At 55.8% G+C, this 57,671-nt stretch carries 50 protein-coding genes, 1 tRNA gene and 1 pseudogene (1 of these 52 running past the window's edge); 37 read left to right on the top strand and 15 right to left on the bottom strand.

Features of this window, described 5'->3' with window-relative positions:
• A protein-coding gene (locus M6G53_RS11480) for an NfeD family protein (protein ID WP_253331441.1) crosses the window boundary here: on the bottom strand, nt 1–399 show its 5' portion. Its footprint begins 63 nt before the window's first position; 399 of the gene's 462 nt are visible here — the first part of the coding sequence; it begins with the start codon at nt 397–399; the stop codon falls past the left edge of the window.
• A 2-nt stretch (nt 400–401) separates the two neighbouring features.
• Nucleotides 402–1,307, bottom strand: coding sequence for an SPFH domain-containing protein (locus M6G53_RS11475; RefSeq protein WP_253331439.1), 906 nt, complete (start codon nt 1,305–1,307; stop codon nt 402–404).
• Nucleotides 1,308–1,632: 325 nt separating this feature from the next.
• On the opposite strand from M6G53_RS11475, the gene cfa reads away from it, so the two are divergent.
• Entirely contained in the window at nt 1,633–2,784 is a 1,152-nt protein-coding gene (cfa, locus tag M6G53_RS11470) for a cyclopropane fatty acyl phospholipid synthase (RefSeq protein WP_253331437.1), read from the top strand.
• A 284-nt stretch (nt 2,785–3,068) separates the two neighbouring features.
• Here the strand turns inward: cfa and M6G53_RS11465 are convergent, their stop codons facing one another.
• The 3 genes from M6G53_RS11465 to tesA form a co-directional block, all read right to left on the bottom strand.
• Nucleotides 3,069–3,923 (bottom strand): co-chaperone YbbN, encoded by an 855-nt coding sequence (locus M6G53_RS11465; RefSeq protein WP_253331435.1) that lies wholly within the window; start codon nt 3,921–3,923, stop codon nt 3,069–3,071.
• Between the two features lie 77 nt (nt 3,924–4,000).
• Complete coding sequence (locus M6G53_RS11460; protein ID WP_253331433.1) at nt 4,001–4,777, bottom strand: SDR family oxidoreductase; 777 nt, start codon at nt 4,775–4,777, stop codon at nt 4,001–4,003.
• A gap of 26 nt (nt 4,778–4,803) precedes the next feature.
• Nucleotides 4,804–5,442, bottom strand: a complete 639-nt coding sequence (gene tesA / locus M6G53_RS11455; RefSeq protein ID WP_253331544.1) for a multifunctional acyl-CoA thioesterase I/protease I/lysophospholipase L1 — start codon at nt 5,440–5,442, stop codon at nt 4,804–4,806.
• Here tesA and ybbA point away from each other — a divergent pair.
• Both ybbA and ybbP read left to right on the top strand, forming a co-directional pair.
• Nucleotides 5,413–6,099, top strand: coding sequence for a putative ABC transporter ATP-binding protein YbbA (gene ybbA, locus M6G53_RS11450; RefSeq protein WP_004940192.1), 687 nt, complete (start codon nt 5,413–5,415; stop codon nt 6,097–6,099). The two genes, tesA and ybbA, sit on opposite strands and share 30 nt — an antisense overlap.
• The gene (ybbP, locus tag M6G53_RS11445; protein WP_253331431.1) at nt 6,096–8,528 is read left to right on the top strand and encodes a putative ABC transporter permease subunit YbbP; all 2,433 of its coding nucleotides are present in this window, start codon (nt 6,096–6,098) and stop codon (nt 8,526–8,528) included. The genes ybbA and ybbP overlap by 4 nt, the downstream gene beginning before the upstream one ends.
• Nucleotides 8,529–8,597: 69 nt before the next feature.
• On the opposite strand, the gene purK is transcribed toward ybbP, so the two are convergent.
• The 4 genes from purK to ppiB form a co-directional block, all read right to left on the bottom strand.
• Nucleotides 8,598–9,665, bottom strand: a complete 1,068-nt coding sequence (gene purK / locus M6G53_RS11440; RefSeq protein ID WP_043146773.1) for a 5-(carboxyamino)imidazole ribonucleotide synthase — start codon at nt 9,663–9,665, stop codon at nt 8,598–8,600.
• Complete coding sequence (gene purE / locus M6G53_RS11435; RefSeq protein ID WP_033653219.1) at nt 9,662–10,186, bottom strand: 5-(carboxyamino)imidazole ribonucleotide mutase; 525 nt, start codon at nt 10,184–10,186, stop codon at nt 9,662–9,664. Before purE ends, purK begins: the two co-directional genes overlap by 4 nt.
• 149 nt (nt 10,187–10,335) lie before the next feature.
• Entirely contained in the window at nt 10,336–11,058 is a 723-nt protein-coding gene (locus M6G53_RS11430) for a UDP-2,3-diacylglucosamine diphosphatase (protein ID WP_015376912.1), read from the bottom strand.
• Nucleotides 11,059–11,068: 10 nt separating this feature from the next.
• Nucleotides 11,069–11,563, bottom strand: coding sequence for a peptidylprolyl isomerase B (ppiB, locus tag M6G53_RS11425; protein ID WP_253331429.1), 495 nt, complete (start codon nt 11,561–11,563; stop codon nt 11,069–11,071).
• 309 nt (nt 11,564–11,872) lie between these two features.
• Here ppiB and cysS point away from each other — a divergent pair, with 309 nt between their 5' ends.
• Nucleotides 11,873–13,258 carry a cysteine--tRNA ligase gene (gene cysS / locus M6G53_RS11420; protein WP_253331427.1) on the top strand — a complete coding sequence of 462 codons (1,386 nt, stop codon included), beginning with the start codon at nt 11,873–11,875 and terminating at the stop codon, nt 13,256–13,258.
• Between the two features lie 61 nt (nt 13,259–13,319).
• Here the strand turns inward: cysS and ybcJ are convergent, their stop codons facing one another.
• Nucleotides 13,320–13,532 carry a ribosome-associated protein YbcJ gene (gene ybcJ, locus M6G53_RS11415; RefSeq protein WP_253331425.1) on the bottom strand — a complete coding sequence of 71 codons (213 nt, stop codon included), beginning with the start codon at nt 13,530–13,532 and terminating at the stop codon, nt 13,320–13,322.
• 10 nt (nt 13,533–13,542) lie between these two features.
• Nucleotides 13,543–14,409, bottom strand: a complete 867-nt coding sequence (gene folD / locus M6G53_RS11410; RefSeq protein WP_004940177.1) for a bifunctional methylenetetrahydrofolate dehydrogenase/methenyltetrahydrofolate cyclohydrolase FolD — start codon at nt 14,407–14,409, stop codon at nt 13,543–13,545.
• Between the two features lie 205 nt (nt 14,410–14,614).
• Here folD and M6G53_RS11405 point away from each other — a divergent pair, with 205 nt between their 5' ends.
• From M6G53_RS11405 to M6G53_RS11395, 3 genes are all read left to right on the top strand, one after another.
• Nucleotides 14,615–14,824: a hypothetical protein gene (locus tag M6G53_RS11405; RefSeq protein ID WP_253331418.1), complete on the top strand. Its 210-nt coding sequence runs from the start codon at nt 14,615–14,617 to the stop codon at nt 14,822–14,824.
• Entirely contained in the window at nt 14,815–15,141 is a 327-nt protein-coding gene (locus M6G53_RS11400) for a hypothetical protein (RefSeq protein ID WP_253331417.1), read from the top strand. Before M6G53_RS11405 ends, M6G53_RS11400 begins: the two co-directional genes overlap by 10 nt.
• A gap of 96 nt (nt 15,142–15,237) precedes the next feature.
• Nucleotides 15,238–15,314, top strand: a tRNA-Arg gene (locus M6G53_RS11395).
• Nucleotides 15,315–15,335: 21 nt separating this feature from the next.
• Here the strand turns inward: M6G53_RS11395 and M6G53_RS11390 are convergent.
• A pseudogene (locus M6G53_RS11390) lies at nt 15,336–15,734 on the bottom strand (tyrosine-type recombinase/integrase); the annotation flags it as partial.
• Nucleotides 15,735–16,427: 693 nt separating this feature from the next.
• Here M6G53_RS11390 and tssB point away from each other — a divergent pair.
• From tssB to M6G53_RS11240, 30 genes are all read left to right on the top strand, one after another.
• Nucleotides 16,428–16,925 carry a type VI secretion system contractile sheath small subunit gene (tssB, locus tag M6G53_RS11385; RefSeq protein WP_253331415.1) on the top strand — a complete coding sequence of 166 codons (498 nt, stop codon included), beginning with the start codon at nt 16,428–16,430 and terminating at the stop codon, nt 16,923–16,925.
• Between the two features lie 32 nt (nt 16,926–16,957).
• On the top strand, nt 16,958–18,505 hold the full coding sequence (gene tssC, locus M6G53_RS11380; RefSeq protein ID WP_253331413.1) for a type VI secretion system contractile sheath large subunit: 1,548 nt from the start codon (nt 16,958–16,960) through the stop codon (nt 18,503–18,505).
• A gap of 17 nt (nt 18,506–18,522) precedes the next feature.
• On the top strand, nt 18,523–19,863 hold the full coding sequence (gene tssK / locus M6G53_RS11375; protein ID WP_253331411.1) for a type VI secretion system baseplate subunit TssK: 1,341 nt from the start codon (nt 18,523–18,525) through the stop codon (nt 19,861–19,863).
• Nucleotides 19,860–20,549, top strand: coding sequence for a type VI secretion system protein TssL, short form (tssL, locus tag M6G53_RS11370; RefSeq protein ID WP_253331404.1), 690 nt, complete (start codon nt 19,860–19,862; stop codon nt 20,547–20,549). The genes tssK and tssL overlap by 4 nt, the downstream gene beginning before the upstream one ends.
• On the top strand, nt 20,546–22,258 hold the full coding sequence (locus tag M6G53_RS11365) for an OmpA family protein (protein WP_253331402.1): 1,713 nt from the start codon (nt 20,546–20,548) through the stop codon (nt 22,256–22,258). The genes tssL and M6G53_RS11365 overlap by 4 nt, the downstream gene beginning before the upstream one ends.
• A gap of 4 nt (nt 22,259–22,262) precedes the next feature.
• A complete protein-coding gene (hcp, locus tag M6G53_RS11360; protein ID WP_073534462.1) occupies nt 22,263–22,754 on the top strand; it encodes a type VI secretion system effector Hcp in 492 nt (163 codons plus the stop codon).
• Between the two features lie 178 nt (nt 22,755–22,932).
• Complete coding sequence (gene tssH, locus M6G53_RS11355; protein WP_253331400.1) at nt 22,933–25,590, top strand: type VI secretion system ATPase TssH; 2,658 nt, start codon at nt 22,933–22,935, stop codon at nt 25,588–25,590.
• On the top strand, nt 25,587–27,965 hold the full coding sequence (locus M6G53_RS11350; protein WP_253331398.1) for a type VI secretion system Vgr family protein: 2,379 nt from the start codon (nt 25,587–25,589) through the stop codon (nt 27,963–27,965). Before tssH ends, M6G53_RS11350 begins: the two co-directional genes overlap by 4 nt.
• Nucleotides 27,966–28,730 (top strand): toxin Tle1 chaperone Tla1, encoded by a 765-nt coding sequence (tla1, locus tag M6G53_RS11345; RefSeq protein WP_253331396.1) that lies wholly within the window; start codon nt 27,966–27,968, stop codon nt 28,728–28,730. It begins immediately after the preceding gene.
• Between the two features lie 74 nt (nt 28,731–28,804).
• The gene (gene tli1, locus M6G53_RS11340; RefSeq protein ID WP_253331394.1) at nt 28,805–29,335 is read left to right on the top strand and encodes a T6SS immunity phospholipase A1-binding lipoprotein Tli1-KP; all 531 of its coding nucleotides are present in this window, start codon (nt 28,805–28,807) and stop codon (nt 29,333–29,335) included.
• A gap of 56 nt (nt 29,336–29,391) precedes the next feature.
• On the top strand, nt 29,392–29,922 hold the full coding sequence (tli1, locus tag M6G53_RS11335) for a T6SS immunity phospholipase A1-binding lipoprotein Tli1-KP (RefSeq protein ID WP_073534458.1): 531 nt from the start codon (nt 29,392–29,394) through the stop codon (nt 29,920–29,922).
• Nucleotides 29,910–32,351 (top strand): T6SS phospholipase effector Tle1-like catalytic domain-containing protein, encoded by a 2,442-nt coding sequence (locus M6G53_RS11330; RefSeq protein ID WP_253331392.1) that lies wholly within the window; start codon nt 29,910–29,912, stop codon nt 32,349–32,351. Before tli1 (M6G53_RS11335) ends, M6G53_RS11330 begins: the two co-directional genes overlap by 13 nt.
• A 19-nt stretch (nt 32,352–32,370) precedes the next feature.
• On the top strand, nt 32,371–32,628 hold the full coding sequence (locus M6G53_RS11325; protein ID WP_197806115.1) for a PAAR domain-containing protein: 258 nt from the start codon (nt 32,371–32,373) through the stop codon (nt 32,626–32,628).
• Complete coding sequence (locus M6G53_RS11320) at nt 32,625–33,764, top strand: KPHS_23130 family T6SS system protein (protein ID WP_366519497.1); 1,140 nt, start codon at nt 32,625–32,627, stop codon at nt 33,762–33,764. Before M6G53_RS11325 ends, M6G53_RS11320 begins: the two co-directional genes overlap by 4 nt.
• A complete protein-coding gene (locus tag M6G53_RS11315; protein ID WP_253331389.1) occupies nt 33,748–37,182 on the top strand; it encodes an ImcF-related family protein in 3,435 nt (1,144 codons plus the stop codon). The genes M6G53_RS11320 and M6G53_RS11315 overlap by 17 nt, the downstream gene beginning before the upstream one ends.
• 144 nt (nt 37,183–37,326) lie before the next feature.
• Nucleotides 37,327–37,836 (top strand): hypothetical protein, encoded by a 510-nt coding sequence (locus M6G53_RS11310; RefSeq protein WP_073534453.1) that lies wholly within the window; start codon nt 37,327–37,329, stop codon nt 37,834–37,836.
• Between the two features lie 225 nt (nt 37,837–38,061).
• On the top strand, nt 38,062–39,657 hold the full coding sequence (gene tssA / locus M6G53_RS11305; RefSeq protein ID WP_253331387.1) for a type VI secretion system protein TssA: 1,596 nt from the start codon (nt 38,062–38,064) through the stop codon (nt 39,655–39,657).
• A gap of 28 nt (nt 39,658–39,685) precedes the next feature.
• Nucleotides 39,686–41,440 carry a type VI secretion system baseplate subunit TssF gene (gene tssF / locus M6G53_RS11300; protein WP_253331385.1) on the top strand — a complete coding sequence of 585 codons (1,755 nt, stop codon included), beginning with the start codon at nt 39,686–39,688 and terminating at the stop codon, nt 41,438–41,440.
• On the top strand, nt 41,404–42,489 hold the full coding sequence (gene tssG / locus M6G53_RS11295) for a type VI secretion system baseplate subunit TssG (RefSeq protein WP_253331383.1): 1,086 nt from the start codon (nt 41,404–41,406) through the stop codon (nt 42,487–42,489). The genes tssF and tssG overlap by 37 nt, the downstream gene beginning before the upstream one ends.
• Nucleotides 42,467–43,012: a type VI secretion system lipoprotein TssJ gene (gene tssJ / locus M6G53_RS11290; RefSeq protein WP_253331375.1), complete on the top strand. Its 546-nt coding sequence runs from the start codon at nt 42,467–42,469 to the stop codon at nt 43,010–43,012. The genes tssG and tssJ overlap by 23 nt, the downstream gene beginning before the upstream one ends.
• Nucleotides 43,012–43,458 carry a type VI secretion system baseplate subunit TssE gene (gene tssE, locus M6G53_RS11285; RefSeq protein WP_253331366.1) on the top strand — a complete coding sequence of 149 codons (447 nt, stop codon included), beginning with the start codon at nt 43,012–43,014 and terminating at the stop codon, nt 43,456–43,458. Before tssJ ends, tssE begins: the two co-directional genes overlap by 1 nt.
• A gap of 52 nt (nt 43,459–43,510) precedes the next feature.
• Complete coding sequence (locus M6G53_RS11280) at nt 43,511–43,948, top strand: DUF1283 domain-containing protein (protein ID WP_253331358.1); 438 nt, start codon at nt 43,511–43,513, stop codon at nt 43,946–43,948.
• Nucleotides 43,949–44,043: 95 nt separating this feature from the next.
• Nucleotides 44,044–45,288: a GIY-YIG nuclease family protein gene (locus tag M6G53_RS11275; RefSeq protein ID WP_253331356.1), complete on the top strand. Its 1,245-nt coding sequence runs from the start codon at nt 44,044–44,046 to the stop codon at nt 45,286–45,288.
• A 79-nt stretch (nt 45,289–45,367) separates the two neighbouring features.
• A complete protein-coding gene (locus M6G53_RS11270) occupies nt 45,368–47,194 on the top strand; it encodes an NERD domain-containing protein (protein ID WP_253331354.1) in 1,827 nt (608 codons plus the stop codon).
• On the top strand, nt 47,181–48,593 hold the full coding sequence (locus M6G53_RS11265; protein WP_253331351.1) for a VasL domain-containing protein: 1,413 nt from the start codon (nt 47,181–47,183) through the stop codon (nt 48,591–48,593). The genes M6G53_RS11270 and M6G53_RS11265 overlap by 14 nt, the downstream gene beginning before the upstream one ends.
• A 74-nt stretch (nt 48,594–48,667) precedes the next feature.
• Complete coding sequence (locus tag M6G53_RS11260; RefSeq protein WP_253331348.1) at nt 48,668–49,963, top strand: nucleotidyltransferase domain-containing protein; 1,296 nt, start codon at nt 48,668–48,670, stop codon at nt 49,961–49,963.
• Entirely contained in the window at nt 49,960–51,681 is a 1,722-nt protein-coding gene (locus M6G53_RS11255) for a ThiF family adenylyltransferase (RefSeq protein ID WP_253331344.1), read from the top strand. Before M6G53_RS11260 ends, M6G53_RS11255 begins: the two co-directional genes overlap by 4 nt.
• Entirely contained in the window at nt 51,671–52,135 is a 465-nt protein-coding gene (locus tag M6G53_RS11250) for a Mov34/MPN/PAD-1 family protein (protein ID WP_253331335.1), read from the top strand. The genes M6G53_RS11255 and M6G53_RS11250 overlap by 11 nt, the downstream gene beginning before the upstream one ends.
• Entirely contained in the window at nt 52,132–53,205 is a 1,074-nt protein-coding gene (locus tag M6G53_RS11245) for an SAVED domain-containing protein (RefSeq protein ID WP_253331333.1), read from the top strand. Before M6G53_RS11250 ends, M6G53_RS11245 begins: the two co-directional genes overlap by 4 nt.
• A gap of 186 nt (nt 53,206–53,391) precedes the next feature.
• Nucleotides 53,392–54,750: a hypothetical protein gene (locus tag M6G53_RS11240; RefSeq protein ID WP_253331331.1), complete on the top strand. Its 1,359-nt coding sequence runs from the start codon at nt 53,392–53,394 to the stop codon at nt 54,748–54,750.
• Nucleotides 54,751–54,984: 234 nt separating this feature from the next.
• On the opposite strand, the gene M6G53_RS11235 is transcribed toward M6G53_RS11240, so the two are convergent.
• The 3 genes from M6G53_RS11235 to M6G53_RS11225 are packed head-to-tail and all read right to left on the bottom strand — an operon-like array spanning nt 54,985 to nt 57,535.
• Nucleotides 54,985–55,863: a plasmid partitioning protein RepB C-terminal domain-containing protein gene (locus tag M6G53_RS11235; protein WP_073534623.1), complete on the bottom strand. Its 879-nt coding sequence runs from the start codon at nt 55,861–55,863 to the stop codon at nt 54,985–54,987.
• Nucleotides 55,864–55,878: 15 nt separating this feature from the next.
• Nucleotides 55,879–56,745, bottom strand: coding sequence for a ParB/RepB/Spo0J family partition protein (locus tag M6G53_RS11230; RefSeq protein ID WP_253331329.1), 867 nt, complete (start codon nt 56,743–56,745; stop codon nt 55,879–55,881).
• Between the two features lies 1 nt (nt 56,746).
• Nucleotides 56,747–57,535, bottom strand: coding sequence for a recombinase family protein (locus M6G53_RS11225; protein ID WP_366519498.1), 789 nt, complete (start codon nt 57,533–57,535; stop codon nt 56,747–56,749).
• Nucleotides 57,536–57,671 lie beyond the last annotated feature (136 nt).

Here is a 57,671-nt window from a genome sequence, read left to right as displayed (position 1 = left end):
GCCGGCGGGCAGATCTTCCGCTGCCTGCGCGCGCCAGCTGCTGTCGCCGATATTGATGCGCCCCATGCCGTTGTGCATCGGCTCCGTCAGCGTGGCGCGGGTGCCGATCAGCTGGCGGTTGCGCTGGTTGAGCACCGGCGAGCCGCCGGATGCGGCCGCCGGGTGCCGGCGCAGCCAGTACCACCACAGATAGGCGACGACGACGGTCAGGGCGGCGAAGATCACGCCCTGCCACGCCCAGGAGAGCGGTGGCAGCAGCCAGATCAAGGCGCCGACCAACAGCGCCGCCACGCCGCTCCACAGCAGGTAGCCGCCGGCACCGAGCATTTCCGCCGCCAACAATACGCCCCCGAGGGAGAGCCAAAACCACAGTGGATTCGCCGCGATCAGTTCGAGCATGATTATTTGCCTTTGCTTTCTTTCAGCAACTCGGTAATGCCGCCGATTGAGCCGAGCAGGCTGCTGGCGTCCAGCGGCATCATCACCACCTTGCTGTTGTTGGCGGAACCGATCTTCTGCAGCGCGTCGGTGTATTTCTGCGCCACGAAGTAGTTCACCGCCTGAATGTTGCCGCTGGCGATGGCGTCGGACACCAGCTGGGTGGCACGCGCTTCGGCCTCGGCGGCGCGTTCACGCGCTTCCGCCTGCAGGAATGCCGACTGACGCTCGCCCTCGGCCTTCAGGATCTGCGATTGTTTCTCCCCTTCGGCGCGCAGAATGGCCGCCTGACGCACCCCTTCCGCCTCCAGGATGTCGGCGCGCTTGGTGCGTTCGGCCTTCATCTGGGCGTTCATCGAGGCGATCAGTTCCGCCGGTGGCCGCACGTCGCGGATCTCGATACGGGTGATTTTCACCCCCCACGGATTGGTCGCTTCATCGACGATGTGCAGCAGGCGGCTGTTGATGCTGTCGCGCTGCGACAGCATTTCGTCCAGCTCCATCGAGCCGAGCACGGTACGGAAGTTGGTCATGGTCAGGTTGACGATCGCCTGTTCGAGGTTGCTGACCTCGTAGGCGGCGCGCGCCGGATCGACCACCTGGATAAAGCACACGGCGTCGATGGCGACGTTGGCGTTATCGCGGGAAATGACTTCCTGCGAGGGGATGTCCAACACCTGCTCCATCATATTGATTTTACGGCCGATGCGATCCATGAACGGCACCACCAGGTTCAGCCCCGGCATCAGCGTTTTGGTGTAGCGGCCGAAGCGTTCAACCGTCCATTGGAACCCCTGCGGCACAATTTTGACGCCGGCGAACACCACAATCAGCGCGACGACGATCACGATGGGAATAAAAGTAAGCATGCAAACCTCCTGTCAGACATATGTAAACAGATATTACGTCAGCGCCGGAAAAATGCCTACCGTTACCGTGACTTAATCCAGGAGACCGGCGGCATCGCGATGAGCGGATCTGCGACTTTAAACAGGGAGAAAAACGTCATTAAGATAAGTCTGGCACAGTTGACGGATAAGTATGCCTAAATGGCATGATTTCAATAATTTTTATTCATTTCATGATGTTGCTCGCCTTGGCTAGAGTAAAAACACCCCCGTATTTACCGTCAAAAATTTGTCATTTCTATTTGCGACTATGCTTTTTGAAATGACATTTCGGCCAAGGATTGTTATGGATTCGCTCAGTGTTGATGAACTCGCCCAGAAGAAGGATCGCTGGTATCGCATTGTGGAGGAGATGTTGGCGGAAGCCGGCGTCGCCATCAACGGCCCGCGCGCCTGGGATATCCGGGTGCACAACCCGGCGCTGTTCAAACGCATTTTGCAGGAAGGCTCGCTCGGTTTTGGCGAAGGCTATATGGACGGCTGGTGGGAGTGCGAACGGCTGGACATGCTGTTCACCCGCATTCTGCAGGCCGGCGTCGATGAGCGGCTGCCGAAAAGCCTGAGCGACATCGCGCGTATCGCCTATGCCCGGCTGTTCAACCGCCAATCGCGCAAGCGCGCCTGGCAGGTGGGCAAAGAGCACTACGACATCGGCAACGACCTGTTCCGGGCGATGCTCGACCCTTACATGCAATACTCCTGCGGCTACTGGAAAGAGGCGCAGACGCTGGAGCAGGCGCAGCAGGCCAAGCTGCGGATGATCTGCGAAAAACTGCAGCTGAAACCGGGCATGACGCTGCTGGATATCGGCTGCGGCTGGGGCGGGTTGGCGCAGTTTGCGGCGCAAAACTACGGCGTCTCGGTGCACGGCGTGACCATTTCCGCCGAGCAGCAGAAGCTGGCGCAGGCACGCTGCGCGGGGCTGGACGTCGAGATCTTGCTGCAGGACTACCGCGATCTGGATCGCCAGTTCGATCGCATCGTGTCGGTCGGCATGTTCGAGCACGTCGGGCCGAAAAACTACGAGACCTATTTCAGCGTCGCGGCGCGCAACCTGAAGCCGGATGGCCTGTTCCTGCTGCACACCATCGGTTCCAATCAGACCGATCTCAACGTCGACGCCTGGATAGACAAATACATCTTCCCCAACGGCTGCCTGCCTTCGGTGCGGCATATCGCCGAGGCCAGCGAAGGGCGTTTCGTGATGGAGGATTGGCACAACTTTGGCGCCGATTACGATCGCACGCTGATGGCCTGGCTGGAGAACTTCAAACGGGTGTGGCCAGCGTTGGCCGGCGGCTATTCGGAGCGCTTCGAACGCATGTTCACTTACTACCTGAATGCCTGCGCCGGCGCGTTCCGTTCGCGCAACATTCAGCTGTGGCAGATGTTGTTCAGCCCGGCGGGCGTGGAGGGCGGGGTGCGGGTCTATCGTTGATATCCCCGTCATATTTCAAGCTGCATCTGTGTTGGCTTGCGTTTGCGCGCCCCGGTCGCTTACTTGAGTAAGCTCCCGGGGACTTACAAACTTGCCGCCTTGATGCAACTCGAACTATTTAGGGGATACCCCTCAATATTTACTTTGGGACAACAGATATACCCAATGGATTTCCAGTTGCGTCCAGGCGGCAAACGTGAGAGACCCCAGGAGCTTAGATAACTAAGTGACTGGGGTTCGAACATGCAGCCAACAACGATGCGGCTGGAAAGACGAAGGGTATATCAGTACAGCAGGGAGTACAGCTGGCGGCGATACTTAGCGGCCAGCGCGTCGCCGGTGCCGAGCGCGGCCAGAATGTCCATCAGGGTCTTGCGCGCGTTGCCATTGGCGGCGGCCAGATCTTTCTTCAGATGCCCCATCAGCAGTTCCAGCGCTTCTTCGTTACGCCCGACCTGATGCAGCTGCAGCGCCAGCTGCACTGCCAGCTCAACGTTGTCCGGCTGCTGCTGCACCTGCTGTTGCAGCTGTTGGATTTCCGGCGTGTCCGCCGCCTGCTTCAACAGTTCAATCTGCGCCACCAGGCCCTGATAGCGGGTATCGCGATCCTGCAGCGGGATGGTTGCCAGCACCGCTTCGGCGTCTTCGCTGCGGTTGAGCGCGATCTGGGTTTCGGCCAGGGTCAGGCCGATGTCGCTGCGCTGTTGGCTGCTCTGCCAGGCGTCTTTCAGCAGCGGCAGCGCTTCGGCGGCGTTGCCGGCGGCCAGCAGTTCCTGCGCCTGCGCCAGTTTCAGATCTTCTTCCTTCGGCAGGAAACGCTGCAGCAAGTCGCGGATCGCTTCTTCGGGCTGCGGGCCCTGGAAGCCGTCGACCGGCTGGCCGTCTTTGAACAGGTAGACCGTCGGAATGGAGCGCAGCCCGAACTGGGAGGCGATCATCTGTTCGGCGTCGCAGTCCACCTTGGCCAGAATGAACTGACCGGCGTATTCCGCCGCCAGCTTGTCCAGCACCGGCGTGAGCTGCAGGCAGTGTTGGCTGCGCTCGGACCAGAAGTAGAACAGCACCGGAATGGACATCGATTGTTCCAGCGTCTGGTGCAGGTTAGTTTCGTTAATATCAACAACAGCTTGAGCTAGCATCTTTTTTCTCTCTGATCGTGCGGAGCCATGGGGTGTAAATGGGGGCGCGCCGCCATTCTTCAACCCCGGTGGGCGAATTAAGCGTTGCTGCGCAGCAGCCAATCCAGACAGCGGCCCGGCAGAATGCGGCGCAGCACGCTCATGGCGTGCGCCAGCAGGGTCACCGGGTAGCGCAGTTTGGCGCGCGGGCTTTCCAGCGCGTGGCGCAGCTTGGGCAGAATGGCCTCCGGCGGCAGCGTCAGGCGCCTGGCGATGCCGGGGTTGTGCACCGGCTTGTCGCTCTGCGCCTGGTTGACGTTCTGGCTAAAGTGGGTGGAGATCGGCCCCGGTTCGATCAGGCTGACCTGAATGCCGCTGCCGTGCAGCTCCATGCGCAGCGCGTCCGACCAGGCCTCCAGCGCGAACTTGCTGGCGGCGTAGGCGCCGCGCCCGGCGCTGGAGACCAGGCCCATCACCGAACTGGTCTGGATAATGCGCCCTTCGCCGTGCGGCAGCATCGCCGGCAACAACAGCTGAGTCAGCTGGTGGGTGCCGAACAGGTTGGTGGCGAACTGCCGTTCCAGCTGGCTGCGCGAAATGCGGCTGAGCGGGCCGTAAACGCCGAAGCCGCCGTTGTTGAACAGGCCGTACAGGCGGCCGCCGGTCAGCGCGATCACTTCGGCGGCGGCGCGCTCGACGCTGGCGCTGTCGTCCAGATCCAGCTCGATGCCTTCCAGCCCGAGCTGGCGCATGTTTTCCACGTCCTGCGGCTTGCGACAGGCGGCCAGCACCCGGTAGCCGCGGTTGCGCAGATCCTGCGCCGCAATCAGTCCAATCCCGCTGGAGCAGCCGGTTATCAATACTGCTTTTTGCATAACTTTACCTAGTGTACGACCCTAATTTAGTTAGACTCATGTTTTACTAGCGGTTCCAGGCGCTCCGCCATCCAGGTGGCGATAAACGGCTGGGCGTCCCCATTGGGGTGCAATCCGTCATCCTGCATCCATTCCGGCTTCACCACCACCTGTTCCATATAGAACGGCAGCAGCGGAATGTTGAACTGCTTGGCCAGCGCCGGGTAGACGGCGCTGAACGCCTCGGTATAGCGGCGGCCGTAGTTTGGCGGGATGCGGATCTGCATCAGCAGCGGCTGTGCGCCGGCCTGCTGCACCTGTGTGATGATCTGGCCGAGATCGCGTTGTACGTCCTGCGCCGGGAAACCGCGCAGGCCGTCGTTGGCGCCCAGCTCGATCAGCACCCAGCGCGGCTGATGCTGTTTCAGCAGCGCGGGCAGACGCGCCAGCCCCTGCGCGGCGGTGTCGCCGCTGATGCTGGCGTTGACCAGCTGCGGTGCGCCCGGTTTTTTCTGCCACCGTTCGGCCAACAGTGTCGGCCAGGCCCGCTCGATCGGCAGGCGGTAACCGGCGCTTAAACTGTCGCCCAAAATCAACAAGGTATCGGCGGCGGCAGCGCGTAAACTGAATAATCCCAACAGCAAAAGGAAGGGAAGATGCCAGCGGAAAACGTTCTTGAAGTTCATCATCTTAGTAAACACGTTGGTCAGGGTGAGCATCAGCTCACCATCCTTACCGGAGTCGAGCTGCTTGTCAAACCCGCGCAGACGATCGCCCTGATCGGCGAATCCGGATCGGGGAAATCGACCCTGCTGGGCATTTTGGCCGGGCTGGATGACGGCAGCGAGGGCGAGGTGCGCCTGCTTGGCGAGTCGCTGACCGCGTTGGACGAAGAAGGCCGTGCCGCGCTGCGCGCCAGGAACGTCGGCTTCGTGTTTCAGTCGTTCATGCTGGTGCCGACGCTGAACGCGCTGGAAAACGTGCAGCTGCCGGCGCTGCTGCGCGGCGAGAGCGACAGGCAAAGCCGCGAGCAGGCGGTGCAACTGCTGGAGCAACTGGGGCTGGGCAAACGGCTCGATCACCTGCCGGCGCAGCTGTCCGGCGGCGAGCAGCAGCGCGTGGCGCTGGCGCGCGCCTTCAGCGGCCGGCCGCGGGTGCTGTTCGCCGATGAACCGACCGGCAACCTCGATCGCCAGACCGGCGATCGCATCGCCGATCTGTTGTTTTCCCTCAACCGCGATTTTGACACCACCCTGATCCTGGTGACCCATGACGAAACCCTGGCGGCGCGCTGCCAGCGGCGGCTGCGGCTGCGCGAAGGCAAGCTGTGGGAGGAAGCATGATCTGGCGCTGGTTCTGGCGCGAATGGCGCTCGCCGTCGCTGCTGATCGTTTGGCTGGCGCTGACGCTCTCCGTGGCCTGCGTGCTGGCGCTGGGCAGCATCAGCGATCGCATGGACAAAGGGCTCAGCCAGCAGAGCCGCGACTTTATCGCCGGCGATCGGGTGCTGCGCAGCGCGCATCCGGTGCCGGAAGGCTGGCTGCTGGACGCGCAGCAGCAGGGGCTGAAGCTGAGCCGTCAGCTGTCGTTCACCACCATGACCTATGCCGGCGATCGGCCGCAGCTGGCGGACGTGAAAGCCACCGATCTGGCCTATCCGCTGTACGGCAAACTGGAAACTCGCCCGGCCAACATCAAGCCCGAACCGGGCAGCGTGCTGGTGGCGCCGCGTCTGCTGGCGCTGCTGAACGTGAAAGTGGGCGATTCGCTCGAGGTGGGCGACACCACGCTGCGCATCGCCGGCGAAATCATTCAGGAGCCGGACGCCGGCTTCAACCCGTTCCAGACCGCGCCGCGCATCATGATCAACCTGGCGGACGTCGATAAGACCGGCGCGGTGCAGCCGGGCAGTCGCCTGACCTACCGCTACATGTTCGCCGGCGCCGGGCCGGATATTCAGCGTTACGAAGAACGGCTGACGCCGCAGTTGACGCCGGATCAGCGCTGGTTCGGGCTGCAGGAGTCCGGCAGTGCGCTCGGCAAGTCGCTGCAGCGATCCCAACAGTTCCTGCTGCTGTCGGCCCTGCTGACGCTGCTGTTGTCGATCGCCGCCGTGGCGGTGGCGATGAGCCACTATTGCCGCAGCCGCTACGATCTGATCGCGGTGCTGAAAACCCTCGGCGCCGGGCGCGGCGCACTGCGTAAGCTGATCGTCGGCCAGTGGCTGGCGGTGATGGCGCTGGCGGCGGTGTGCGGCGGGGCGATCGGGCTGGCGTTTGAAGCGCTGTTGATCCGCCTGCTGAAACCGGTGTTACCGGCCGCATTGCCCGCTGCCGGCGCCTGGCCGTGGCTGTGGGCGCTCGGCGCGCTGGTGCTGATTTCACTGCTGGTCGGGCTGCGGCCGTACCGTCAGCTGCTGGCTACCCAACCGCTGCGGGTGCTGCGCCGCGATGTGGTGGCCAACGTCTGGCCGCTGCGCTACTTCCTGCCGGTGACGGCGGTGGTCGTGGTGGCGCTGCTGGTGACGCTGATGGGGGCCAGCACGCTGCTGTGGGCGATCCTGGCCGGTATGGCGGTGCTGGCACTGCTGCTGGGCGGCATCGGCTGGGGCAGCCTGCTGTTGCTGCGCCGCATCACGCTCAAGAGCCTGGCACTGCGGCTGGCGGTTAACCGCCTGCTGCATCAGCCGTGGGTGACCATCAGCCAGCTGGCGGCATTTTCGCTGTCGTTCATGCTGTTGGCGCTGCTGTTGGTGCTGCGCGGCGATCTGCTCGAACGCTGGCAGCAACAGCTGCCGCCGGACAGCCCGAACTATTTCCTGCTCAACATGACCGAGGCGCAGGTGCCGCAGGTGAAAATCTTCCTGCAGCAGCACCAGATCAAGCCGGAAACCTATTATCCGATCGTACGGGTGCGCCTGACCGAGATAAACCAGCAGGTGGCGACCGAGCGGGTGCATGAAGACGATCCGGGCGGCGAGGCGGTGAACCGTGAGCTGAACCTGACCTGGTTGGCCGATCTGCCGGATCACAATCCGCTGGTGGCGGGCAGCTGGCCGCCGAAAAGCGGCGAAGTCTCGATGGATGAAGGCATTGCCGGGCGGCTGAAGATCAAACTGGGCGACACGCTGACCTTCAGCGGCGATACCCAGGCGTTCAGCGCCAGGGTCACCAGCCTGCGTCAGGTGGATTGGGAAAGCCTGAAGCCGAACTTTTACTTTATCTTCCCGCCGGGTGCGCTGGACGGCCAGCCGCAGACCTGGCTCACCAGCTTCCGCTACGACGGCGACGGCCAGATGCTGACCCAGCTCAACCGCCAGTTCCCGACGCTCAGCCTGCTGGACATCGGCGCGATCCTGAAACAGGTTGGCGGCGTGCTGCAGCAGGTCAGCCGCGCGCTGGAGGTGATGGTGGTGCTGGTGGTGCTGTGCGGCGGCTTACTGCTGCTGGCGCAGGTGCAGGTCGGCATGCGTCAGCGCCGCCAGGAGCTGGTGGTGTACCGCACGCTGGGGGCCGGCAAACGGCTGCTGCGCCGCACGCTGTGGTGCGAGTTCGCCCTGCTGGGGCTGGTGGCGGGCATCGCGGCGGCGGTGGGCGCCGAGGCGGCGCTGTGGCTGCTGCAGAGCCGGGTGTTCGACTTCCCGTGGACGCCGACGCCGGTGTTGTGGTGGGCGTTGCCGCTGGCCAGCGCGCTGCTGCTGTCGCTGTGCGGCGGCTGGCTGGGCGTGCGCCTGCTGCGCGGCCGGGCGCTGTTCCGCAGTTATGAGGGGTGATATTGACTTAGCGGGATGAAAAAAGGGGTTAGCCTTAGGCTAGCCCCTGTTACTTTCGGCGGCGGCGCTTTAGGCCAGCTTCTGCTGTGCCCAGGCCAGCCCGCTTTGGTATTCGCCCGGCAGCAGCGGCGCCAGCGCCTGCAGCGCCTGGCGCAGATCGGCGGCGCTCGGGTCGTTCAGATTGAGGTGGCCGACCTTGCGGCCCGGGCGCACTTCTTTCTCATACCAGTGCAGATGCACCAGCGGCAGCGACAGCCACTGTTCGTTGACGGCGGTGCCGATCAGGTTGACCATCACCGACGGCGTGCTCACCACCGGCTGCGGCAGCGGCAGGCCGAGAATAGCGCGCAGGTGTAGCTCGAACTGGCTGATGGAGGCGCCGTTTTGCGTCCAGTGGCCGCTGTTGTGCACGCGCGGCGCCAGTTCGTTGATCAGCAGCCGATCGCCGACGATAAAGCACTCCATCGCCATCACGCCGACGTAGTTCAGCTCGTTCAGGATCGCGGCCAGCATCTGCTCGGCCTGTTGCTGCAGCGCCGGGTTGGGCTGCGGCAGCGCCACGCTGGTGCGCAGGATGCCGTCTTCATGCAGGTTGTGGGTCAGCGGGTAGAATACCGAACGGCCGTCGTGGCCGCGCGCGCCCACCAGCGACACTTCGCCGGAGAAATTGATGCCTTGCTCGACGATGCACTCGCCATAGGCGTCGGCCGGCAGTTCGGCTTCCTGGCCCGGGCGCAAACGCCATTGGCCGCGGCCGTCATAGCCGCCGACCCGGCGTTTGACGATCGCCAACTCGCCCAGCGAAGCGAATACCTGCGGCCATTCGGCGGCGCTCGCCAGCAGCTGCCACGGCGCGGTCGCCAGGCCGAGCTGGTCGAGCAGCTGTTTTTGCGTCAGGCGATCGGCCAGGCGCGGGAAGATGTCGCGGTTGACGAAGGCGCTGTGGGTCGCCAGCTCGCGCGTTAGCGCGGTTTCCGGCCAGCGTTCGATCTCGGCGGTAATGACGCTGTTCTGATACGGCACCGCCTCGGGTTCGGCATCGATGCCGACGGGGTAGACGGCGATGCCCAGCGGTTCGCCGGCCTGGCGCAGCATGCGCCCCAGCTGGCCGTTGCCCAGTACGCAAACCGGCTTCATGCGTCCTCCCGCGGATCGGGGTGGTTCAAGACGTCTTCGGTCTGCGCCTGACGCCAGTCCGCCAAACGCTGCGCCAGCGCGGCGTCGTGCAGCGCCAGGATCTGCATCGCCAGCAGCCCGGCGTTGGCGGCGCCGGCTTTACCGATCGCCAGCGTGCCCACCGGAATGCCGCGCGGCATCTGTACGATGGAGTAGAGGCTGTCTACGCCGCTCAGCGCGGCGCTTTGTACCGGTACACCCAGCACCGGCACCAGGGTTTTCGCCGCCAGCATGCCCGGCAGGTGCGCCGCACCGCCGGCGCCGGCGATGATCACGTCAAAGCCGTTGGCGGTAGCCTGCTCGGCGAAGCTGAACAGCTTGTCCGGCGTGCGGTGGGCGGAAACGACTTCGACATGGAAGGGGACATCGAGCTGGGTCAGGACTTCGGCGGCGAACTGCATGGTGGCCCAGTCACTTTTCGATCCCATTACAATTGCGATTTTCGCCCCGGTAGTGGCGGCTGAAGCGGCGTTGGCTCCCATGGGTGTAAGGCTCCTGTGATTTGTCTGGCGTCGGCTGAGGGCCGAATGAGGGCGTAGAGCATACCATGAGCGCACGACGAGGAAAACGGTTGCGTCGCCGGTTTTCACCGCCGAAAGCGCGAATTTTCACTCGCGCGCCGGTCCGGAACTCAGAATGGGAATTGGATCAGCTCGACGGCGTCGGCGCTGACTTTGATCATCGATCCTTCGACGTGCCAGGCGCCCAGCACCGCGCGATGGGCTTCGCCGTTGCTCAACGCCAGCCGGTGCACCGCCGGGCGATGAGTATGGCCGTGGATCATCCAGTGCACGTCGTGGCGCAGCATCGTCTGTTCGACTGCCTGCGGGTTGACGTCCATGATGGCTTCCGACTTGTACTGGTTGGATTGCTGGCTGCGGGCGCGCATGTTGGCGGCAATCTTCAATCGCCAGCGCAGCGGCAGCGCCAGGAACAACTTCTGAATCAGCGGGTTGTGCACTTTACGGCGGAATTGCTGATAGGCTTGATCGTCGGTGCACAGGGTGTCGCCGTGCAGGATCAGGATCCTGCGGCCGTACAGCTCCAGCACTTTTTCTTCCGGCAGCAGCTGCATGCCGCTGGCGCGGGCGAAGCGCTTGCCGAGCAGAAAATCGCGGTTGCCGTGGATGAAGTAGCAGGGCACGCCGGCCTGTTGCAGCGCCTTCAGCGCCGCGGCGATCTCCGCGTGCAGCGGCTCGGGATCGTCGTCGCCGATCCAGGCTTCAAACAGGTCGCCGAGGATGTACAGCGCGTCGGCGTGAACCGCTTCGCGCCGTAAAAAACGCAGAAAACCGGCAGTGATTGCCGGTTCCTGTGCGCACAAGTGCAGATCTGCGATGAACAGCGTACTCATGCAGCCGCGATTACTCGCTGACGGTCACGCTGTTGATCACCACGTCTTCTACCGGTACGTCCTGGTGCATGCCGCTGCGGCCGGTTTTCACGCCTTTGATCGTGTTGACCACGTCCATGCCTTCAACCACTTCCGCAAACACGCAGTAGCCCCAGCCCTGCACGTTTTCGCTGCGGAAGTTCAGGAAGTCGTTGTCAGCCACGTTGATGAAGAACTGTGCGGTGGCGGAGTGCGGATCGTTGGTGCGCGCCATTGCCAGGGTGCCGATGGTGTTTTTCAGACCGTTGTTGGCTTCGTTCTTGATGGTCGCGTTGGTTGCTTTCTGGTTCATGCCCGGCTCGAAACCGCCGCCCTGGATCATGAAGCCGTTGATCACACGGTGGAAGATGGTGTTGTCGTAGAAACCGGCGCGGCAGTAGTTCAGGAAGTTTTCAACGGTAACCGGCGCTTTGTCAGCAAAGGTCTTGATAACGATATCGCCGTGATTGGTGTGGAAAGTAACCATAGTTTTAATCCTAACAAGGTGAAGTGAGACGTCACGTAAAGCGAGTGAACATTCAGACCGCCCTTATAACATATCCGCCTGAGCGAGTCAGCAGCGGCTCAACCGCGCACTGTCTGTGGTAATTGCATTTATGTTATATTATAACAACTGCACCGACCGCCGAATTTCGCGCATTTTATTCGCGTGAAGTCAGCAAAGCATGGCCTTAACCTTGCAATAGATCAGGCTTCAGGTTTCAATACGCTACCGGGCGGAAAACCTGAAGCCCGGTTATCTTTTTTGTTATCACGCACACCACGGAATCTCCCGATGCTAAAGATTTTTAATACCCTGAGTCGTCAAAAAGAGGAATTCAAACCCATTCATGCCGGGAAAGTGGGCATGTACGTGTGCGGGGTAACCATCTATGACCTGTGTCACATCGGCCACGGTCGTACCTTTGTCGCTTTCGACGTGGTGGCGCGTTACCTGCGCTACCTCGGCTATTCGCTGAACTACGTGCGCAACGTCACTGACGTGGACGACAAAATCATCCGCCGCGCGGCGGAAAATCATGAAACCTGCGACCAGCTGACCGCACGCATGCTGGCGGAAATGCACGCCGACTTCGACGCGCTGCTGATCGATCGCCCGGACAGTGAACCGCGCGCGACCCAGCATATCGCCGAGATCATCGAGATCACCCAGCGCCTGATCGATCGCGATCATGCCTACGTGGCCAGCAACGGCGACGTGATGTTCTCCATCGACAGCGATCCGCAATACGGGCTGCTGTCGCGCCAGGATCTGGATCAGCTGCAGGCCGGCGCGCGCGTTGAGATCGACGACGTGAAGCGCAATCCGATGGACTTCGTGCTGTGGAAGATGTCCAAACCGGGCGAGCCGAGCTGGCAGTCGCCGTGGGGGCCTGGCCGTCCGGGCTGGCACATCGAATGCTCCGCCATGAACTGCAAACAGCTGGGCACCCACTTCGATATCCACGGCGGCGGTTCCGATCTGATGTTCCCGCACCACGAGAACGAGATCGCACAGTCGAGCTGCGCTCACGACGGCCCGTACGTCAATTACTGGATGCACTCCGGCATGGTGATGATCGACAAAGAGAAGATGTCCAAATCGCTGGATAACTTCTTCACCATCCGCGACGTGCTCGGCCATTACGATGCGGAGACGGTGCGTTACTTCCTGATGTCCGGCCACTATCGCAGCCAGCTGAACTACAGCGAGGAGAACCTCAAGCAGGCGCGCACCGCGCTGGAGCGCCTCTATACCGCGCTGCGCGGCACCGATGCCGACGCCGCACCGGCCGGCGGCGAAGCGTTCGAAGCCCGCTTCCGCGAAGCGATGGACGACGACTTCAACACCCCGGAAGCCTACTCGACGCTGTTCGATCTGGCGCGCGAGGTTAACCGCCTCAAGGGTGAAGACATGGCGGCGGCCAACGGCATGGCGGCGGAGCTGCGCAAGCTGGCGAACGTGCTCGGCCTGCTGCAGCAGGAGCCGGAGCAGTTCCTGCAAGGGGGTGCTCAGGTTGACGACGGCGAAGTGGCGGAGATCGAAGCGCTGATCAAACAGCGTAACGAAGCGCGTGCCGCCAAGGACTGGGCGCTGGCGGATGCCGCTCGCGATCGGTTGAACGAGATGAACATCGTGCTGGAAGACGGCCCGCAGGGCACCACCTGGCGCCGTAAGTAATCCGGCCGCAGGGAAAAACAAAAAAGGCGCTGAATTCAGCGCCTTTTTCTATGGCTGCGGGTTAGGGTTTAACCGTGACCTTGCCGCCGTTGAATTCCACCACCTGATCGGCGACGATCTTGCAGCGCTTGCGGGTTTCGACTTTGCCGTCGACTTTCACCCGCCCTTCGGCGATGACTTCTTTGGCGGCGCCGCCGCTTTCACACCAGCCCTGGAACTTCAGCAGATCGCACAGTTCGACGTGGGGATGATTGTCCAGATTGAAAATTTCCATACTGCCTTACTTATTTAGGTTGAACGTCGTGATATTCCTCGCAGGCCTGCAAGGTATTTTGGATCAGTGTAGCAACGGTCATCGGGCCGACGCCACCCGGCACTGGGGTGATGTAGGCGGCGCGCTCGCTGGCGGCGTCGAAATCGACGTCGCCCACCACTTTACCGCTTTCCAGACGGTTGATGCCGACGTCCACCACGATGGCGCCCGGTTTGATCCAGTCGCCCGGAATGAAGCCCGGCTTACCGACCGCCACCACCAGCAGATCGGCGTTCTCGACGTGATGACGCAGATTCTTGGTGAAGCGGTGGGTGACGGTGGTGGTGCAGCCGGCCAGCAGCAGCTCCATGCTCATCGGGCGGCCGACGATGTTGGAAGCGCCGACCACCACGGCGTTCAGGCCGTAGGTATCGATGTTATAACGCTCCAGCAGGGTGACGATGCCGCGCGGCGTGCACGGGCGCAGCTTAGGCGCGCGCTGGCACAGGCGGCCGACGTTGTACGGGTGGAAGCCGTCGACGTCTTTGTCCGGGTGAATGCGTTCCAGCACCTTGACGTTATCGATGCCGGCCGGCAGCGGCAGCTGCACCAGAATGCCGTCGATTTCCTCATCGGCGTTCAGCTGGTCGATCAACGCCAGCAGCTCGGCTTCACTGGTGGCAGCGGGCAGGTCGTAGGAGCGGGAAAGGAAGCCGACTTCATCGCAGGCGCGGCGCTTGCTGGCGACGTAAATTTGCGAAGCCGGATTCTCGCCGACCAGCACAACCGCCAGCCCTGGGGCGCGTTTGCCGGCCGCCAGACGTTGTTTCACTTGCTCAGCCACTTCGTTTCTAACCTGCTGCGCAATCGTTTTACCATCAATAATCTTTGCTGACATCAGTGTGGAAATCCATCAATTAAGAAAAGCGGGGATGCCGCTATTCTGGCAGAAGCTGAGCGCGCTGTCAGGCGCAGAATCACCCTCGCGGCCGTTGCCGACGCCGATTTACGCTTTTTTTATGCCGGCCTCAGGATCCTCTACGTCATTTTTACCTGTATTTGGATACGCTGGGGCCGTTCACAGGGCGAAAGAGGGCAGGATCATGAGAGCGATAACCCGGCTTTACCCGTTGCATCATCAGCCTGACGAGCAACCGGCGGAGCCTAAACATGTGGGGGAAACGGTGTTCGACTCTTCACTGCATCCGGCGGACAGCGCGCAACTGATCGCGCTGCATCAGCTCGGCAAGCATGAGGCGGCGCCGTCGTGGCGGGCATGCCTGAATGCGCTGTGGCGGAAGTTATGCGTATGAAGGGCTGCGCCTGGGCAGGCTGCACGCTGTTGCTGGTTTGGGCATCGGGGAGCCAGGCTTCTTTAAACAGCGCCCGCCCCGACGCCACTCTGGGGGAAAGGGTGGCGGTGACCTGCAACGCGCGGGTGGTCGAGCACGCCGATTGGGGCGATATCGCCGCGGTGGTGCAGTCCGCCCGCCTTTGCCTGCGGCGGGACGTTGGGCGGCAAGGGGCGGAGCGCACGCCGATTTACGTCGGCGTCGGCCTGGTTCAGCATGGCGGCGCCCGGTTGACGGGAACCCTCGCCGCGCGGGCGCTGGCGGAAAAAACGCCATAAAGCACGGCCGCCGCCGTAACGTCATGAAAAGGCATTGACTCGCTAACCTCTGACCGTATAATCCCAACCCGCAGCCGCAGGTTGCCGCATCTCAATGCGCCCTTAGCTCAGTTGGATAGAGCAACGGCCTTCTAAGCCGTAGGTCATAGGTTCGAATCCTATAGGGCGTGCCATTAAGTATCAATGAGTTACGCTCATTCTCCCACTGCAAGATTTTCCAAAAGTGCCAGATTAGTGACATTGGCTGCCAAGACTTCGTCAATTTTTCTCGCATGTTCGGTTAGATGGGTTGGGGATAGGTGAGCATAGCGCTGAACCATTTCTATGCTCTCCCAGCCGCCCATTTCTTGCAGTGCCGAAAGTGGCACGTCTGCCTGAACCAACCAGCTCGCCCACGTATGCCGCAGATCGTGAAAGCGGAAATCAGTTATTCCCGCTCTCCGTTTCCCTGTGTTCCATGCTGAGTTATCATCAACCCGCATTTTCCTAACTGCCGGGGTCACTCCGCCGCCTGGTCGCTTCCGTGCTGTCGTATGCACAAAGACGTATCGTGAGTGTTTGCCGATCTGATCGCATAATGTCCGGCATGCGGTATGGGCTCGACCCAATCACTTCCTATGCCGATCTGGCTTACCTGGGCGTTAACAGGAACGGCGTTGTTCCTGAGGTACATATATCACTGGCACGGGTATGTGACATACGTAAAGCCCAATTGTGATATTTACTTTTTTGATGAAAGTAATAAGTATCATTTAATTGAATAATAAAGAGAGTGAAGGCTCAGGCACATGGTCAATTTTTCATAGACATCAGTGATGCCCGACCTCTCATTTTTGATAAAAATAAAAAATCAGATATTTCGCGCAATTGGTGATTTTTTGTGCACTTATTGTCCCCTTATCAAATTGATCATTTTCTGCGCGCCCTTATTCCATGCGTATTGCGGTGTTATTCTGAGAAAGTTCTGATAAATCAATCTGATGATCTTATTTTGTTAAACTCATTAATTTGTATTATTTTGTTACATTTAAGGTGTTCCAATCGCAATCCTAATGTTTCTACACTCCGTCTATAGGTATTTATCCGAATTCCTTGATTTCAGATAAACGCTTAAAACACGCGTCATGCTAGCTGGTGAATGGATTGTGCCCGCTTTTGTCCCCGAATGTTGACTTGCGTTGGATAGCGTGAGCGGGGGCAGCTGTTCTGGCAATATCAGTATTCTTTCTTTATTTATTTCTCACTGGCATTGACCATTTCTATTATTCCATAGAACAGGGACAGCCATGTCTAATTCCTATCAGTCTGAGATCCCCAAAGCTCGCGTCAATATCAAACTCGATCTGCACACCGGCGGTGCCCAGAAGAAGGTCGAACTGCCCCTTAAACTGATGGTCGTGGGGGATTACAGCAACGGTGCCGAGCAGCGTCCTGTGTCCGAGCGTGAAAAGGTCAATGTCAACAAAAACAATTTTGACAGCGTGTTGGCAGAATTCTCTCCTAACGTAAACCTGGCCGTTGAAAATACGTTGGCCGGTGACGGCAGTGAAGAAAATGTCAGCCTGACCTTCCGTGAGATGAGTGACTTCACGCCGGAGCAGGTTGCCCGGCAAATTCCGCAGCTTAAAGCCATGCTGGCCATGCGTAATCTCCTGCGTGACCTCAAAGCCAACCTGCTCGACAACCAGGCCTTCCGCAAAGAGCTGGAAAAAATCCTGCTCGACCCGATGCTCAGCGCTGAACTGCGCAGTGAGCTGTCTGCGCTGGCGCCGAAGCAGCCATAACGGTCGCGATATTTAACGGATTAATGAAGGAAATGCTGATGTCTGTAAAAAATGAGAATGTCGTGGGTGGCGAAAGCATCGTGTTGGAACAGCCGCAAGCCGGGGGCGTATATACCTCTCTGTTTGAAAAAATTAACCTGAGCCCAGTGTCCGAGCTGAGTGCGCTGGATATCTGGCAGGATGCGCAGGCGATGTCGGATGCAACGGCGGATGAGCGGTTAACGGCCGGGATGCAGGTGTTTCTGGAGTGTCTGACCAAAGCAGGTTCGAAAGTCGAAAAGCTCGACAAAACCCTGATTGACCATCATATCGCGGAGTTGGATCACCAGATTAGTCGCCAGTTGGATGCGGTGATGCACCATGAGAACTTTCAGGCGGTAGAAAGTCTGTGGCGTGGCCTGAAGTCTTTAGTTGATAAAACTGATTTTCGTCAGAACGTTAAAATCGAACTGCTTGACCTGTCAAAAGAGGACTTGCGTCAGGACTTTGAAGACGCGCCGGAGATTATTCAGAGCGGATTATACCAGCACACCTATACCGCAGAATACGATTCTCCGGGCGGTGAGCCGATTGCTGCGCTGATTTCCGCTTACGAGTTTGATGCTTCCGCTCAGGATGTAGCGCTGCTGCGCAACATCTCAAAAGTGTCTGCCGCAGCGCATATGCCCTTTATCGGCTCGGCAGGGCCGGCATTCTTCCTCAAGGACTCGATGGAAGATGTCGCTGCGATTAAAGATATCGGCAATTACTTTGACCGTGCCGAGTACATCAAGTGGAAATCTTTCCGTGAGACCGATGACGCCCGTTATATCGGTCTGGTGATGCCGCGTGTGCTGGGGCGTCTGCCGTATGGCCCGGACACCGTGCCGGTGCGCAGCTTCAATTACGTCGAAGAAGTGAAAGGCCCTGATCACGATAAATACCTGTGGACCAATGCGTCGTTTTCCTTTGCGGCCAACATGGTGCGCAGCTTTATCAATAACGGTTGGTGCGTACAAATCCGTGGCCCGCAGGCGGGTGGGGCAGTCAAAGACTTGCCTATCCATCTGTATGACCTCGGTACCGGTAGCCAGGTGAAGATCCCGTCTGAAGTGATGATCCCGGAAACCCGCGAATTTGAATTCGCTAACCTGGGGTTCATTCCACTTAGCTATTACAAAAACCGCGACTATGCGTGCTTCTTCAGCGCCAACTCCGCGCAGAAGCCGGCACTGTACGATACCGCCGATGCGACAGCCAACAGCCGTATCAACTCTCGCCTGCCGTATATCTTCCTGTTGTCACGCATCGCGCACTACCTGAAGCTTATCCAGCGCGAAAACATCGGCACCACCAAAGACAGGCGTCTGCTGGAGCTGGAGTTGAACACCTGGATCCGTAGTCTGGTGACCGAAATGACCGATCCGGGCGACGAGTTGCAGGCTTCTCACCCGCTGCGCGACGCGAAAGTGGTGGTGGAGGACATCGAAGATAATCCGGGCTTCTTCCGCGTGAAGCTGTATGCAGTGCCGCACTTCCAGGTAGAAGGCATGGACGTCAACCTGTCACTGGTTTCTCAGATGCCGAAGGCGAAATCGTAAAGTAAGGCAGGAAGCCGATGAAAACGGAACAGCCGTTATGGGGCAGGGGCGTTATGGTCTCTCCCCAGCACTTCCAGCAACAGGTCGCGTATGCGGCCTGGTCTGCCGAAGGTATCGCCCGGATGGGGTTATCACAGCCATGGGGCGTGATAAAGGTCGCTTTCGAACTGGAAACTCTGAAGCTGGGCCGTCTGCAGGCCCGCCATCTGCACGTTCGTTTTCAGGACGGGACGCTTATCGACACGGATAATGCCGACGAGCTGCCACCGGTGCTGGCGCTTGAGGGTGAATCGCACGACGTGGTAGTGGTACTGGCGCTGCCGCTATTGCGGGCGAATGGCGGCAACTGCCTTAAACCCGATGAGGTGGCAGAGCGCCCTGTGCGTTATCGCCAGCGCTGGCGAGATGTGCGCAATACCTTTGGTGACGACACCCGTCAGATTGCGGTGATGCAGCCCGAGCTGACGCTGCGTTTCGCTCATCAGAACAACAGCGATTACCTGGCCTGCCCGATCGCCCGTCTGCAGCAGGATTCGCAGGGGGTGTGGCAACTCGATGAGACGTTTCTTCCCCCACTCCTGGCCATCCAGGGCAGTGGCTGGCTGGTTATTCAGCTTGAGCAACTGATGATCCAGTTGCGTGCCCGGCTGGGCCGCCTGATGGCGATGCGCCGTGAAAGCAATGAGCGCATGGCTGATTTCGCCGTGGCCGACGTGTCCTTGTTCTGGCTGCTCAATGCCCTGAACAGCGCCGAGCCCGTGCTGGGGCAGTTTCAGCGCCACCCGCAAGGCCCGCCTGAGTGTCTGTATCCGGAGTTGGCAAGGCTTGCGGGCAGTCTGCTGACCTTCTCGCTGGAACACCAGGTGAGTGCTATCCCTGTCTGGCAGCATGAGCAACTGAATAACGTCTTCCCGCCACTCTTTGACCTGCTGGGCGACCTGCTGGAAGCCAGCCTGCCGTCGCGGGTGGTAGCGATTGAGCTTGAGCATGATGCCAGGCTTCACTTCTGGCAGGCCCGTCTGCATGACCCGCGTCTGCGCGAAGGGGCGGATTACTACCTCTCCGTACGATCACCGATGCCTGTGGCACAGCTGCAGGAACAGTTCCCGCGCCAGTGCAAGATCGGCAGTCCCGATCATGTCAGGAGTATCGTCAATTCTTCACGGGTGGGTGTGCCGCTGACGCCGCTGCGTCATGTGCCGGCCGCCATTCCACTGCGTCTGGAAAACCAGTATTTCAGCCTCGATGTTTCCCATCCACTGGCTGCCGACATGCTCCAGAGCGGCACCTGTATGTTTTATGTTCCTGGGATGCTCGGCGAGCCTGAACTTGAACTCTTTGCGGTACTGAGAACATGAGTGAGCGTAAACGCGGCACCTCCGCGTCCATTGATATCGATGCCTTGCTGCAGGACACCTGGCTACAGGTGATCAGCTTGCGCCACGGTCCGCAGTTCCAGGACGGTGAAGGGCGGAACCTGTGGGAGCACTGTATCGCCGATGTGGAGCGCGTGCAGCGTGAACTGAAAGCGAGCGAGCTCGATGAGGTCAGTTGTCTGCACATCATGACTGCGCAGTGTGCCCTGCTTGATGAGGCGGTTAAAGGCCGGGGCGTGGAGGATGATGCCTGTCTACAGTGGTATGACATTCCGCTGCAGGGGCACTTCCTCGGCACCATGGATGCCGGAGATACGTTGTGCGATCGGATGCGTGATGTGCTCCGTGAACCGGCACCTGACCATGCTGTTGTGACCTGCTTTCAGCGGGTCATGATGCTGGGGTTCCTCGGCAGTTTCCGCTCGCTGAACGATCCGGAGCGCCAGAAACTTGTCAACGCGCTCAATGAACATGTCACGCCGTTCAGCTATCCGCAGACTCCCCCGGTCCTGGCGGAAAGCCGCACCGGGCGTGGAATGGGAGGCTGGCTGGCGTCATGGCCCGTGCGTATCGGCCTGAGCGTGATGGTAGTCGCCGCGCTCTGGTGGGGACTGGCTCTCTGGTTGGATCAAACGCTGCTGACCCTGCTACCGGGAGCCGTGAAATGAGTCCTGCACAACAGCGCGGACTGGCATTGTGGGCCGCTCTGCTGAGCGCCGTGGTGTGCCTGGGGTTTCTGCCGTTCTCCCGGCTGGTCTCTGTGTTTATCCTGCTGGCAACCCTGGGGGCCATTCTGGCGTGCTGGATTGTGGCCAGCCGCCGTGCAGAGCATGAATCGGCGTTGTGCCCCGACGATCTGCCTGATGCGACTTACCGCCAGCCGGTGGTCCTGGTCTGCGGCGATCTGCCACAGGCCTGGCCGGAGCACTCTCAGGTACTGACCGTCACCCAGGGGTGCTGGATCCGGGTGGAAGACTATCAGGACCTGGAGCAGGTGGCGCGTCAGCTGTTATGGCTTCGTCCGGACTGGGGGCGGCAGCTGTCGGTAATGGTCAGCGTTTGTCCTCAGAAGCACGCAGACCGTGAAGCACTGACCAGTCGCCTGCTGGCCCTGCGCTGGCAAATCAGCCAGGTGCGTAAGGAGAGTGGTCATTCCGTGCCACTGGTTCTGAACGGTCAGGCAGGCAGCGCCATGATGAACGACCTGCTCTGGCAGGCGGCAATACCTGGCGAAGGGGGCAGCGTCAGGCGCGGATCGTCGGCGCCCTGCTCGATTGCCAGCTGGGTCACCATCGGCGGGGCGATGGCGATGCAGCAACAGGTGCTAATGAACAGCCTGATGAGCTGGTTCCACCATCACGTCAAAGCGGTCTTCATGGATGAAAATCCGGATATCCCGGCCATTGCCCCGACTGCCGTGCTGTGGGGAATTGGGCCCATTCTGTCCGGCAGCCTGGCCTCATCCCTCTGGACAGCCTCATTATCCCGCCACACCGCGATGCAACACGTCGCCGGATGGCAGCCCGTTGGCACTGACAGCACGGTGATGTCACTGTTCCCTGACTTTGTTCTGCCGCTGCTGCCGGCAGGGCGAGGCCTGACGCCACGTGGGCGAGCCTTCCGTTGTGCGCTCGGGATCTTCACGCTGGCGGCCATTGCAGCGCTGCTCAGCAGTGGCTGGAACAATCGCCAGCTGTTGCAGCGTATGAGTTTTGATATTGCCCGCTATGACCGTATCCCGATGCATGATTTCGGAGCAAAAGCCGATGCCGTTGCCGTCCTGCGTGACGATGCGGCGCAGCTGGATGAGCACGCGCGCAATGGCGTATCGGTTCGGATGGGCCTGGGGTTGTATCAGGGGGAGCATTTGAGGATGCCGGTGCTGGATGCGATCCGCTCGTATGTGCCCCCACCACTGCCGCCTGAACCGCAGCCAGAACTCAAGCCGGCACCGAGAATTGTGCGCCTCGACAGCCTGTCGCTGTTCGATTCCGGCAAGTCCGTGCTGAAAGCGGGTTCCACCAAAATGCTGGTGAGTTCACTGGTCGGCATCAAAGCGAAGCCGGGTTGGCTGATTGTCGTCGCCGGCCACACGGATAACACCGGCAATGCACAACTAAACCAGACGCTGTCGCTCGAGCGTGCCGCTGCGGTGCGCAACTGGATGCGCGACACCGGCGACGTGCCGGAAAGCTGTTTTGCGGTGCAGGGCTATGGCGAAAGCCGCCCTGTCGCAACCAACGACACCCCGGAGGGCCGTGCGCTCAACCGCCGTGTCGAAATCAGTCTGGTACCGCAGGCCAATGCCTGCCAGATACCCGGCAAACACCCGGCGCCCTCTCAGGATGATGGCGCATTACAACACAATGGAGAGTAACCCCATGGCAATTCCTGTTTATCTTTGGCTGAAGGACGACGGCGGCGCGGACATCAAAGGGTCTGTGGACGTTCAGGATCGTGAAGGCAGCATCGAAGTTGTCGCTCAGGAGCATAACCTGTACATCCCGACCGATAACAACACCGGCAAGCTGACCGGCACCCGTATCCACACCCCGTTTCTGTTCACCAAGGAAATCGACTCGTCCAGCCCGTACCTGTACAAGGCGGTGACCACCGGTCAGACCCTCAAGTCTGCGGAATTCAAGTGGTACAAAATCAACGACGCGGGCCAGGAGGTGGAGTACTTCAACACCACACTGGAAAACGTAAAAGTGGTGAAAGTGAATCCGGTGATGCACGACATCAAGGATCCTTCTTTCGAGAAGCATAACCACCTCGAACAGATCGAGCTGCGTTACGAAAAAATCACCTGGACCTACAAAGACGGCAACATCATTCATTCCGATTCCTGGAACGAACGCGCCACTGCCTAAGTCGCCAGCGGGCAGAGCTTCTCTGTCCGCTTTTTTGTTTTTTGCTGAGCGTCCTGCCGTGCGGGCGCTCAGCAAAGAAACCCACAATCTGCCAGCCCGACCGCATGCGCTTTGGTCCCCTTCACCGAAAACAGCGATGGGCGGTAGCGTGTCCAGGAACCGACAAAGAGAGAAAGTCATGGAAAATCCAGCCATCCTGCTGCGACGTCTGAACCCTTACTGTGCCCGTGCGATGGAAGGGGCAGCCTCGCTCTGTCAGACCCGCGCGCATGCGGAAATTTTGCCTGAGCACTGGCTGATGAAACTGCTGGAGCAGGGCGAGGGCGACCTGACGGTGCTGGCGCGCCGTTATGAGTGGGATATGGACAGCATTTGGCAGGCTCTGTTGGGCTGGCTGGATACACTTCCTCGCTCTATTCGCAGCCGCCCGCAGCTTTCAGACAGCATTCAGACGCTGATGCAGGAAGCCTGGCTGATTGCCTCCCTTAGTGGCGAAGAGCACATCCGCAGTGTGCATCTACTGATGGCGTTGGTTGAAAAACAGAACCTGGTGCGCTGCGAGGGTCTGTGGCCACTGCTGACCCTGGGGCAGAGCCAGCTTGAGCGCCTGCGCCCGTTGCTCGATGCACAGTCCGACGAACGACCAGAAGTGCAGCAGGAAGCTGAACTGGCACAGAGCCACGGCGGGGAAGTGGAGTTTGTCGGGCGCCCTGTCGGCGCAGAAGGCGTAAAAGAAGGCGAACTGAACCCGGCGCTGCAGAACGCACTGGATAAATTCACCCTTGACGTCACCGCCAAAGCGAAAGAGGGCAAGATTGACCCGGTGTTCGGTCGCGACACGGAAATCCGCCAGATGGTGGATATTCTTTCCCGCCGCCGCAAGAACAACCCGATCCTGGTCGGCGAACCCGGTGTCGGCAAAACCGCGCTGGTCGAAGGCCTGGCGCTGCGTATTGCCGAGGGCAACGTTCCTGAATCCCTCAAACCGGTCATCCTGCGCACCCTTGACCTTGGTTTGCTGCAGGCTGGTGCGGGCGTGAAGGGGGAATTCGAACAGCGTCTGAAAAACGTCATCGATGCGGTGCAGCAGTCGCCTGTGCCGATTTTGCTGTTTATCGACGAAGCGCACACTATTATCGGTGCGGGCAATCAGGCGGGGGGCGCGGATGCGGCTAACCTGCTGAAACCGGCACTCGCCCGCGGCGAACTGCGCACCATTGCCGCCACCACCTGGAGCGAGTACAAGCAATATTTCGAACGCGATGCCGCGCTGGAACGCCGCTTCCAGATGGTCAAAGTAGACGAGCCTGATGATGACACCGCCTGCCTGATGCTGCGTGGCCTGAAATCCCGCTATGCTGAACACCACAATGTGCACATCACTGACGATGCGGTGCGTGCGGCCGTTACGCTTTCCCGCCGCTATCTGACCGGCCGCCAGCTGCCGGACAAGGCGGTTGACCTGCTGGATACTGCGAGCGCCCGCGTGCGCATGAGCCTCGATACCGTACCGGAAGCGCTGACCCAGTACCGCGCGCGGCTCACCGCGCTGGACATTGAAAAACAGGCGCAGCTGGAAGATATCGCGCTTGGCAACAACCATCACGGTGAACGTCTGGCGGCAATTGAACAGCAGCAAAACGACCTGATTGTCGAACTCGACGAGCTGGAAAGTCAGTACGGTCGCGAACTGAGCCTGACAGAGCAACTGCTGGAAGTGCGCCAGGACATCAGCCGCCAGGCCGACATCACCAATCTGCAAAACCAGCTGTCAGCGCTGCAGGGTAATACGCCGCTGCTGTCACTGGACGTGGACACTCGCACCGTGGCAAACGTGATTGCCGACTGGACCGGCGTGCCGCTCTCCTCGCTGATGAAAGACGAACAGACGGAACTGTTGACCTTGGACGCTGAAATCGGTAAGCGTGTGGTGGGTCAGGACATGTCCCTGAATGCCATTGCCCAGCGCCTGCGCGCGGCGAAGACCGGGCTGACGTCAGAAAATGGCCCGCAGGGCGTGTTCCTGCTGGTGGGCCCGAGCGGCGTCGGCAAAACCGAAACCGCGCTGGCGCTGGCCGATGTGTTGTACGGCGGTGAGAAATCCCTCATCACCATCAACCTGTCCGAATACCAGGAGCCGCATACGGTGTCGCAGCTCAAAGGTTCACCGCCAGGCTATGTTGGCTACGGCCAGGGCGGCATTCTCACCGAAGCGGTGCGCAAGCGTCCGTACAGCGTGGTGCTGCTCGATGAAGTGGAAAAAGCCCACCGGGACGTGATGAATCTGTTCTATCAGGTCTTCGACCGTGGCTTTATGCGCGACGGTGAAGGGCGCGAAATCGACTTCCGCAACACCGTTATCCTGATGACCTCTAACCTCGGTAGTGACCACCTGATGCAACTGCTGGACGAGCAGCCGGAAGCCACCGAAGGCGATCTGCACGAACTGCTGCGCCCGATCCTGCGCGATCACTTCCAGCCCGCGCTGCTGGCCCGTTTCCAGACCGTGATTTATCGTCCGCTGGCAGAAGCGGCAATGCGCACCATCGTAGAGATGAAACTCGGGCAGGTCAGTACGCGTTTGCAGCGTCACTATGGCCTGACCACGCAGATTGATGAGAGCCTGTATGAGGCCCTGACCGTCGCCTGCCTGCTGCCGGACACCGGCGCACGCAACGTCGACAGCCTGCTTAACCAGCAAATCCTGCCGGTGCTGAGTCGGCAACTGCTGGTTCACATGGCCGCCAAACAGAAACCACGGTCGCTACGCCTTAGCTGGAGTGAGGAAGAGGGGATCGGACTGGCGTTTGACCGTACACAAGGAGTGCACGCATGAGCAGTCATCTCCCGATAAGATTCAGCCACAACCATCACCAGTTGTTGGTGAAGGGATGTGAAGCAGAGCTCGATGTGCTGGCGTTTGAAGGCGATGAAGCCCTGAGCACGCCGTTCAGTTACCGTATTGAATTCACCAGCGCTGATCATGCCATCAGCAAAGAAATGATGCTGATGAAAGCGGCTTCCCTGACGCTGCAGGCCCCGGTAGACCAGGGTTACGGCATCAAAATGCAACAGGCCGTGCGCACCCTTCAGGGAGTGGTGAGCGGCTTTGAACGCCTCAATACCTCAAAAGATGAAACCCACTATGCCCTGACGCTCCAGCCACGCCTGGCGCTGCTTGACCGTTCGCACCAGAACGCCATTTATCAGGACATGTCGGTCCCGCAGATCGTGGAAAAAATCCTGCGCGAGCGTCACAACATGCGTGGTCAGGATTTTCTGTTCTCGCTGAGTAAAGAATACCCGCGCCGCGAGCAGGTGATGCAGTACGGCGAGGATGACCTGCACTTTACTACCCGCCTGTTGGGTGAGGTCGGCATTTGGTTTCGTTTTACCACCGATACCCGCCTGAACATCGATGTGGTGGAGTTTTATGACAGCCGGCAGGGGTATGAGACAGGGCTGACGCTGCCGTCGGTGCCGCCATCGGGCCAGCATTCAACAGGCGTGGACGCGGTCTGGGGGATGGCATGCCACCACCATGTGGTACAGAAACAGGTCAGTACCCGCGATTATAACTACCGCCAGGCCACTGAGGACATGAACACCCAGATCGATGCGACCCGCGGGGATGCCACCACCTACGGTGATGCCTATCACTATGCGGATAACTATCTGACACCGGGCAGTACCTATGACCGCAATCCGGCCCCGGAGTCCGGAGCCTTTTTTGCCCGCATTCGTCATGAGCGTTATCTGAATGGCCAGACGCAGACGCATGCCATTACCAGTTGCCCGACTCTCTCTCCGGGTCAGGTACTGAAAGTCACCGGCGGGTACGAAGTGGCAGACGTGTTCAGTCAGGGCGTTGTTATTACCCGCATGCACACTCACGCAAGGCGTGATGAAGATTTTGGGGTGCATTTTGAGGGGATACCGGACAGCACTGATTTTAGTTTTCGTCCGGAGCCAGGCTCACGCCCGGTGATGGCGGGCACGTTGCCTGCGCGCGTTACCAGCACCACCGAAAATGACACCTACGGCCATATCGATAAAGACGGGCGCTATCGCGTCAATATGCTGTTTGACAGGGATAACTGGGAAACCGGCTTTGAAAGCCTGTGGGTGCGGCAGTCCCGCCCCTATGCCGGCGACACTTACGGCCTGCACCTGCCGTTGCTGGCGGGCACCGAAGTGGCGATTGGCTTTGAGGACGGCAACCCGGACAGGCCGTACATCGCCGGTGTGCTGCACGATTCAGCGCATGGCGATCACGTCACCATCCGCAACTATAAACGCAACGTGTTGCGCACCCCGGCGAACAACAAAATCCGCCTCGACGATGAGAGGGGGAAAGAGCACATCAAGGTCAGCACCGAGTACGGCGGCAAGAGCCAACTGAACCTCGGCCATCTGGTAGACAGCGAACGGCAAAAGCGCGGCGAAGGTTTTGAGCTGAGAACCGACGGGTGGGGGGCGATACGCGCACAGAAGGGCATTTTCATCAGCGCGGACGGCCAGGCAAAGGCGCAAGGAAAGGTGCTGGCGATGGAGCCGGCCATCAGCCTGCTGAAAGGGGCGGTGAATCAGGTGACGGGGTGGGGAGCTATTACGCAGACTCACCATAACGTTGCTCCGGATAGTGAGCCGCTGAGAAAGTTTGTTTCAGAAGCCATTGAGCTTAAAGGGCCGGCTTTGCTCATGTCTGCACCGCAAGGTATCGCCACCGTCACGCCGAAAACTACCGTGGTACACAGCGGTGAAGGACTGTACTTGCAGAGCCTGGGTGAGGTGAATATCAGCGCGGCGCAGCGTTATTCGGTGAACGCGCGCCAGACTGTCTCAATGCTTGCCCAGCAGGAAGGTATGCGGCTGGTCTCCGCCAAAGGCCCGCTGGAAATTGAGTCGCACGGCGATGTGCTGTCGCTGACTTCCCTTAAAGATGTCATCGTCCAGTCAACACAGGGGCACCTGCAATTGACGGCTAAAAATGGCATCACTCTGGGCTGTGGAGGTGCTTATATTCGTCTCACACCACAAGGGGAAGTACAGATTCATGGTCCGGGATTAATCAGCCTAAAAGGCCTGCACGATTTGCAGGGGCCAGCCAGCGAGGATTTTCCTATGCCAGAACTGCCGGCATCAGTATGTAAAGAATGTCTTAAAAAAGCTCAGGAACTGGCGCAGGGTTTTGTACCCAGGGAGGCATAAATGACCGCGAAATGGATTGAAGAAGTCGCTGTTACCTGCCGGTCTTCCGGAACTGATTATCTTGATATTATCGTTGATCAGGCAGGGCTGGATTTCAGCGTTATTCCGGCACTGAATGCACTGTCGGTGGAGTGGCAGTCACTTTATCACGGGCTTCCGGAAGCGTTTATCGTCGATGATGCTCCGCTGGTTGCACGCATTAGACTTGATGATCTTCAGCAGTTGCAGTGGCTGAAGGACATGAGTCAGCAGGTTGCCGTTCAGGCTCCGTTGCTGCTGTTGTGCTCACACTGGCCTTTTTCTGCCCTGGCTGGCTGGCTCACTCAGTATATGGATATTCTGCAGGAGGGACGGAGCGGAATTTTACGGTTTTACGATACGCGGATTTTCCCTGTGCTTTTTACGCACGTACTCAGTGAGGAACAGCAAAGACCTTTATTGCGCCCTGTGCTGTTCTGGGTATGGCAGGATATGGATGGTAATGCCAGAGGTATAAAAGGTAGTGGTACGCCCCAGACCCGCGATGAAAAACCTAACAAAATTGACCTAAGCGATCGCCAGCTTGAGCATCTGATGTGCGTATGTGATGTCATGACCCTCCTGTCGCACAGTGCACCGCCAGTGGGCAGGTATTCATCACAACAGGCACTTTTTTCTGATTGTTACCAGGACATGGTGGAAGCAACCAACCAGGGCATTATTCTGGATGAAGCACGCGAGGCCTGGGTCATGAAAAAGTGGTTTTCCACATCAGTACCGAACTGATGGTGAAAAGAAACCGTTTTACCCGTCGTCACATCCTCCTTTTGTAGATGTTCTTTTCATACAAGGAAAGCTAGATGAAACATCCATTCTTAAGCCCGCTACTGGCGGGTCTGCTGCTGTTAACCGGCTGCTCGCAGCCTGCCGCTCAGGCCGGAGGCGGTGGTGGCGGAACAATTAAAGCCATCAACCACACCAAATGGGCGATTAACCATTTCAGTGTTGATAACCAGTCGGGCATCGACATTATTGGCCCGTTCCAGGGCGGCGGTGGCGGCTGCTGCTACAGCGTGCCCGCCCGCTGGACGCCGGGTATGACGGTACGAGTTGACTGGGAAAGTGGGGAGGCATCAACAGAAGGTTTTCCGGGATTCACTGATTACGAGAAATATAAAGCCTGGGAGAAAAAGATGAGTGCCCAGAATCGGCAGCACAGCAAAACCGTCCCGGTTCCTGATTATAACGGCCAGGATGTCTGCGGTATCACGGTGCACTTTTTGCCCTGTGATGACGTGAAGGTGACGACCAGTTGCTGGTCACCGAGAAATGCCAACTACCCGATTAAAGAGCCCATCAGGATGAAGGAGCCCAAAGACTGTCCGAGATAGCCTGTTTGCGGCTGTCGCGTCCCTCTTAGTGAATCCACATCTACAAGGAAAGTCAGATGAAACACCCATTCTTAAGTCCGCTGCTGGCGGGGCTGCTGCTGTTAACCGGCTGTTCGCAGCCTGCCGCTCAGGCCGGAGGCGGTGGTGGCGGAACCATTAAAGCCATCAACCACACCAAATGGGCGATTAACCACTTCAGTGTTGATAACCAGTCGGGCATCGACATTATTGGCCCATTCCAGGGCGGCGGTGGCGGCTGCTGCTACAGCGTGCCCGCCCGCTGGACGCCGGGTATGACAGTACGTATTGACTGGGAAAGTGGGGAGTCATCAACAGAAGGTTTCCCAGGGTACGAAAAATGGGAGAAGTATCTGGAATGGGAAAAAAAAATCAAAGCCAGTCATCGTCAGCACAGCAAAACCGTCCCGGTTCCCGACTATAACGGCCAGGATGTCTGCGGTATCACGGTGCACTTTTTGCCCTGTGATGACGTGAAGGTGACGACCAGTTGCTGGTCACCGAGAAATGCCAACTACCCGATTAAAGAGCCCATCAGGATGAAGGAGCCCAAAGTATGTCCGAAATAACGGAAACCGATTTAGCCTGGGTACCTCCGCCGTTCCCGGCCCAGGGGCGTCTTCCTACGCAGGCGCTGCAGGTCGGGCAAAGCTGCCATCAGCAGAATAGCGCGGAGCGGCTCTACCGCCAGGAACTGTGTCTGGCGGCCGGACGACGCGTGGAGCCGCCGTGCTGCAAGACGCTGCATATCAGCCTGTTTTTCGACGGTACGGGGAATAACCTGAACAATGACCTGCTGCTGTCTAACCCGAAGCATCCGACCAATATCGCGCGGTTGTTTCGTGCCACCATCGGTACCGGTACTGCGGGCGGGGTGCCAACAGACGGCCAGAGCACGTTGTTAGATGATGCGGAAGACGGTGAGGGGAAATATTTTAAGTTCTATATGCCCGGCGTGGGGACCCCGTTCCCGGAAGTGAACGATCCGGACTATTCCACTATGGGGTTGGTGGGTGCCACTAAAGGTGAGGAGCGGATTAACTGGGCGTTGCTGCGCATTATTGATGTACTGAAGTTTACCTCCACTGAAAAATGGTTGACTACCGCGGAGAGTCGTCAGTCCATCGGCAAAATGGGCACCAGCTGGAACCGTCTATGGTTTGGCGGCAGTCACAATCGTTATGAAGAGTTCAGCCGTTTACTGAATGAGTTAGCCCCGAAGCTGAAGCCATTGATTACTCAGCCGGAGCCGGGTAAACCCAAGCTGTTGGGCATCAAGTTGTACGTTTACGGTTTTTCCCGCGGAGCGGCGGCGGCGCGCGCCTTTGTGCGCTGGCTGAGTGAGTTACTGCCTCCACCGGCAGCGGAAGGCGAAAAACCCCCGCAGTGCCTGCAGATAGGTGAGTTACAGTTGCCCATCAGCGTGGAGTTTCTCGGGCTGCTGGATACCGTGGCCTCAGTCGGGATAGCGCACGTGGTGCCGATTGCTGAGGGGCATATGTCCTGGGCGGATGACACGATGGAGTTGCCGGACGATGAAACCTATGGTGGGCTGATAAAAAAATGCGTGCATCTGGTGTCCGGGCATGAGCAGCGTCTCTGCTTCCCGCTGGACTCGGTGCGCCGGGGTGACGGCAAGTACCCGCCCTATGCCACCGAGGTGGTTTATCCGGGGGTGCACTCGGATCTGGGTGGCGGTTATCCGCCGGGGGATCAGGGGAAAGCGAACGGAAAGGATGATGCTTTACTGCTGTCACAAATTGCTTTGCATGATATGTATGCTTCAGCATTTTCCGTCGGTGCGCCATTAAAAATACCCGTGGGAGCATTACCTGATGACAAGAAGACAGACAACTGGCGGTTGATGCCTTTAGATTCTTTAAAAGAATTTCTAATTCATGGAGATCTAGTCCAGCGCTTCAACGCCTGGCGCGAACTTACCCTGAATCTGACCACTCCAGAAAAAATCACGCCCGAAGAGGCCTGCGAATACGAACCACCGCGTGCCAGCGGCAGTCTGGAAACCGTCGTTGAAAACCAGATTGCGTGGATCACCGCCTGGCGTATTGAGCGCTATGCCAGAGGTTCGATGCTGAAAACGCCATTCTACCAGGGCGCCAAGAATACCGAAGCGTTGCCCGCCTCGCGTAAGGCGGCAGAAGACGCACGGGATGAAAAGCAGAAAAAAGTGCTTGAAAAGCGTCAGGACCAGATAGCAAAACAGCCCGCCGACAAGATAGATGAGCTTGTGCTCTATCCGGGCATCAAGGATTTCGACCCGGATATGGCGCAGACCCAGCTGTTTGAAGCGGCAAAGGAGTTCGGTAAGGATTACCACGACGGCTACCGTATTCCGGAGAACCTGGCGCAGGCGGTGCTGGATACCGTGCTGCAGCCGATGATTTTCGTGCTCAATACCGATGATGAACCCGGGGAATACCGGCGAATGAAAGCGGACGGAGACGCGCGTGTGGCAGTCCTTTTCCCTGCCGCCGGTGAGGCCAGTAATGCGCAGCAGCCTGCCGGGCTGGTCAGGGCATTATTCGACGACCAGGTGCATGACTCGCGAGCCTGGTTTATGCACGCGGCGCTGGGTACGCGCGAGATGTGGGGCGGCTACTTCCGCTACCGGATGATTTATTTCAGCGACAAATGTAATAAGTCCCTGTCACCGCTGGTGATAGCCGGAGACCTTATCGGGTTTGCCACCCTGACCACGGGTGTTGTGCTGAGTTTCAGGCAAAAGAGTCTGACCGGAAAGCTGGCAGGGCTGGCCGCGACAGGCGCTGTACGATCGCTGCAGGTTGAAGTGCTGGACAGGATCACCCGTGAACCCCTGCCGGAACTGCCGGGTGGGGAACAGCAACGGGCATTTACCCGGGAGCCGGGAGTGGTGGTTGCACAGCGAAAAGCGCTGGTGGCTGAACAACAGCTGGCACGGGCGCAGGCTGCGATCCCGGCCAGCTGGCTTGAGGACGTCCTGACGGTGACTGGATAAAACTGAGTAAGGAGAACCGATGAGTAAAGTCATCCGCAAAGGAGACAGCCTGCGGGAATATGGTGGCAAGGTATTAGGGGGGCACTACCAGTGTTTTGGTCAGGGATTTGCCTGTAAGGGAGATCCGGTTCGCTGTAACAAACACGGTATGACGACCATCGCGGAAGGTAGCACATTAACCACGATTGATGGACAGCCCGTCGCGCTGCATGGTCACCACTGTGCCTGCGGCTGTACGCTGGTCAGCTCGTTTCCTGACTGCGGTATTGACCAGTGAGGTCCGTCCCTGATTATCCGGCGTACAAAACGGCGCGTCCGCCCGGTACCGCAAGGTGGTTGTCGGCCACGTCTCTGCTGATATTGTTCGGCGGCGGTGCTGGCGGACTGCTGCCCTCTGCCGAGGGTAAAAGTTCGCTGGTGGCCGCCGGTATTCTGGTGGCACTGTTGCTGTCAGTCACTGGCTGGCTTGTGCGGTTTCTGTACTATCGTGTCAGCGTGCATAACGCCGCTTTCTATTATCAGCTGGTGGCATATGAACAGCAGCAGTGGTGGGCTGCGCACCGGCAGCCGTTCTGGTTAAAAGAAGGACTGTTGCTGGGGCCAGCAGGGACCCGTTCAGTTGACTGGCTGCGTGTGCTTAACCGTGAACAACGCCCGCCGGAGGAAAAAAAAGAGGGCGGCAGCAGCGTATTTAGATTGCCACAAATTTCGGTTATGGATCCCACCGCTCGTGAAAGGCGGCTGGCGGAACTGCTGGTTATTGAGTGGCAAAAGCAGCGTAGTGAAAAAATACTTACTCCACCGCGGCGTTGCTACTGGCTGGGGGCCGACATCACCTGGCAGGCATTTCGCGCACAGATGGCGATCGCTTTCCCGGACACTGCACTGCCAGCCCGACCTGAGCCCTGGCAAGGGGAGGCCAGCCTGACTGAAATAGCGGGCGAGCTTGCCGGAGCCAAACCTGATGACACGATACTGATTGGCGGGTGTCAGGTTATCGCGGCGCAGTCAGGCACAGAACGTCCCGTCGGAGAATCTGCGGCACTGTGGCTGGCCGGACTTAATGGTCCGGTACAACTGACGCGAGGTGAAACTTTTTCGCAAGAACAAGGCGACCTATTGCTCACCGTGTTCGCCCGTGCACTGGAACAGAACGAGATGCAAGACCCACCGGAGGCCTGTACGCTGTTTTCCCGACCCGGCCTCGAGGTGCTGGCGGGTACCGGATGGGATGTCAGCCAGCATCTGCAGGATGCCAACTGGGGGGAAGTTGGCGATATGGAAACTCTGATTGTTTTATCCCTGGCGGCAATCTATGCCGCGCACCACCAACAACCGTGCGGCTGGATTGCACGCGACCCGATGAACACCCTCGCAACTGGAATAGTAAAACCTGATGGACAACGTCAATAAGCCAGCTGCCATCTCTGTGGCAGCCACGGCAACTGTCTGTATTGCTGTGACCACTTTACTGGTACTACTGGGCGCAGTGGCATGGTGGCTGTGGGCGACTGAACGATCAACGGAATGGGAAACATTGCGTCCGCTTATTGTCTCTGGCTTTATCGTCTGGGGAATTGCGCTCAGCATGCTGGTACTGGGGTTTATGGCCTTCCGGTTATTGATTAAGGATAAGGTTAGCCCGTCGTCATCACGCAAGCGCAGACCGACAAAGGTTACGGAGCACGAAACGGCTTACCGTCTACTGAAGACACGCCTCCGATCGCGCTATAGCCTCTTCTGGCGCTACAAGGTCCGCCTGTTGCTGATGACCGGTGACGACGCTGCGATTGAACAGCTGGTACCAGGCCTGCAGGAAAGTCAGTGGCTCGAAGGCAACTGCACCGTTCTGATTTACGGCGGCAGCCTGACCACTGAACCGGACAAGGAAAAATACACTGCACTGCGTAAACTGCGTCGCGGTCGTCCTCTGGACGGAATAATCCGTGTTGTACCGCAGTCGCTTAACCTCTCCCCTCAGATTAGTGACAGCGATTTACGTGGACTGGAAAAAATCAGTGAATTGTTGCGTTATTCCGCGCCGGTCTGGCTGTGGCAGCTGTGCGACAGCAAGTGGCCGCAGGCAAAACGCACTGAACAGCCGGTCGGGGCTAGTTTCCCGCTGCGTGCCAAAGCCGACGACATTACCCGCCAGCTTGAGCTGATGCTGCCCGAACTGCGGGAGCAGGGCGTGAACCAGATGCTAGAGAATAACAACCACGATTTTCTGCTGCGTCTGGGTCAGCATCTCAAAGACGGCGGTATCGCCCGCTGGACTGAACAACTGCTGCCATGGCTGCCTGCCTCCCAGCAGCGCGTTCCGCTGCGTGGCCTGATGTTCAGTCTGCCGGACAGTCAATCTATTCATAAGTCTGAGGGAACAGTCGACCCTGAGAAATATATCCCGGAATCACAACGCCATGCGTGGACTCTGCCTGCCACCTGGCAGGGGATCGTTGATGACTGTACCCGTGTACGTGGCCGTCGTGTCGGTATGGCGTGGGAACAGACGCTGGCCTGGACGCTGATGGCCATTATCGGTGTCTGGGGGACGGGAACGCTGTTGTCGTTTGCGGTCAACCGCCTGCAGATTGTCTCCGTGGCGCAGCAGGCGCATGCTCTGGTGGAGCATCCTTCCGTATCGGATTACCAGCTGACGGCCCTGCATACGCTGCGTAATGACGCCGGCCGTCTGCAGCACCGTATTCAGGAGGGCGCGCCATGGTACCAGCGCTTCGGTCTGGACCAGAATCAGCAGCTGCTCGACGCGATGCTGCCCTGGTACGGCGTGGCGAACAACCGCCTGATTCGCGACCCGGCAAATGCCGCCCTGACGCAGAAGCTCAGCGCGCTGGTAAACTCCGCTCCCAACAGCGACCAGCGGGCGCAGCTGGCAAAACCGGGCTATGACCAGCTGAAAGCCTGGCTGATGATGTCCCGCCCGGACAAAGTGGATGGCGCCTTCTACGCACAAACTATGAAGGTAGTTCAGCCGGCACAAATGGGCATCTCAACCGGCCTGTGGCAAAGTCTGGCGCCGGATTTATGGGACTTCTACATTACCGTGCTGCCCAAGCAGCCTCAGTGGAAAATCACCCCGGACGCGCAGCTGGTCAGCCAGAGCCGCCAGGTGCTGTTACAGCAGATTGGTCGCCGCAACGCAGAAAGTACGCTGTATGAGAATATGCTCAAATCTGTGCGCCGTAATTTCGCCGATGTGTCTCTGGAAGACATGACCGGCGGCACCGATGCCCGTCGCCTGTTCACCACCGATGAGGTGGTACCGGGCATGTTCACCCGCCAGGCCTGGGAAGGGGGAGTTCAGCAGGCTATCGAAAAGGCCGCAAATTCCCGCCGGGATGAAATTGACTGGGTGCTGAGTGATTCCCGTAAGGCGGTGTCCTCAGACCTGTCGCCGGAAGCCCTGAAAGCGCGTCTGACGCAACGTTACTTCACCGACTTTGCCGGCAGCTGGCTGAGTTTCCTTAACAGCCTGCGACTTAATCCGGCGAACAATATCGCGGATGTCACCGACCAGCTCACGCTGATGAGTGATGTGCGCCAGTCCCCGCTGATTGCGCTGATGAACACCATCGCCTGGCAGGGGCAGACAGGTCAGAAAAGCGAAGGGCTGTCTGACTCTATCATCAAGTCAGCCAAAGAGCTGGTTGGTGGAAAAGACAAACCCGCAATTGACCAGTTAGCGACAGGTCCCCAGGGACCACTGGATGAAACTTTCGGTCCGCTGCTTCAGCTTTTGGGTAAAAATACGGGCAGCAACGTCATGTCGGCTGACAATTCTCTGAGTCTGCAGACGTATCTGACCCGTATCACCCGCGTGCGTCTGCGGCTGCAGCAGGTGGCCAGCGCCTCAGACCCGCAGGCGATGATGCAGACCCTGGCGCAGACCGTATTCCAGGGCAAAAGCGTGGACCTCACTGATACCCAACAATATGGTCGTCTGATTTCGGCAAGCCTCGGCGAAGAGTGGAGTGGTTTTGGCAGCACGATGTTTGTGCAGCCGCTGACCCAGGCCTGGGAGACGGTGCTTCAGCCGTCGGCGGCGAGCCTGAACGACAAATGGAGTCGCTCGGTTGTCGCGAACTGGCAAACTGCTTTTGACGGTCGTTTCCCGTTTGCCGCCAGCAAAAGTGATGCCTCTTTACCTATGCTGGCTGAATTTGTGCGTAAGGACAGTGGACGTATAGAGCGCTTCTTGTCGACAGAGCTCAACGGCGTGCTGCACAAAGAGGGCAGCCAGTGGGTGCCGGATAAGGTCAACAGCCAGGGGCTGAACTTTAACCCGGCCTTCCTGCGGGCCATTAACCAACTGAGCCAGTTGTCAGACATTCTGTTCACCGATGGCAGCCAGGGTATCAGCTTTGAGCTGCAGGCGCGTCCTGTGCCGCAGGTGGTGGAGACGCAGCTAACCATTGATGGACAAAAGCTGCACTACTTCAATCAGATGGCCGACTGGCAGTCCTTCCGCTGGCCGGGAGATACCTACAAGCCGGGGACGATGCTGACTTGGACCACGGTCAACGCTGGTGCGCGCCTGTTCGGGGATTACAGCGGGACCTGGGGCTTTATACGCTGGCTGGACTTGAGCAAGCGTCAACAGCTTGACCGCAGCCAGTGGATGATGAGCTTTACCGCACCGGATGGTCGAGCGCTGCAGTGGGTGCTGCGCTCACAACTCGGAAAAGGTCCGTTGGCGCTGCTGGAACTGCGCGGCTTTAGTCTGCCGGAAAACATATTCAGCGTGGATGCTTCGGCAGCAGCGCAGGCACTGACCCACTCTGATAACCTAGCCATGGAGGGGATGGAATAATGGGCAAGTTACGAAAAATAGACATTTTGGATTATTAAAATATCCTTCATACGCTACATCAGTTTATTGATGCCAGTTAATGAGCATATTGGCTGGGATGTTTTTTTTGATAATAAGATTATTTGATAAGAGAAAGGAAGCTAGATGAAAATGAATAAGGTTATTCTAATTGGGTTTGTAGCGTTGATGTTGGCAGGTTGCGGTGACAGGTTCTCTTTTATATCAGGCTTTGTTGAAAAGGATTATACGGCTACCAAGATTGCGCCAACTTTAGGTTATATTGACTATCAATCCAGTGAGTTATTGGGGGGAGATAGAGAACCAATCTATGTCATTCTTACCTACAATAGTAACAAAGAACTGTATAAGCAAAGAAAAATTTCTGTGCAGGATGTACATCCTGATAGGGGAGCGCTCAGGTTGTACGTTCCTGCTATTGAAGGAATGAAATTTGAAACGATGGATATTAATTTGGAATATGGAACTATCAGAGTCGTCAATGGAGACAGCGGTCCTGAGTCAAATATGAGAAAAAGACTGGAAAGAGGAGTGTCAAGAGAGTTGGTGGATAAAGGAAAGAAAGTCTCTATTAAGTCGGGGATGGTTGATGCTGGTCCATATTATGGACTGATGCTAAGGGCGATCAGAAAATAAAAACATTAACATATTCGCGGTATGTCATTTCTGCATAAGGCAGGCATTGATGATGCCTCAAATTGGTTGGGTTAGATTTATAACGAATAACGATCGCTTTGTGGGACTGATGACCAGTATTGAAATTAGTCATCCTTGTTGTCAGCCTGACAGCTGTAGCGCTATGGATAGAATCTGAAAAAGCACAACCAATCTCGAGCACTTAACCATGGATGAGATGGAATAATGACCGCATTGCAGAATTTACTTCACACCTGTGGCGTGGATGAAAACAGCCTGGTGAGCCAGGCTCGGGCGCGTTGTGCTGACTGGGCGCGCTGGCTGATGCCGGTGGATGAACATCGGCCAACCGGAGAAGACCCGGGCTACGACGACGATTTCCAGCGCATCCGCGAAGAGGTCAACAAGCTCTCTGGCATTGATACCGGGCTGATCTGCCAGCTGGCGGAAAAACTGCTGACCGAGAGGTGCAAGGACTTACGCGTCATCACTTTCTACGTCTGGGCGCGTCTGCATCAGGACGGCGAAGCCGGGTTGGCGCAGGGCGTTGAGCTGCTGGCCGCCATGCTCGAACGGTTTGGCAACGGCCTGCATCCCCTGCGCGCCCGCAGCCGCAAATCGGCTCTGGAGTGGCTGGGCAGTCGCCGCGTGACGGACAGCCTTGCGCTGTACCCGGAAGTGGATATGCCCGTCATGCAGCGTACCACCGGCGCTCTACTGCTGGTGGAGCAGGCTTTCCTGACGTTTGATGACGATGCGCGTCCGGAACTTGGCGGGCTGTATCAGGCTCTGGACCACCGCCTGGTACAGAATGGCGGTGCCGGCAGCCTGGTGCCGCAGACCAGCCGGGAAGAGGGGCGCGTGACCGCGGCACCCCCTGCCGCGCCGCTGATGAATGCGGTCACGTCAGGGCGCGATCTGCTCGATCAGGCCAAGGTGTTGGCGAAATACCTGCGTGATCAGCCCGGTGGTTGGCTGGCAGGCCATCATCTGTTGAAAAGCGTCCGCTGGGATACGCTGACGGAGCTTCCGCCGCTGGATGCGGCCGGGCGCACTCGCCTGGCTCCGCCTAAGCCTGACAATAAAGCACATCTCAAACGCTTGTTTCTGCAGAAAAGCTGGTTAGAACTGTTGGAGCATACGGATACTCTGCTGGCCCAGGGAGTCAACCACCTGTGGCTGGATGTGCAGTGGTACACCTGGCAGGCACTGGTAAAACTGGACTCGGACAGCGTGCGCGCCGATATCGTCTGTCGTGACCTGAAAGGGCTGCTGGCCCGCCTTCCCGGGCTGGAAGCGCTGGCATTTAACGACGGCACACCTTTCGCCGACGACGTGACGCTGAGCTGGGTTAATGAAACCGTACTGGATGATCCGCCGGGATGGGAAAATGAGCCTGTGATGGCGGCCACTGCGAGCGGCGATGGTGATGTGCTGGCGCTGGAGCCTGAAGTGATGGCTAAAGCAGACGGCGAAGGCATCGAGGTTGCGCTCAGCTGGCTGCAGGTTCAGCCGGGTTACACCTCTGCCCGCGATCGGTGGCTGATGCGGTTGTTGATGGCCAGAGTCAGCGAGCAGTACGGTAAAAATGAAATGGCGTTGCATCTGTTGGGAGAGCTCGACGGCAGTGCCCGGGCTCTCACGCTCGAGCAGTGGACGCCAGAGCTGATATTTGAAGTCAAAGCCCGCAGGTTAAAACTGTTGCGGGGCAAGGCAGGGCGCAATGAAGCTGATAAAACGCGCCTGCAGCCTGAGATGGAGATATTGCTTGCCGGCTTGATTGCACTGGATCCAGCCCGAGCCGCGGTACTGTGCGGCTGATACTTCGGACGAAAAGAACATAATTACTATGGACGATTTAACCCTGCGTTATTACGACGCCGAAATGCGCTACCTGCTGGAAGCCGGCGAAGAGTTTGCCCGCGCTCATCCCGAGCAGGCGGCCATGCTCAACCTCGATAAAGCGGGCGCACGCGATCCGTATGTGGAGCGCCTGTTCGAGGGCTTTGCCTTCCTGATGGGACGCCTGCGTGAGAAACTCGACGACGACCTGCCGGAGCTGACCGAAGGTCTGGTCAGCCTGCTGTGGCCGCACTATCTGCGCACCATTCCCTCGATGTCGGTGGTGGAGTTCACCCCCGACTGGCGCGAAATGAAAGAACCGATGCGCATCGCCAAAGGCTTCGAGGTGAATTCGCGGCCGATCGGTGAGAAGGGTACGCGCTGCCGGTACACCACCACCCAGGAGATGACCCTTCAGCCGCTGTCACTTGAGCGTGCGCGTCTGGCAACCGATGCGGAGGGCCGCTCGGTTGTCACGCTGCGCTTTAGCTGCGGCGAATTGGCGGACTGGAGCCGTATCGATCTCAGCCATATCCCGTTCTACTTCAATGCCGATGCGCCGCTGGCCTGCGCCATGCACGAAGCGTTCACCCTGAATGTGGCCCGGATATGGCTGCGGATGCCCGGCGATGTGGACAGCAGGCCGCTCGACGGGTATTTCACCGCGCTGGGATTTGGCGAAGACGATACCCTTTGGCCGAAGAGCAACAGCAGTTTCAGCGGCTACCAGCTGTTGTTGGAGTACTTTACTTTCCGCGAGAAGTTCATGTTCACCGGCCTGCGTGGCTTGGAAACCGTGGCCTTTCCGGCAGAGCTTCCCTGGTTTGAAATCGGCGTGGTGCTGGCGCAGCGCTGGGAGCATGACTTCAGCTTTACCGAAAAGCATCTGCGCCTGAACTGCGTGCCGGTGATTAACTTGTTCCCGCTGGAATCAGATCCGCTGACGCTCACGTCCCTGCAGACAGAGTACATGCTGCGGCCGATGCGCGTACAGGATGGCCACACCGAAATTTACGCCGTGGACTCGGTGATGTCATCGAGCCGGCATACCTACGTGCCGTTTTCGAGCTTCCGCCACAAGGGCGGAATGATGCGCCACGCAGCACCGGAATATTACTACCACACCCGCGTGCGGCGCGGTCCGTCCGGGCTGCATAACACCTGGCTTATCCTCGGCGGTGAAGCCTTTGATAATCACACCGTACCCGAAGATGAAAGCCTGTCGCTGACGCTGACCGGCACTAACGGGCAATTGCCGCGCCGGGCGCTGCAGAGCACCGTGCTTGATACGGTAATGAAAACCACCTCGGCCAGCATCGCCGTGCGTAACCTGTGTGCGCCGACGCTGCCCTGTTATCCCCCGGCGCAGGATCGTTTCCACTGGCGCGTGCTGAGCCACCTTGGCAGCGGGTTTCTGTCGATGATGGATAATGCCGACGTGCTGCGCGGTACCCTGGCGCTGTACGAGTGGACAGACAGTGAGATGAACCGCCGTCGACTTGAGGCCATCCTCGACGTGAAACACAGTGAAACGGAGCGTTTTGAGCAGGGCTACCTGGTGCGCGGCGTACAGATTGAAGTGACGCTCGACAGCCACGGCTTTGCCGGCCGCGGCGATATCTGCCTGTTCGGTGAGATGCTGAGCCGCTTCTTCGCGCTGTACACCGATATTTATCTGTTTAACCGCCTGATTATCATCCTGCAACCGACCGGAGAGCGCCTGGAATGGCAAGAGAAGCACAACCGCCGTATTCCCGGCTGACCCCGCGGCTGGAAGCCGATCTTCACCGCATTAACTTTTACCGTTTCTGTCAGTTGCTGGAGAAGCGTAATCCGGGCAGGCCGCTGATGGGTTCAACCAGCCATCCTGGTGACGACCCGGTACGCTTTGCGCCCCATCCCGGAATGGGCTTTCCGGCCAGTGAACTGAAGGCAGTGGAGTACGACGAAGATGATGGCAGCAAACCGCCGCTCATCCGCACCACGTTTATGGGAATGTACGGCGTGGATTCACCACTGCCGACAGCCTATCTCGATGACATTATCCAGCGCCGGGAAGGGCATGAGGCGTTGCAGGGCTTTCTGGATATCTTCAGCCACCGCATTCTGACGCAATTTTACCGCATCTGGCGCAAATACTCTTACCCGGCCACCTTCGAGCCTGGCGGTGTCGACAGCATCTCGCAGTCACTGCTGGGGCTGATGGGGCTGGGGATTCCGGGGACGGCAAACCACATCGCCACGCCGATGTCGCGCTTTCTGGCGCTGCTCGGCGTACTGCGTCAGCCGGGTAAAACTCAGGAGGGAGTGCAGGCGCTGGTGGCCCTGCTGGCTCCGGGCACCACGGTGCAGGTGAGTCCGTACTGCCTGCGTCCGGTGGCGGTCGGTCAGCCGCTGGGTTTTTACGGCGATGATGATTTCCTGTTGGACGGCAATACGCCACTGGGAGACGAAGCGATGGATGCCGGTAGCCAACTGCGGATTGCGCTCACAACGGATAACGAACAGGAAGCGCAGGGCTGGAAGCCGGATGGTCTGCTCTATCAGGATTTTCAGGTCATGCTGCGGGTCTATCTGGGCTGGCGCTTTAAGGCCAGAATAACCCTGACCACCGCGACCCGGCTGCTGGCTGCACCGCCACTGGGCGAAGGGCCTTTTTGGCTGGGGATGAACGGTGTGCTGGGCGCTGAAGAGGGGGGGCCTGCAGAGGATATTCCTCAGACCTTTACGACGGAACTGGGCTGTTACACCGGGCTGGAGCCTGCGACACCACAACAAGGAAACCGACGTGTTACGTACAAGTTTAACTAAAACCGCGCGCCGGCTGTTACCCCTGCTGGCACTCAGTCTGGCGGGTTGCGGGGTGACGCAGAGCGTCAGCGATGGCACCAAATCGGCCTTCAGCGCCCTCTTTTACAAGAAGATTAAGGTCCTGCACCTGGATTTCACGGCGCGTGAAGCGCTGAATACTGACGCCCGCGAGAGCAACTCGTTGTCCGAGCCGGTAGTGGTTCGCGTTTACCAACTGAAAGACCGCAAGACCTTCGATAAAACGGTCTATCAGCAACTGCTCAAGGATGACGGCATCATTCTGAAAGCCGACCTGCTTGCCAGCCGTGATGTGGTGCTGAAACCGGGCGGAGATGTGAACCTGAATATGCCGATGGAGGCCGATGCCCAGTTTGTGGCGGTGGTGGGGTTATTCCGCCATCCGGATATGGACAACAACACCTGGAGGTTGACGTTGGGCCGTGAAGCGCTCGATCCGGACAAGGCCCGGGTGATCGAGGCCGGGAATAATCATTTGACGCTGCTCCACGTAAAGGATAAGTGATGCCTCATACTCACCAATCGCCTTCGCTGTATGAGTTGCTTACCGGCAACTTCACCGGTGGCCTGTCGCTCCATCAGGTCAGTGAAGAAAACCAGGTCATCCTGTCCGTGCTGGACAATATGCAGCGTATTCTCAACTGTCGCGCCGGCACATTGGCGCACCTGCCGGACTATGGCCTGCCGGATATGGCCAAGATCCTGCAAGGCATGCCGGGAAGTGCACATCAGTTAATGAGCACGCTTTCGGATGTATTGCTAAAATATGAACCGCGACTGAGACGTCTCCAGGTTGTGATGCTTGAGCAGACACAGCCGGGCGAGCTGCACTATGCTATTGAGGCTGAGCTGAAAGGCCTTGGCCTGGTGCGTTACGGCACTGAGTTTATGCCGGAGGGGCGCGTTCTGTTACGTCATCTAAAGCAGAAATATCTGGGGCGGTCGCTGTAAACTCAAGAAAACAGGGGAGGTGATCGCCCGTTAAATTAAATGGATTTTATGAATGAAATTGCAAGTTGGTATCAAAGTTTCATTATTACTCGCCATCCTGTTTACCCCCTCTATCATGGCTCACCCCGGGCGAACCAATGCGGATGGCTGCCATACCAACCGTAAAACCGGGGAGTATCATTGTCACGGGAGTAAAAGTCAGCGCGCTGATTATTTTAGGGAGCCGGTGCCACGAGATAATAAACCGGCGTCTTCACCGACCCAAAGCCACAAATCGTCTTCAAAGAAAATCGAGGGCGATGCAAAAAAAACTCCAATGGGTGCGCTGGGTAGAGGTAAAAATCATAGTAGCGATACGCCTATTCCCGTAGCGCAGCCCTCTGACCGGAGGACGCTATGCGTGAACAGCGAGAATATTCATGCCTATTGGGAATCGGTGACGGGGCGTTGTTTGGACAGAACAACCGGCAGAGAAATAACGCTTCTCTGAACGTTCGTTTTACTGCATTAAATTGCACTCTTTCGGCTCTGGTCCAAAATAATACGATTTATTGATATGGACAGAGTGATAATAAGGAATAAGGTATGGCAAGAAAAAATAAAGGTGATAATGCGGCGGGAGTTATCCTTGTCATTCTTGGTGCCATTGGTTGGGGGATTTATGTTGCTGTAAAGGCGCTGATTAATGTTAATGAACGTTTTATCGATTCAGTATCAACGCCTGAGGGTATTGTGGGTGTGTTTTTTGGCCTGCTGGTTATGGCTTCGTTACTGATCCGAGTGTTTATCTACCGTGGCTTCAGGCAAAAAACGGCAGCGTTGAAACAGAAAGAAACTGACCTTGAACAAAAAGAAAAGGCTTTTGAAGACAGAGTGAGTATTGCCGTATCGCGGTCTCTTGATCGAGAACGGGATCGACTGGCCAGCCACTGGGAGGTATTCCATGAAGCTAAAAACAAGTCGAGTCGGGCGCTACAGCGCATTGTGGACTCGGCATACAAGTTTAAGGTCAAGACGCTGCTGGCGGGGACAACGGTAAATAACTGGCAAAGCAAGTACGACCAGCTGCGGAAGGAAAAAGAGGCTTACGCTGCCGTCAGTGAGAAAATCACCTTTCTGGAGCTTGAAGATAACGCAGACTGGAAGGGCGTAAAACAGCAGTTTCTGGATAAAGTCGCCCTGCTGGAAAAGGCGCAGGAAGAAAAAGAGTATCAGGCCGAGCTTAAGCGCCAGATGCGGGAAGAAAAACAGCGTCAGGATGAGCTGGACAGACAGCAACAGGAAGCGGAAGAAGAAGAAAGACGCCTTGCTGAGCAACGAAAAATGCTTGAGGAAGCGCTGCTTGCCGCTGAAGGTGCCCACAGGGAAGAACTGGAAAGACAGCGGCTGGCGCTGGAGCAACAGATCCAGGAGGTGCATCAGCAGTATGAACGCGCCAAATCCATGGCCCAGCTTACCAAGCAGGGGCATGTGTATGTCATCTCGAATATTGGCTCTTTCGGTGAAAACGTCTTCAAAATCGGCATGACCCGCAGGCTGGAGCCGATGGAACGCGTGAAAGAACTGAGCGGGGCAGCCGTGCCGTTTGATTTTGACGTCCACGCCATGATTTCCTGTGATGACGCGCCGGCGCTGGAAAAAACGCTGCATGACCATCTGGAAAGCTACCGGATTAACCGAATTAACCTGCGCAAGGAGTTTTTCCGGGTGGATCTGAGCAAGATAATTAACACCGTAGAACGTCATCATGGCCGGGTTGACTATATTGCTGATCCGGTAGCGCTACAGTATCTGCAAAGCCAGGAATATGCAGACAGCGAAGTTGCCTAGCATTTTTAGCTATTAAAATAGCAGAGTATGTGGTCTGTCCGTCCGATATTGTTGATGCGTAATCAAGTGGAAAAGGTTTATGGCAAAATTAATAACCTCCCTGGCGCTTTGTTCGGGGAGAATGACTCACGGGGAACGACGTGTTGCTCAGCGTCTGGAGTCGCATCTGGGTGAGGATTGCCTGGTCTGGTATGACATCCCGGTGGGGCGGCAATACCGGCATCCGGACTTTGTGATCATTGATCCTGCTCTTGGGTTGATTTTTCTGGAAGTGAAGGATTGGCGGTTGAGTACTTTTCGTCATGCCGATCCACAAATGGTTATTCTGGCGACAGATCAAGGGGAAAAAAAAGAACGTCACCCGTTGGTGCAAGTCAGAGAGTATGCTTGCGCCACCGCCGAAATGTTATCTCAAGATCCTCGCCTGCAACAAAGTGGTTTATATAAGGGGAAATTGAAGCTTGCATGGGCTTATGGCGTGGTATTTACCAATATTACTCGGCAGCAGCTAAGGTCTCTTGCAGCTGATGATGCCGTTGAGGCTATATTCCCGGAAGCGCTGACGATTTGCCAGGATGAAATGACGGAGTCGACTCCAGCCTCCGCGTTTCGGCGCAAAATATCTTCCCTATTTACTACATCATTCCGACCGACTATTTCACCGTCGATCAGGGATATTGTGCGGCGCCACCTGTTTCCTGAAATAGCTATCCCGGTAAAAAATAAAGATAAACGCTTTCTGAAAGGGATGGATATCCAGCAAGAAGTACTGGCCCGTAATCTAGGCGAGGGGCATCGGGTGATCCACGGCGTGGCCGGCTCAGGTAAAACGTTAATTTTGTTATATCGCTGCCACTACCTTGCGGAGACGAGTGAGCGTCCCATTCTGGTACTTTGCTACAACATTACACTGGCAAACTATCTTCGGGAATGCCTGATTGACAGGGAATTAGCCCAGAAAGTGCATGTCTACCACTTCCATGGTTGGTGTGGTGTGGCTGCGCGCCAACATCGTCTGGCTATCAGTCCTGAAGGACCGTTTTTTGATAGTAGTTTTGCTGCATTGGAAAATGCCGTTGAGAGCGGGGTGATTACTGATACCGGATACGGCGCCGTGTTAATTGACGAAGGGCATGACTTTGATCGCCGGTGGCTGGCGCTGGTTGCCCGGCTATTTGATAATGACGAGCGATCGCTATTGCTGATGTACGATGATGCTCAGTCGTTATATCGCCGAGAGAGAGCATTGAATTTCTCACTGGCAAGCGTGGGGATCCAGGCACAGGGGCGCACATCCATTCTCCGGGTGAATTACCGTAACCCCCAGCGTATTCTCGACTTTGCATACGCTTTTTCACGAGACTACTTCGAAAAACATCATAACCAAGAGGTCCCTTTGGTGCTGCCGGAAGCCTGTGGTGACGAAGGCAAAGTGCCGGATCTGGTGCAATGTGATTCCGCCGAAGAAGAGGCCAGGCGTGTCGTTTCCTGGCTGACGCAAAAGTATGCCCTGACTGGACGGTGGGGAGATATGGCGGTGTTATGCCCGACGCAGTTTTCTGCGCAGCGGCTTATCGATGTTTTGGATAAGCAGGGGATACCCAAGAGCGTCAGCTTTACCTCCGTGGATAAGAAGCGCTATTCACATCGGGAAAACGTGGTGCATCTACTGACTTTACAGAGCAGTAAAGGGCTCGAATTTCCTTTTGTGGCGGTCATTGACGCTTCTTTTGTGCATAAAGGCGCAGAGGATGAATCGGCGGGGATCCCGGCACTTTATGTGGCCTTCACCCGTGCGACTCGCGAGTTGCTGGTGACCTGCTATCGGCAGAACAGTATCAGTCGCCACCTGGCGCGTTTTGCCGAGATGGATCTTCAGGAGTTGAAATACAGTGAACAGCAGTAATACGCTAAAAACGGGTGGTGACCCGCGCACACTACCGGATTATGCCGCCCTGCGTGATGAACTGGCGAAGCTCTCGCACCCGGCTCGTCCGGATGTGAGCTGGCAGTATGTTGAAAAACTTAGTCTCTCACTGTTTGAGCAGAATGGCGTGGAATTACAAACGGCAGCCTGGTATACGCTTGCGCGTACGCAGCTGGCCGGCTTATTCGGGCTCAATGAAGGGCTGGCGATACTCGAGGCCCTGATAAGCCATCAGTGGGGGACGCTGTGGCCGCAGCCAGTCCATGCTCGCATGGAGATTCTCAGCAGTCTGAGCCAGCGTCTGCAGCAACGGATGCGCTCGTTGCCGCTTAATTACAGCGACCTCAGCCAGCTGTATCGGGCAGAGAAGCTGCTTACCGGTCTGGGGGAGGTGTTGCAGCGTCTGGAGCTTAAGCATCTCAGCCAACTCGATACGTTGCGTACTCAGATGCACAACAGTGCTGTCCGGCTGGAAAATAGTGATAACTCAACCTGCGCCGGGCCAAACATTCAGACAGGTATCGTGTTGCCCGCCACCGTGATGAATGCTGCGACAGCAGCCATGAGGGACCTTACTGGTAGTCCTGCTGAAGATACACCTGACAGTTCAGTGAAGTGGGTGTACGTTGCGCAGCCAGAGCACCAAACGAATGTGGAAGTACAGACGGCAATGCCCGCTCTGGCCAAAAAGTGGAAATCTTTCAGCGCCGGGATGTGTACCATGCTGATAATAAGTGCAGCCGCGGTGTGGAGCTGGCAGTATCTTCACCGACCTGACCCTCTACAGGCTCAGCTTGCAGCCTCATTGGCCCCGTTACCTGCCCCCCTCACGACTGAGCAGATTGATGCGTTGCGCCAGCAGATTCCGCTACCGCGGGACTTTATCGCCCAGACACAGCAGCAGCTTGCCCGACTGGATAAGTTGCCGCCTGACTGGACTGTTGTCTATAGCCGGCAACTGGTTGAGCAGGCTGGATTACTGTGGCCGGAGCAGGTAAAGCCTCTGGTACAACAGTGGCAGCAGCAACTTGATGCTGCTGCATTACCGGTAGAACAGCTTAATGGCTGGTATCAGGGGATGACAGCGTTACAAAAACTGAGTGACCGCTTGAACGGGCTTGATGAGCAGAAGGGAAAATACATGACAGTCAGTGAACTGAAGTCCATTGTATTTTCCGTCCGACAGTCTTTTAACCAGTCCATACCGGCCGAAGAGCAATTGCGTGTATTGTCAGAAAATCCTGCTGAAGTACCTTTACCAGCTGTTGCCAGAGTTCAACTTGAAATGCATTTGAAGCAACTGATCACCCGATATGCGATACTGGTCCAGCCTGAAATGCATCGTATCACTGATAATAAAAATAATATTGATGAATAAAAAAGGATAATGCAAAAGGAGTGGCGGAACAATTAAATATTTGAGGTCAGATTCTTACACCAACAAAAAAGCAGATGCCCGAGCAACCATGCATCATCAAACTTATTGTAGATAATGCTATTTCTATTATTCACTATAGTGTCAAAATCCAGGAGGGCAGGAGTATGCCGACAAAAAAAGCAGAAGAATTTCTCACCGCTTTAGCGGACGAGCTTGCAATCAGTGAGTCTCGTTATGAACAGGCATGCCGCAGCTACACATCACTTGGTGAATGGCTTCATCGGCCAGAATCTGCTGTCATCCAATATGATCCACAAGTTTATGTACAAGGATCATTTCGACTGGGTACTGCTATTCGTCCCCTGAATGATGAAGAGGAATACGATGTAGATTCTGTTTGCTTACTTCAAAGCCTCAGTACACAGGATATTACTCAGAACGATTTAAAGACTCTGCTCGGCGATGAGATTAAAGCTTATCGTAAAGCTCAAAACATGGTTAGACCCGTTCGTGAAGGTCGGCGTTGTTGGGTTCTGGACTATGCTGACGGAGCCCAGTTTCATATGGATGTTGTCCCCTCCCTTCCTAATGCGGCCCGTCAGCGTATGCTACTTGAAACTTACGGCTTTGATCTCAAATGGTCTGAGACGGCTATGGTTATCACCGATATCGAATCTCCCGTTTACCATGCGCTTTCCGACGATTGGCAGCGTTCTAATCCCAAGGGGTATGCTGAGTGGTTCAAGCTGCGGATGAGGGATGTTTTTGAACGGCGCAGAAAAGTGCTGGCGGAATCTATGAAGGCCAGTGTTGAGGATATTCCTGACTATAAAGTTCGGACACCACTCCAGTCAGCGATTATGATCCTCAAACGCCACCGTGACGGCATGTTTGAAAAGCGGTATGACGAGCGTCCCATTTCGATCGTTATTACAACGCTTGCCGCACATGCTTACAATGGTGAAGACAAGATCGCTGATGCTTTATACTCAATCCTTGCTCAAATGGACTCTTTTATCGAACATGACGGGCATCGTTATATCATCCGTAACCCTTCAGATCCGCTCGAAAACTTTGCAGATAAATGGCCTCAGCACCCTGAGAGAGAAGCTGCGTTCTTCGAGTGGCTCCAACAGGCCCGGCAAGATTTTGGAGACTTAGCGAAGCAGATGGAGAAACGCAACCTGGTTGAAAGTGTCCGGCCTCATATGGGGGCGGTTGCGGACAGAGCAGCGACACGTCTTGGCCCTCCACCAGAGTCTATGCTGCAACCTGCGTCAACAATAGCAGCTCTTGGCGCTACCGCAGTGAGCACGCCTGCATTTCCTAATACCAGACGGGAGCCAACTTCACCGAAGGGGTTTGCATGATTATTTGGTGGGTGGAGCAGCCTGTCCGTGCGCAGTCCGAACGTGCCGCTATTTCAGACTTGGCGGAGCAGAACCCGTGGCTCATTAATTTAAAGTGGTACTTAGCAAGCAACTTACGACTTGCGGCTGACTTTGATTTGCAAGTAGAAGAGCGGCTAATTCCGTTAACAATTATATACCCCGAATATTTCCCGGATGTTCCCCATTCAGTCGTTCCTCGGGATGGCCAACGTTTGTCTGCCCATCAATATGGAGAGTCGGGAGAGCTTTGTCTGCAGTTTCGCTCAGATAATTGGACGCCCGAAATTACGGGCGCCATGATGATTGAAAGTGCCTATCGCTTACTGTTAACCGAGCAGGAAACAGGTGAAACTGCACCATCAGAACATCGAACCCTTCCCGCTCAGCGAGCAAGAAATGCCGTGTTTCGTTTCCTTTATTCTCAGGGCGTGTTAACAGGGTTGTTGATGGTAGATGAGGGGCATGTGGTAGATGCGGAAATCCAGGAGCATTTTTATTCTGGTGTTTTTGCCGCTCAGCTTACACGAATCGGCCCTGCCGACGCACCTATGTGGATTGAACCAAACAGGCGTGGTTACGGGGCAAGCACGGTAGCGACTAAGGTGATCCGTCTGCCTAATAGCGCGCCAGTGAAGTGCCATACTCTTGATGAATTGATTTCATTGCTTGAACTCCATGACCTGGCAACTACGATACCTGAGTTATTGCAAGCATCCGGGTCTTTAGGGCTTATTATTTTCAATGGCACTAATCTGCAGCTCTCAATGACTTTCGGTGCTTCAGACTCCCGTAAGCTGGTCAACTACGACAAGATTGTTGCTGATCTTGATAGTGTGCGTCTTGATCCTGAGTTAGCTCGTCTCAAAGCTGCGAAAGTTGCAGTCGTTGGTTGTGGATCCGTTGGGTCCAAAGTTGCCGTGCATCTTGCCCGGTCTGGTGTAGGGCAGTTTGTTCTTGTTGACGGAGATTTGCTTGCTTCGGGAAACCTGGTTCGCAATGAGCTGGACTGGCGGGCCGTTGGTATGCATAAATCACGTGCACTTGCAGCCAGGCTCCAGGAGGTCAATGCCGGCTGCGAAATTCTTAGCCGCACGACAGTTTTAGGTGGGCAAGAGAGTGGAGAGGCAACTTCTGCAACGATGGGGTATATCTCAGACAGCGATTTAATTATAGACGCAACCGCTGACCCGGCAGTCTTTAATCTGTGCGCGTCAATTTCACGTCGGGCAAAGAAACCAATGTGCTGGGCCCAGGTTTTCGGTGGTGGAGGTGGCGGTATAGTCGTTCGACTACGCCCAGGCCTGGATCCCACGCCTCTTACTGCCAGGCAGCGGATAGAAGCTTGGTATGCGGAGCAGGGTATCGCGTGGCCTGAGAGCGACACTTCACAGCCATATTCACACGTTGTTGGTTCTGGGGAACCGTTAATTGCAGATGACGCCGATGTTTCTGTTATTGCGGCGCACTTATCTCGTTATGCAATTGATCTTCTCGTCCGCCCTGGTTCCACAATCTTTCCCTATTCAGCCTACCTTATCGGAATGGCTGACAGTTGGATATTCACCGCCCCCTTTGACGTGAGACCCATTGATCTTGGAGAAAATGATGGGTGGGATACAGAAGTACAAGCAGGTGATCCCGAAGCTTGCCGACAATTACTAGCCGACTTGTTCCCCGGAGAAAACGATGCAGGTTGAGATCGCTGAAAACGTCAAAAGCACACTGCGTAAAGCACTCAAAGCCGCTGGCTGCAGGGAGATTGGCGGAGTGATGATGGGAGAGCAGATTACTCCGGGCCATTTTCGAGTTGTTGACCTGTCGATAGATAGTCAGACTGGGGGGAAAGCTCACTTTGTACGCGATTCAGAGGCGCATAACGAGGCTCTGGATGTTTTTTTTCAAAGAACCGGGCATCAGTATGATCGATTCAACTATCTGGGGGAATGGCACTCTCATCCCCGTTTCTCAGTCATACCGAGCTCTCAGGACGTTGCTTCAATGATCGATTTGGTAGAAGGAGAAAGGGGGATCGAGTTTGCTGTGTTGCTAATCGTCAGACTGGGTTGGTGGCGAAGACTTTCCCTCTCTTGTACTCTATTTTGTCGAAATGCGAACCCTTCGGCCGTCAATATTCTGGAGTCATCATCTTGATAAATTATTTTCTGCGCTCACTGATTGACTGGGTCTTCAGAAAGCGGTCAGCAGGCTTGGCTTTGGTTAGAATTGGTGTCCCGCTTTTTGGGTTGGTTCTTGTTGGGCTCACTGTTGGCGTGACGATACCGACATCCCGAGGGAACTTCATTCTCAGTTGGGATTCATCCGGCAGTACTGGTGCGCTAAGTTGGGGCGTGTTTATTATTGCGATCTTAATAGTTCTCTTAGGTATATCTCTGATAGTTAGAGATATTCGTTGGGAAAGTCGCAAGAAAGTTATCGTTATTGAGGCTAGAGGGCTTAGAGATTACCAGGGACAACCTTTGGCGAGCTCTGTTCCTTCATCAGTATTGGGGCGGCGTGAACAGGTCATCATTGATCTAAGAAAGGGGGGGATGGTCGATGGTACGATCTTGAGTCCAGATGCAGCTATACGTCGATTGGTGAGCCTCCCTGATGATATAGCGCGGAGATGTGATGGGCTGGATAGATCAGACATATCATTTGTACTCGGTGGACTCGCCCCCGTTCCGTTTCTCTTTTTGCTCGGAGTGATGGTTGATGATGAATCCCAAACACTTTTCATGGACTGGGATCGGCGGCAACATGCGTGGCGCGCGCTTACTGATGAAGATGATGGTAACCGTTTCATTGTTACAGGGCTTGATGGCATCAACACCACAGTAAAACGGGTGGCACTATGCGTGTCTGCATCATACGATGTCCTAGAAGCAGATGTGCAGATGGTTGAAACTGGTGTTCCCATCATCAAAGCGGAGTTAGTAGAACGTAGTACTCATTCGCACTGGTCAGAAGCTAAGCAACAGTATCTCGCGCAGCAGTTCTTGGATATTGTCATGTCCTTAGCTCAGCAAGGTATTGTCGAAATATCCTTATTTCTGGCAGCTCCTGCGAGTCTTTCTCTGCGATTGGGTACTATCTACGACAGGCGCAATCTTCCTCGTATTGACGTTAATCAATATGAACAAAGTGATCCTAAGCGATTCCCTTGGGCGATTCGGATGCCTGTGGCCGGAGTACCCCATGCGGAGTTGATACAACGATAACCGCATTATACAGCAAGCGCTTTGAAGGCCGGCGTGTGGTGCGCTGGCTGTGTTTTAACGCTAAGTCAGGTATGGGGGGAGGATGAAGGTAGTCGTTTACGGTCTCAACAGAGATGGTAACATGTTGTCGTATTCGTCTCCCTGCACATCGACATGGTCAGATTCATTCAAAATAGGTGAACAGTAATGCCATTGTATCAACGGGTTCACTATTTTTCCGTTCAGAAATGCAAACGCGTTTTCTGGCACCCTGAGTACGGAACTGTGCGGTTTGACGATATGATCGCAAATGCACATGAGTATGGTCTAGGAGCCGTGTATGTTGCCGGCATTTCGGTTGAAAATTTACCTCTTCATTATCGCCGCTTTTTCATTCCGGAAGAGGCGTTCTCAGCAACTGGATTTCTTTGCGATTTCTGGTCCCGCAGTTACTCAAATAAATATGTACAAGAAATAACCGGTAAACCGGATGTACTAATTATTGATCGGCGGCTTGAGGCGTGCCTGGGTGTTGCATTTTTTGATTGGCTGGAGAAGGAATGCATTACATACCAGTATCCTGCTCCGAGGGATAAAAAATTCGCCTCAACGGTGAGGCATTACCAGAGTTATCCGCATATTTTTGTACACGGGGAGGGGGTACCGGAGCCGGTAGAAGGTATGAGGGAACCCTGGCCGCTTTCGCTGGAAAGGCTGAATACTTGGGACGAAAAACGGACTAGCCTTAATGATAATTTGTCACCCGCCATCAGGCAGGTTGCTGCGAGGTTGTATCCGGCAGGATATCGACCTGAAGGGCCGTCAAGCCCGAGGCTTCCTGATGATTTTCAGGTAAACGAGATTTATCTCAGCGTGGCATCATCTAATGACGTGATGCTGAATGCTGCTGGTTGGCGCCCCGCCAGGCAAACGTCTTATGGTTTTGAATTTGGGTATGCGGTTAATAATGTTGGGGACCCTAATGACGGTGCTACTGCCCCCAGCATATGGCAGAAGGAAATTTTGATTGCATTACGTTGCCTTGAATCTCAGTTTGACCGGTTGGCACAAGTGCTAAGCTGCCATTTTGGTGGGAATCATTATTCTACAATCTTAGGTCAGATCAAAAATAATAAATACAGAACGTTATTGCCGCTTACCAGTATTGAACAGGATGTACTCTTTGGATGGGTGGGGTTGGATACGGACGATCCGACAGGGCGCACGATCTATGACCTGTCAAAAATAGGTGTGGCCGATACGGTTTCGTTATGGGAGCATATAACGAATGGTGGTGATCAACGTAAATCCTTTGAAATAAGACCAAAGACAGGCATTGATGACCCGGCATATCGGTTATTTGCTGTTATTGGGCATCGTGCTTGGTATTACCTGATATCTTATCGAGCCAGTCGTTCATGCCATGCTTTGGATAGTGGACGTTGTATTAACTATGAACTTGGCCAGTCTCTGAGTATTCGTGGTACAGATTACAGAAAGTTGTTGAGTGCTGCGCTGAAAGGAAAACCGGATAAGATAGGTTCCATATTGAATGATTATCTTTAACACTAATCTTTTCCATTTGTTCAATGCGGTGGGGGCATGCTATAGCAATAATAAATTTTATGAGTGTTGACTGGTTTGAGTAATATTTATCGCTGGTAACAATGTGCCATCCTTCATGTCGGTTTTTACATTTGAATGGATGTAGGTAAACGTATCATCAGCGTGAAGTGTATAAAAATGGCAGCGTGCTTCAGGTTAAATGCTGGTGCGTTTATCTACATCCGGTGTGTATTATTATTTTTCTATTTTACTAAGACTTTCAATACCAACAATTTTCTTTAAAACATCAAGGTATTCACATTTATTATCATAAAGCCAGTGAATAACATCATTTGTGCGAAGTAATTTGGCTATGTAAGACTTGACTATAATTAGATTAAGATTGTTTTCGGCGTATTCATTCTGAATATTCTGTGTTTCAATCTGAAGTGCAGCCATTTCTTTTTCCAAGCGGGCAAGTGTTTTTACCATGTCTTTGTCTTCGGTAGTATTATCAATTTGTCTGACAAGATGCTCTGACGGTAAAGTGTGCAACATAGAGAGTGCAAATTTTTTGGTAAAGTTATTGAGTGTTATCATTGTGGTAACAAATTCAATCTGTTTATAGGGTTTAATCCTGCGTAGTATATCGAAGACGTTCTGAGATACATTTTTTTCGGCCAGCAAAGCAAGTACCTCTTTTGCTATACCATCAGAAATACGGAGTCGTGTATTGATGATGCTTTGAGATAAACCAAGCACGGCACAAAGTTTCTCGACCGGGACACCTGACTCAACCGCTTTTTGAAGCATCTTTTGTTCCTGAAGAATTGTTAAATGATTGACTCGTTTGTTATAGGAGTAAGTATCCTCAACTGGGGAGATTAGGCAATGGGCATGAGCTATGTTCAGATCTTTCAATGCTTCGATGCGTAAGTGTCCGTCTAGTACCTTTTGCTCTTCATTATCATTGATAAATATAATGACTGGCTCTATTAAACCAATTTCTGCAATTGAGCTAACAATTTGTTTGTATTTCCCACTTGATTTTATGTTGACAGGAAGTGTTCGTGATGGGATTAATTTATCTATCAGATATGACTGAAAGTGATTATTAAAACATTGCTTTATCATATTTATTTCCTCTTGTTATCTATCGGGAACCAAAACTTCCGGGATATCATTGATATTGTTTTCATGTAAAAGATTACAGAAATCACTGTCCTGGACTAGTTTTCTGAAAACTTCTTTTACTACCATAAGTGTCTCACGTGCATACTTTGCTTTTACCTGAATATCTCTGTGTTCGTCAGCATTTCTTTGATAGATAACGGCAAGCTCCTCTGGTGTGTATTTTTTCTGAACTCTTTTGGGTGTATATGTTTTGTTTGTGGAGCCTTTGTTACCTTTTTTACGATTTTCAATTATTCGCTTGATAATATTGATTTGTCTTCCTTTAATATTTCCATTCAGTAGGGCCTCTGTCAGTGAATCTTGAATGGACTCATCGGTGGAACGAGATATTTCTACCGCAAGGTATAAAGGAATATGACCGGCTTCGAAAGCAGCAAGTAGCTTTTTCTCACCTCTTCCCAACAGCGTTGTTACTCCCTGTACCCAACTGACCGCGTATCCGAGACGCTCACTAATATCTTTATCGTTTAGTCCCTGATCTTTTAACTGTCGAACGCTGTCAAGAAGTTCGGTTGCCCTAGGTTTCCTTCTGGCTATATTCTCAGCCAGACTCATCAGGTGCCCTGTTTCTTCATTAACATCCCTGATGACTGCTGGTATGTGAGTCTCCTGATAATGTTGATAAGCTTCAAGTCTTCCTTGGCCACAAATTAAAGCATATTCAAACTTATCATGTACAATTCGGCGAACTGTCACCGGACGTTTTAGCCCAATTTTATGAATATTTTCTTTAATCTCATTGTGATTGAACTTATCTCTTTTACGATGGTTGACGACCATTATTTTACTGATTTCAATAAGATCAATTTTTTCTTCTTTCATGCTATAGCTCCTGTAGTTTTATTCTTCTTATTAATCTATAAAAAGAGGATAGATTATCAAATCGGTATAAGTCGAAGCAGTAAGGATTTGTCTCCTTCAGGGATATAGTCTGTGAAATAATATCTATCGCTGGGAAAATATAGTAATCGACAACCGCTTGATTAGTACTGTCCATTCTTACAGCAATATTGATATCGGGAGAGAAATTGTAGTTGAAATTTATCTTCCATCTGAGACTATTTGGCCCCGTACGCCTACATCGGGAAGTTTGTATAGATAGAGTGAACTCATCATTGATATGAAAAACTCCTGTCGTTGATGCATCACTAATCCAGCCTCCTTCATTGCTAATATTGCCAATGATTGAGTTGGTCATTTCTGCGTTTAAGTTCTTAATGAACTTGTTGGTTTCAAGCCAGCTGTAATCAGTTTCTGGTGTGTAACCGATTAAATGATAAACGCGCAAAAGGCTTCCGAAACGATAACGATAGACGCTGCTGGAAGGGAAGCGTTCTTCTTCGTCAATAATAATTCCTGAAAGCCTACCTCTCTTTTTTAGTAATGTGTGTAATTTTTCAAGTAGTTCTTCTTCAGATAAGCGAATGGCTCGTGATCTGATAATTTCATTTGCACGTTTAAATTTATCAAGGCTTATAACTGGAGTATAAGCACCATCGCACCGAATCCATTCCTCTTCGGGGTTGAGGACATACTGTTGTTTTAGTTTAAACGATGTTTTGTTATAAATACTGTTACCAATGTATTTTTCATTGGTCAGTATTTGATGAATCTTTGCTCTGTGTTAGTACCGATGTAAAAATGACCCACATGCCAATGTAATTCGGACCCACCTGGGGTAAAACTGGCAGTTTTAAGCGAGCTGCCGATGCTAACATTGGAGTTAAGAGTGGAGATTGCTGTTCTTC

Origin of the sequence: Serratia nevei (assembly GCF_024160145.1) — a bacterium.
Classification (GTDB): Bacteria; Pseudomonadota; Gammaproteobacteria; order Enterobacterales; family Enterobacteriaceae; genus Serratia; species Serratia nevei_A.
This window is presented reverse-complemented; position numbering and strand designations above follow the sequence as displayed.

Coding starts and splice junctions, on each gene's coding strand:
- M6G53_RS11475 (WP_253331439.1), bottom strand. CDS start 1,307: ATGCTTACTTTTATTCCCATCGTGATCGTCGTCGCGCTGATTGTGGTG.
- cfa (WP_253331437.1), top strand. CDS start 1,633: ATGGATTCGCTCAGTGTTGATGAACTCGCCCAGAAGAAGGATCGCTGG.
- M6G53_RS11465 (WP_253331435.1), bottom strand. CDS start 3,923: ATGCTAGCTCAAGCTGTTGTTGATATTAACGAAACTAACCTGCACCAG.
- M6G53_RS11460 (WP_253331433.1), bottom strand. CDS start 4,777: ATGCAAAAAGCAGTATTGATAACCGGCTGCTCCAGCGGGATTGGACTG.
- ybbA (WP_004940192.1), top strand. CDS start 5,413: ATGCCAGCGGAAAACGTTCTTGAAGTTCATCATCTTAGTAAACACGTT.
- tesA (WP_253331544.1), bottom strand. CDS start 5,442: ATGAACTTCAAGAACGTTTTCCGCTGGCATCTTCCCTTCCTTTTGCTG.
- ybbP (WP_253331431.1), top strand. CDS start 6,096: ATGATCTGGCGCTGGTTCTGGCGCGAATGGCGCTCGCCGTCGCTGCTG.
- purK (WP_043146773.1), bottom strand. CDS start 9,665: ATGAAGCCGGTTTGCGTACTGGGCAACGGCCAGCTGGGGCGCATGCTG.
- purE (WP_033653219.1), bottom strand. CDS start 10,186: ATGGGAGCCAACGCCGCTTCAGCCGCCACTACCGGGGCGAAAATCGCA.
- M6G53_RS11430 (WP_015376912.1), bottom strand. CDS start 11,058: ATGAGTACGCTGTTCATCGCAGATCTGCACTTGTGCGCACAGGAACCG.
- ppiB (WP_253331429.1), bottom strand. CDS start 11,563: ATGGTTACTTTCCACACCAATCACGGCGATATCGTTATCAAGACCTTT.
- cysS (WP_253331427.1), top strand. CDS start 11,873: ATGCTAAAGATTTTTAATACCCTGAGTCGTCAAAAAGAGGAATTCAAA.
- ybcJ (WP_253331425.1), bottom strand. CDS start 13,532: ATGGAAATTTTCAATCTGGACAATCATCCCCACGTCGAACTGTGCGAT.
- folD (WP_004940177.1), bottom strand. CDS start 14,409: ATGTCAGCAAAGATTATTGATGGTAAAACGATTGCGCAGCAGGTTAGA.
- M6G53_RS11405 (WP_253331418.1), top strand. CDS start 14,615: ATGAGAGCGATAACCCGGCTTTACCCGTTGCATCATCAGCCTGACGAG.
- M6G53_RS11400 (WP_253331417.1), top strand. CDS start 14,815: ATGCGTATGAAGGGCTGCGCCTGGGCAGGCTGCACGCTGTTGCTGGTT.
- tssB (WP_253331415.1), top strand. CDS start 16,428: ATGTCTAATTCCTATCAGTCTGAGATCCCCAAAGCTCGCGTCAATATC.
- tssC (WP_253331413.1), top strand. CDS start 16,958: ATGCTGATGTCTGTAAAAAATGAGAATGTCGTGGGTGGCGAAAGCATC.
- tssK (WP_253331411.1), top strand. CDS start 18,523: ATGAAAACGGAACAGCCGTTATGGGGCAGGGGCGTTATGGTCTCTCCC.
- tssL (WP_253331404.1), top strand. CDS start 19,860: ATGAGTGAGCGTAAACGCGGCACCTCCGCGTCCATTGATATCGATGCC.
- M6G53_RS11365 (WP_253331402.1), top strand. CDS start 20,546: ATGAGTCCTGCACAACAGCGCGGACTGGCATTGTGGGCCGCTCTGCTG.
- hcp (WP_073534462.1), top strand. CDS start 22,263: ATGGCAATTCCTGTTTATCTTTGGCTGAAGGACGACGGCGGCGCGGAC.
- tssH (WP_253331400.1), top strand. CDS start 22,933: ATGGAAAATCCAGCCATCCTGCTGCGACGTCTGAACCCTTACTGTGCC.
- M6G53_RS11350 (WP_253331398.1), top strand. CDS start 25,587: ATGAGCAGTCATCTCCCGATAAGATTCAGCCACAACCATCACCAGTTG.
- tla1 (WP_253331396.1), top strand. CDS start 27,966: ATGACCGCGAAATGGATTGAAGAAGTCGCTGTTACCTGCCGGTCTTCC.
- tli1 (WP_253331394.1), top strand. CDS start 28,805: ATGAAACATCCATTCTTAAGCCCGCTACTGGCGGGTCTGCTGCTGTTA.
- tli1 (WP_073534458.1), top strand. CDS start 29,392: ATGAAACACCCATTCTTAAGTCCGCTGCTGGCGGGGCTGCTGCTGTTA.
- M6G53_RS11330 (WP_253331392.1), top strand. CDS start 29,910: ATGTCCGAAATAACGGAAACCGATTTAGCCTGGGTACCTCCGCCGTTC.
- M6G53_RS11325 (WP_197806115.1), top strand. CDS start 32,371: ATGAGTAAAGTCATCCGCAAAGGAGACAGCCTGCGGGAATATGGTGGC.
- M6G53_RS11315 (WP_253331389.1), top strand. CDS start 33,748: ATGGACAACGTCAATAAGCCAGCTGCCATCTCTGTGGCAGCCACGGCA.
- M6G53_RS11310 (WP_073534453.1), top strand. CDS start 37,327: ATGAAAATGAATAAGGTTATTCTAATTGGGTTTGTAGCGTTGATGTTG.
- tssA (WP_253331387.1), top strand. CDS start 38,062: ATGACCGCATTGCAGAATTTACTTCACACCTGTGGCGTGGATGAAAAC.
- tssF (WP_253331385.1), top strand. CDS start 39,686: ATGGACGATTTAACCCTGCGTTATTACGACGCCGAAATGCGCTACCTG.
- tssG (WP_253331383.1), top strand. CDS start 41,404: ATGGCAAGAGAAGCACAACCGCCGTATTCCCGGCTGACCCCGCGGCTG.
- tssE (WP_253331366.1), top strand. CDS start 43,012: ATGCCTCATACTCACCAATCGCCTTCGCTGTATGAGTTGCTTACCGGC.
- M6G53_RS11280 (WP_253331358.1), top strand. CDS start 43,511: ATGAAATTGCAAGTTGGTATCAAAGTTTCATTATTACTCGCCATCCTG.
- M6G53_RS11275 (WP_253331356.1), top strand. CDS start 44,044: ATGGCAAGAAAAAATAAAGGTGATAATGCGGCGGGAGTTATCCTTGTC.
- M6G53_RS11270 (WP_253331354.1), top strand. CDS start 45,368: ATGGCAAAATTAATAACCTCCCTGGCGCTTTGTTCGGGGAGAATGACT.
- M6G53_RS11260 (WP_253331348.1), top strand. CDS start 48,668: ATGCCCGAGCAACCATGCATCATCAAACTTATTGTAGATAATGCTATT.
- M6G53_RS11255 (WP_253331344.1), top strand. CDS start 49,960: ATGATTATTTGGTGGGTGGAGCAGCCTGTCCGTGCGCAGTCCGAACGT.
- M6G53_RS11250 (WP_253331335.1), top strand. CDS start 51,671: ATGCAGGTTGAGATCGCTGAAAACGTCAAAAGCACACTGCGTAAAGCA.
- M6G53_RS11240 (WP_253331331.1), top strand. CDS start 53,392: ATGCCATTGTATCAACGGGTTCACTATTTTTCCGTTCAGAAATGCAAA.
- M6G53_RS11235 (WP_073534623.1), bottom strand. CDS start 55,863: ATGATAAAGCAATGTTTTAATAATCACTTTCAGTCATATCTGATAGAT.
- M6G53_RS11230 (WP_253331329.1), bottom strand. CDS start 56,745: ATGAAAGAAGAAAAAATTGATCTTATTGAAATCAGTAAAATAATGGTC.